The organism is Nonomuraea sp. NPDC050478 (assembly GCF_044458265.1).
GTDB lineage: Bacteria > Actinomycetota > Actinomycetes > Streptosporangiales > Streptosporangiaceae > Nonomuraea > Nonomuraea ferruginea.
Genome location: NZ_JBITHT010000011.1, coordinates 113,244 through 167,147, shown reverse-complemented (window position 1 = coordinate 167,147; position 53,904 = coordinate 113,244). Strand labels below are relative to the sequence as shown.

The following is a 53,904-nucleotide window of genomic DNA, read 5'->3' as shown; positions in this document are numbered from 1 at the left end:
GCGGCTCCTCGACCTCCTCCAGCCGCTCCAGCAGCTTCTCCGTCTGCCGGGCCTTGGCGGCCTGCTTCTCGGTGGTCTCGACGCGGGCGTTGCGCCCGATCTTGTCGTTGTCGGACATCTTGCGGCGGGCGTTCTTGACGCCCTTCTCCATCCACGCCCGCTGCCTGCGGGCGCGGCCCTCCAGGTCGGCGCGGGTCTCGGCGTACTCCTCGTAACGCTCCCTGGCGTGCCGCCTGGCGACCTCGCGCTCGTCCAGGTAGGCCTGGTAGCCGCCGCCGAACAGGTGGATCCGCTGCTGGGCCAGATCGAGCTCCAGCACGTCGGTGACGGTCCTGGCCAGGAACTCGCGGTCGTGGCTGACCACGACCGTGCCGGCCCGCAGGCCCTTGACGAAGCCCTCCAGCCGGTCGAGCCCGTCGAGGTCCAGGTCGTTGGTGGGCTCGTCGAGCAGGAACAGGTCGTAACGGCTGAGCAGCAGCGAGGCCAGCCCGGCGCGGGCCGCCTGGCCGCCCGACAGCGAGGTCATCGGCTGCTCCAGCGCCACCGGCAGGCCGATCGCCTCGGCGCGCTCGTCCAGGTCGGCGCCGCCCAGCGCCAGCCAGCGCTCCAGCGCCACACTGTAGGCGTCGTCGGCGCCGGGCGCCTGATCGGCCAGGGCCTGCGCGGTGGCGTCCAGGTCGCGCTGCGCCCGCGCCACGCCGGTGCGGCGGGCCAGGAACTCCATCACGGTCTCACCCGGCCTGCGGTCGGGCTCCTGCGGCAGGTAGCCGACGGTGGCGGCGGCCGGGCTGAGCCGGATCTCGCCCTCCTCGGGCCGGTCGAGGCCGGCCATCATGCGCAGCAGGGTCGACTTGCCCGCGCCGTTGGCCCCCACCAGGCCGATCACGTCGCCGGGGCTCACAACCAGGTCCAGCCCCGTGAACAGCACCCGCTCCCCGTGACCGGCAGCCAGCCCCCGTACCACCATGGTCGCGCTCATGTACGGCGATGCTACTAGGCTCCGCTGAATGTCCCGTTTGCCGGTTATGGTGGCCGCCCTCGTCACGGTCGTCCTCGGACTCGGCGTCCGGCTGCTCTGGGACGGCCCGGTTTCCAAGTACGCCGGCGACGCGCTCTACACGGTGCTGATCTACCTGCTCGTCCTGCTCGTGTGGCCGCGCGTGCGCCCCTGGGCCGCCGCGCTCACCGCGGCCGGGCTGAGCTGGGCGATCGAGTTCGCCCAGCTCCTCGGCATCCCTGAGGTGCTGCGCCCGCTGCTCGGCAGCACCTTCAACCCACCCGACCTCTTCTGGTACGCGGCCGGCGCCGCGACGGCGTGGGCCGCGCACATCGCGTATAGATCGGGAACTCACGGATAGGGGGTGAGAAACCACGAAATAGGGGGTTTCATCATGCTCCAGGACAAGACCATCGCTTTCCTGGTCGCGCCCGAAGGCGTCGAGCAGGTCGAGCTCACCGAGCCGTGGAAGGCCGTCAAGCAGGCCGGTGGCACGCCGAAGCTGATCTCCACCGAGCTGGGGCAGATCAAGGCGTTCAACCACCTGGACAAGGCCGACACGTTCGCCGTGGACGGCACGGTCGAGGAGGTGTCGGCGGCCGACTTCGACGGGCTCGTGCTGCCCGGCGGCGTCGCCAACCCCGACTTCCTGCGCACCGACCCGAAGGCCGTGCGGTTCGTCCAGGACTTCTTCCAGGGCGGCAAGCCGGTCGCGGCGATCTGCCACGCGCCGTGGACGCTGATCGAGGCCGACGCCGTCCGGGACCGGCAGCTGACGTCCTGGCCGAGCCTCCAGACCGACCTGCGCAACGCCGGCGCGAACTGGGTCGACGAGGAGGTCGTGGTCTGCGACGCCGGGCCGAACAAGCTGGTCACCAGCCGCAAGCCGGACGACCTCAAGGCGTTCTGCCAGGCCACGGTCGAGGTGTTCGGGGACTGACGTGACAGGGGCGGGCCGCGGCCCGCCCCGCTCGCCCGAAACTCCTTGCGCGGGCCGCGGAAATGGTCTGGACGTATACCAAAGAATGGTCTAAACCTAGACCAAAGAGAGCGTCCTCCGCGCCCCCCAGGGAGACCTCAGTGAGCACAGAAGAGGATTCCAAGCGACTCGCCGAGCTCGGCTACAAGCAGGAGCTGGCCCGGACCTGGAGCGGATTCTCCAACTTCGCCATCTCGTTCTCCATCATCTCGATCCTCGCCGGCTGCTTCACCACCTTCGGCCAGGCCTGGAACAACGGCGGCCCCATCGCCATCTCCTGGGGCTGGCCGCTGATCTCCCTCTTCATCCTGATCATCGGCTTCTGCATGTCGGAGCTGGTCTCCGCGTTCCCCACGGCGGGCGGCATCTACTGGTGGGCCGCCAAGATGGGCAAGCCGATCCACGGCTGGTTCACCGGCTGGCTCAACCTGATCGGCCTCATCGCGGTCACCGCGTCCGTCGACTACGGCTGCGCGACCTTCCTCAACATCACCCTCACCCGGCTCACCGGCGGCGCCTGGGAAGGCACGCTCTCGCAGGCGTTCCTGCTGTTCGTGATCGTGCTCGGGTTGCACGCGCTGATCAACATCTTCAGCCACCGGCTCATCTCACTGCTGCAGAACGTCTCCGTCTGGTGGCACGTCTTCGGCGCCGCCATCGTGGTCGGGATCCTGGTCTTCGGCCCGTCCGAGCACCAGTCGGTGGGCTTCGTGTTCACCGAGACGATCAACAACTCCGGCTTCGGCGACGGCTCCAACGGGCTGACGTTCTGGCTGTACGTGCTGCCGCTCGGCTTCCTGCTCACCCAGTACACGATCACCGGCTTCGACGCGTGCGCGCACGTCTCGGAGGAGACCCAGGGCGCCTCCACGGCCGCCGCCCGCGGCCTGTGGCAGTCGATCTTCTACTCGGCGATCGGCGGCTGGATCGTCCTGCTGGCGTTCCTGTTCGCGGCCACGAACGTGGACGCGATCAACGAGCAGGGCGGCTTCGTCGGCGCGATCTTCGAGACCGCGCTCAGCTCGCCGCTGGCCACCGCGATCTTCGCGATCTCCACCATCGGCCAGTTCTTCTGCGGCATGAGCTGCGTGACGTCCATGTCGCGGATGACGTACGCGTTCGCCCGCGACGGCGCGGTGCCCGGCTGGCGGCTCTGGTCGCGGGTCGACCGCAACCGCACGCCGGTCAACGCCATTCTGGCCGGTTGCGGCGCCGCCGCCTTCATCACCCTGCCCGCCCTCTACGCCCCTCCCGGCCTGACCACCCCGGTGGCCTTCTTCGCCGTGGTGTCGATCGCGGTCATCGGGCTCTATCTGGCGTTCCTCATCCCGATCTGGCTCCGGCTGCGGATGGGCGACCGCTTCGAGCCCGGGCCGTGGACGCTCGGGCGCAGGTACAAGGTGCTCGGCTGGATCGCGGTGATCGAGATCGCGGTCGTCTGCGTGTACTTCATCATGCCGTTCTCGCCGGCCGGGGTGCCCGGCGACGAGGACTTCACCTGGACGTCGGTCAACTACGCCCCGATCGCGGTGGGCGTGGTGCTGATCGGCATCGGCCTGTGGTGGTGGCTGTCGGCCCGCCACTGGTTCACCGGCCCCCGCCGCACCATCGACGAGGTCCCCATGGACGCCTGACATCTCCGGCGCGGCCCTCGCTACGTCAGAGCGGTTCGGAGGCGCCGCGCCTGGAGACAAAGACGCAGAACGGATGCCCCGCCAGGTCCGCGTACACGCGCAATGGCTCCTCCTCGTCGTCCATGCGGTCCAGCAGGAGCCGCCCGCCGAGGCTCAGGACACGGTCGTGCTGTGCCCGCAGGTCCTCGACCGACGGCACGGTCAGGTCCAGGTGCAGCTGCTGGGGCACGCCGTCCTGCGGCCAGGTCGCTTCCGGCAGCTCGTCGACCTGCTGGAAGGCCAGTTGCGAAGCTCCACCCGGGGTCCTCAGGACCAGCCAGTCGCGGCCCCGCTCGTCGTCGGCTCCCGCTTCCGGCGGCTCGTCACCGGGCCGGTAGACCAGCCCGAGCAGAGCCCGGTAGAACTCCGCGAGGGCACGGGCGTCCAGGCAGTCGAGCACCACCTGGCACAGCCGAGGCCTGCTGTCCTGATCAGTCATCCGCGCCCCCGTGATCGTCGCCGACAGGGCCTCTGCACGCGACGCCGGGGGCTAAACGCGGACGATTCGTTCCCTCAGCTCAGGACGCCTCGAAGGCCGCCGCCACCACCGGGCGGACCCCGTCCATCGACGCCTCCCTCAGCTCCCGCCCCAGTAATGCTGCTAGCAGTTTGCTAGCATCATCGTCATGGCGACTCTCTACATCCGCGACGTACCCGAACCGATCGCCGAGCAGCTCAAGGCACGTGCCGCCGAAGCCGGCCTGTCGCTTTCCGCTTACGTCGCCAGAGAACTGGCCGACATCGCCGCTCGGCCGACCAACGCTGAGATCGTGAAACGTTTGAAAGCTCGCGATCGCTCCCGAGGCCCGTCGAGTGAGGAAATCCTGCAAGCAGTAGCCGAGGGCAGGCGATGATAGTCATCGATTCCTCCGCCATGGTGGAGGCCCTCGTGGGCCGCGACGCTGACATGGAACTTCTCAGCGCGCTGCAAGCCAGCGTCCACGCTCCACACCTCCTTGACGTGGAGGTCCTATCGACGTTGCGCGGACTGGTGCTCGGCGGCAAGCTGCCCGCCGCGATCGCCGAGCAGGCCCGGGCCGACTACCTGGCTCTCAACATCACGCGCTACGAGATGAAGGGGATAGCAGAGCGGATCTGGGAGCTGCGGCACAACTACACCGCTTACGACTCCTGTTACCTGGCCCTCGCCGAAGCACTGGAAGCGCCCCTTTACACCTGTGACGGCAAGCTCAACGGCTCCGGCCATGATGCCGAGGTGCAGGTTTTCCCGCGCGTGTGAGTCAGGACGCCTCGAAGGCGGCCGCGACCACCGGGCGGACCCGGTCCATCGAGGCGTCGCCGAGCTCCCGCTGGAGCGAGGTCATGTCGACGTCCGGCATCCCGCAAGCCACCGCCCAGTCCCACGGCATCAGGTCGCCGTCGACGTTGAGTGCGAAGCCGTGGCTGGTGACGCCGCGGCTCTGCCGCATCCCGATGGAGACGATCTTGCGGCCGCTCTCGGCCGTCCACACGCCGGTGAGCAGTTCCGAGCCCGGCGGGGTGTCGCGCCGCTCGGCGGGCAGGCCGAGCTCGCCGAGGGCGGCGACCAGGCGCAGCTCCACCTCGCGCACGTAGTCGACGATGCCCTCCTCCTCGCCCAGCTTGACGATCAGGTAGCCGACGAGCTGGCCGGGGCCGTGGTAGGTGAGCTGCCCGCCCCGGCCCGTCTCCACGACCGGGATGCCGCGCGACGGGTCGGGCAGGTGGGCCGACGGGGTGCGCCGGCCGACCGTGTAGACCTGCGGGTGGCTGAGCAGCCAGAGCGTGTCCGGCCGTGCGTCGCGCTGGCGCTCGTCGACCAGCTCGGCCATGCGCTCCATCGCCTTGTCGTAGTCGACGAGCTCGTCCTGGATCAGTGTCAGCGGCCTTGCCCTCATGCCTTAGAGGATAATCCTCAGTACTTCTTCGGCTCTTCGGGGACCAGGATCCACATGACGACGTAGACGACCCACATCGGGCCGGGGAAGAGCGAGAGGATCAACCAGAGGACCCGGACGAGGGTGGGCGACAGGCCGAACCTGTCGGCGAGGCCTCCGCAGACGCCGGCGAGCATCCGGTGCTGTCGTGAGCGGTACATGGTGTCCCTCCGTGTGATGACGTTCTACTGAGAAGAACGCACGAGCCTCGCTCTCTTCTCCCACTACTGACCCTGAGAAAACCCTGTAAGGGTCAGCCACTCCCGCGCGGCGGCCAGATGCCGGCTGGTCAGGCCCACTCTGCCGGGCACGTGGACGAGCAGGAATTCGCCGAGACCCTGACGAGCCCTGAGGTAGTCCTCGTCCTCCTGGTAGACCTGGTCGTCGAACCAGACGAACGGCCGGTCGCCGACGTAGTCGGCCACGTGGCGGGTCTTGAACATCTCGCCGTGCCGGCTCCCGTTCTCGCCGGGCGCCATCTCGATGACGGGCAGCGGCGGCAGGCCGAGCCGGGGCGCGATCCACTCGTTGGCGTGCTGCTCCCAGGTCGTCGCCCACACCAGCTCGGAGCCGGTCTCCAGCGCGAGCTCCATCAGCCGGGTGCCGTGGCGCTGGTTGAGGTGCACGGTGTAGACGGTGCTGCCGATCGTGCACCGGTAGCGGCGGAAGTCGGGGGACGGGCGGCCGGTGGGGTTGAGCACCCCGTCCACGTCCAGGAGCAGCAGCGGTTTCACCGGCCGGCCCCCACCCGGTGTTCCTGCGGGCTGACGCCGTGGGCCCGTTTGAAGGCCGCGCTGAGCGCGAACGGGCTGCCGTAGCCGACCTTCCTGGCGACCGAGGTCACGGTCGCCTCGGGCTCGCGGAGCAGGTCGGCGGCCAGGGCCAGCCGCCACCCGGTCAGGAACGCCATCGGCGGCTCGCCCGCCAGGTCGGTGAACCGCCTGGCCAGCGAGGCACGCGAGACCCCTACCTCGGCGGCCAGCGCGGCGACCGTCCACGGGTGCGCGGGGTTGTTCTGCATGATCCGCATGGCCTTGCCCACGACAGGGTCGCTCTGCGCCCGGTACCACGCCGGCGCCTCCCCGGTGGCGAACCACCCGCGCAGCGTGGCGATGAGCAGCAGGTCGAGCATCCTGTCGAGCACCGCCTCCTGCCCGGGCTCGTTCTTGACCACCTCCTCGCCCAGCATCTCGATGAGCGGCCCGCCTGGCTGGACGAGCAGCGACGGCAGCGCCCGCAGCAGCCGCCCGCTGACCTCCCCGGCCATCAGGTAGGTGCCGACGATCATGGAGCTGGCGCCGTCGGGGTCGTTGCCCCAGGTGCGCACGCCCAGGTGCATCGCCTGGTAGAGCGACTCGCCGTCGAGGGTGGTGCACCGCTCGCCGGGATGGATGACGATCTGCGGCGGGGTGCCAGGCCGGTCGGCGACCACGTAGGGCTCCGGCCCGCACACCACGGCCACCTCGCCCGGCCCCACCCGCGTCAGGCCGTCGCGGACGATCCACGCCTCGCCGCGCACCATGGCCAGCAGCGTGAGCGGGGCCTCGTCCTGCACGCGCATCGCCCAGGGCGGGTCGAGGAGGACCCTCAGCAGGAACGCGCCACGGGCGCGCGGGCCGTCGAGCAGAGCCGCCAGGTGATCCATGGTTAGACGATCGCATATGCCATTGCGCTTCTCAACCATGGAGAGTCTCACCGGCAGGCGGCTTACTAGAGGGCATGACCATCCTCGTGACAGGCGGGACCGGCAAGACCGGCCGCCGGATCGCAGACAGGCTCGAAGCCCTCGGCCGGCCCGTACGCGTGGGCTCCCGTACGGCCACCCCGCCCTTCGACTGGGCGGACCGCGGCACCTGGAAGGCCGCCCTCCACGGGGCGCGCGCCGCGTACATCTCCTACTATCCCGACGTGGCGGTCCCGGGCGCGCTGGACGACGTGCGGGCGTTCACCGAGCACGCGGTGGCGGCCGGCGTCGAGCGGCTGGTCCTGCTGTCAGGCCGGGGCGAGCCGCTCGCCGAGGCCGCCGAGCAGATGGTGCGCGAGTCGGGCGTCGCCTGGACGATCGTGCGGTGCGCCTGGTTCATGCAGAACTTCTCGGAGGGCTACCTGCTGGAGCCGGTACGCGACGGCGTCATCGCGCTGCCCGCCGGAGACGTGGCCGAGCCGTTCGTGGACGTGGACGACATCGCCGACGTCGCGGTGGCCGCGCTCACCGAGGACGGGCACGCGGGCAGGCTGTACGAGCTGACCGGGCCGCGAGCGCTCACCTTCGCCGACGTGGCGGCCGAGCTGTCCAAGGCGACCGGCCGCGACATCACGTACGTGCCGATCACCACCGAGGAGTACGCGGCGGGCGCGGCCGAGCACGGCGTGCCGGAGGACGAGATCGAGATGCTGACCATGCTGTTCACGGAGACACTCGACGGCCGCAACGCCCACGTCGCCGACGGCGTGCGGGCCGCGCTGGGCCGGCCGGCCGGGGACTTCGCCGGCTTCGCGCGGGACAACGCCGGGGTGTGGGCGAACGGCGGGTGAACCCCGGGGGTCCGCTCGCCGCGACTGGCCCGTCCGGGCCGCCGTTTCCGCTAGCCTCACCTCGTTACATCGTGCGCTCCTATCGGGGGAAGGTGCAGGCGTGATCGGCTGGATGGAAGCCGTGGTGCTGGGATTGCTGCAGGGGCTGACGGAGTTCCTGCCGATCTCCTCCAGCGCCCACATCCGCGTCGCCTCGGCGTTCTTCGGCTGGAAGGACCCCGGTGCCGCGTTCACCGCCGTCATCCAGCTCGGCACGGAAGCGGCGGTCCTGATCTACTTCAGGAAGGACATCTGGGAGATCACCTCCACCTGGACCCGCTCCCTGTGGACCCCCGCCCTGCGCTCCCACATCGCCGCCCGCATGGGCTGGTACGTGATCCTCGGCAGCATCCCCATCGCCCTGCTCGGCCTGCTGCTCAAGGACCAGATCGAGGGCGTCTTCCGCGACCTGCGGCTGGTCGGCACCACGCTCATCCTGTTCGGTCTCGTCCTGTGGTTCGCCGACCGCACCGCGCGCAACAAGCTCACGCTCGCCAAGCACCTCAACGTGCCGCACTCCGTGGTGTACGGGTTCGCCCAGGCGGCGGCCCTCATCCCCGGCGTCTCCCGCTCGGGCGGCACCATCACGGCCGGCCTCCTGCTCGACTACCGGCGCGAGGAGGCCGCCCGCTACTCGTTCCTGCTGGCCATCCCGGCCGTCCTGGCCTCGGGCCTGTACGAGCTGTCGGAGATCGGCGGCGCCGAGACCCCGGCCTGGGGGCCCACGATCCTGGCCACGGTGATCTCCTTCATCGTGGGCTACGCCGCCGTGGCCTGGTTCCTGCGCTACATCAGCACCCACAGCTTCACCGGCTTCGTCGTCTACCGGCTCGCCCTGGGCTTCCTCGTCATCCTCGCGGTGACACTCGGCTGGATCCCCGCCCTGGGCTGACGGTTTCCGCGCCAAGGTCGTCGTATGCCGTACTTGGCACTTCTCTCACCTTGGTCGGCAATTCCTCCGTCCTCCTCGCGGTTGCGCTGGGCTGGATTCCTGCCACGGGCTGACGTCGGGCGCGTAGTCCACTCGGAAGACCCCAGGCTCGATCTCCTCGGAGACCACGCTGAGGAACTCCGCCATGCCGGGTGGCCAGACGGTGCGTTCGTCCCACCGAACGCCGTGGATCGCGGTCAGCGACGTGAGCTTGACGTCCGACAGATCCGCTCCGGCGACGTCAATCGGGGCGGAACAGTCCACCACATCGGCCATGTCGGCGGTGAGGTCACCGGCTGCGGTCAGGGCCCGCGACACCTCGATGATCAGTTCGGGCAGCGGGACGTCGTCCTCCTCCTCCTCCTTCGGATAGCGATGGAAGAGCGCGACGGCCAGGGCACGGGCCAGGGCCACGTTGAGCGCGCGCAGGAGGTCGGATGTCCTGCCGAGATCGCCCGCGGTGGCAAGTGCGCGCCCGACGGCCCGCCGCAACTCGTCCGTACGCTCATTCGGCCGCGACAGGGCGAGACGCTCCGCGCAGGATGCGGCACGGGTGAGCGCCAGCTCCACCTCGCGCAGCTGGAGACGTGCCTGGAAGAGGCTGACCGCCGGCGGATGGGGAGCGGGGAACATGGTCGTCATCGCCGCGAGATGCGACTCCACGTCCGTGTGCGCCCGGGCGTACGCCTCGAGCCCGGCGTCACACCGGGCGAGCAGTTGGTCGAGCTCGTCCTCGGTGAAACTGTCGGACATCTCATCACTCACCTGACTGTCCTTTCCGGTACGAGCTCAGGCCCCGGCTCAGAGCGAGGCGCGCCCTCTTCACGATGTCGCGGGCCTGCTGCTCGGAAACGCCGAGCTCGGGCGCGATGAACGCGTACGGCAGGCCGTCCAGCCGGTAGTGCATCGCCTGGCGCTGGTCGGGCGGCAGCTCCAGCAGCGCCCTGATCAGGTCGACGCGCAGGCCGACTAGATCGGCGGGATCGTCACTGTACGACGCGGACTCGGGCGGGACGGCGAACGGCATCGCCCGCACCTGTCTGCGAGACTCGCCGGGCGGCCGGTTCCACGCCCGTTCGGCCACCTTCCGCACCCAGCCACGCGGATGTTCGACCTGGAACCAGATGTCGGGCCTGGTGGTGAACAGGTTCCAGGCCGCGAGGAAAGCCTCCTGCGCGGCGTCCTGGCTGTCCTGGAGGGATGCTCCTCTCCGCATCATGTCGCTGACCACGGAGGGAAGCTCGTTCCTGCACCAGTCCACGAAATCGGCACGCTCGGCCAGCAGACGGGTACCGGTGGCCGTGATGGGAGGCTTGCTTCGGACCTCTGGGCGTGGCGGGGAAGTGTCATCACCCATCGGAGCTCCATCACCGAATCCCGATTCCTGCATCGCGTTCCCTTCTCAGTGAGATGTCACGGCGTGACAGAGAACAGTGGCGAAACGCGAACATGATCGGGAGCGACGGCTCCAGAGACCGGAGGGGCGGAAGTTCCTAGTGATGCCAGAAAAGCCACCCCCAAGGGGAGATTCCGCTACCTGACCGGGACCGGCCGGGCCACCGCGGGGCGGTAGGTCGCGAGGGTGAAGAGCACCGTCGCCAGGCCGAGGCCGGTGGCCAGGGCGATCACGCCTGCTCGCCCGTACGCGTCGAGCACCAGCCCGCCGGCGACGCCCGCCAGCACGAGCCCCGTGTACTGGGCCGACGACAGCAGGCCGAGCCCGACCGGCACGTTGCCCGGCAGCGCCGCGACCACGCGATACTGCTGCGCGGGCGCCACCAGCCAGCCCAGGGCGCCCCACAGGAACGCCCAGACCAGGGCGACGGGCAGGGCCAGGTTGGCGACCGGGATCAGGGCCATGAGCAGCGTGGACGCCGCCAGCCCGCCCAGCACCATGCGGCGCGGCCCGTACGCGTCGGTGAGCCGGCCGCCGAGCTGGTTGCCCACGATGGCGCCCACGCCCCACGCCCACAGCACGGCGGGCAGCGGCAGGTCGAAGAGCGAGCCGATGTAGGTGTAGGCGGCGAAGGCCGAGGCGAACATCAGCAGCTGCGTCGCCAGCACCGCGAGCACGCCCCGGTCGGCCAGCGGCGCGAACCGCTCGCCCAGCCTGCCGGAGACCGCGATCCGCACGTCGGGCACCAGGGCCGCGATCCCGGCGAAGCCGAGCACCGCCAGCCCCGCCACCAGCCAGATGGTGGCCCGCCACCCGTACGCCGCGCCCATCCACGTGCCGAGCGGCACGCCGATGGCGGTGGCCACGCTCAGCCCGCCCATCACCAGCGCCAGCGCCCGCCCCCGATGCTCGGGACCGGCCAGCGCGGCCGCCACCCCCGACGCGGTCGGCGTGAACATCGCGGCCCCGGCGGCGGCGAGCACCCGCGTGGCCACCACCAGCGGGTAACCGGGCACCACGGCGGTCAGCACGTTGCCCAGCACGAACACGCCCAGCCCGAGCAGCAGCAGCGTCCGCCGCGGCATCGCCGCCGTCACGGCGGCGAGCAAGGGCGACAACACGGCGTACGCCAGCGCGAACACGGTCATCAGCTGGCCGGCGGCGGCCACGGACACGTCCAGGTCGGCGGCGATCGGGGTGAGCAGGCCCGCGGTGACGAACATGCCGGTGCCGACGGCGAAGTTCCCGGCGGCGAGGGGGTAGAGCCGGCGATTCACTGGTCCTCCGATGGATCAATTGGATGCCCATCAAACTGACGCACTGTTGGATCGTTGTCAAACAATAAAACCCGGTATCTTGGGGGGCATGCGCGCCCTGCCCCATCCGGCCACCGATGACATCGAGCTCACCGAGGTGCTGCGAGCGCTGTCCGACCCCGTACGCCTGGAGGCCGTCGCCCGCCTGGCCGCGGAGGGCGAGATGACCTGCGGCGACGTGGGCCGCAACCTGGGCGTGCACAAGTCCACCGCCTCCCACCACTTCCGCGCGCTGCGCGAGGCCGGCGTGGTCATGACCAAGCAGGACGGCAGGCAGAAGCTCATGAGCCTGCGCCGCGACGACCTCGACGCCCGCTTCCCCGGCCTGCTCGACTCGGTGCTCTCCGCCGCCCATGCCACCGTCTGAGACGCCGTCTGACACGCTGCCGATTCGGCGTGTGCTGCCGGATCTGCTCGCCGCGCTGGACGCGCACGGCAGTGCCGTGCTGACCGCTCCGCCCGGTACGGGCAAGACGACGGTCGTGCCGCTCGCCCTGGCGGAGGCGGGCATGCGGGTGGTGGTGGCCGAGCCCAGGCGGCTGGCGGTGCGCGCGGCGGCCCGGCGGATGGGCGTCAGCTACGCGATCCGGGGCGAGCGCCACACCGGCGCCAACCCGATGGTGGAGGTCGTCACCACCGGCGTGCTCCTGCAACGGCTCCAGCGCGACCAGGAGCTGACCGGGGTGGACACCGTCATGCTGGACGAATGCCACGAACGCCACCTGGACGCCGACACGGCGCTGGCGTTCCTGCTGGACGTCCGCGAGACGCTCCGGCCCGGTCTGCGGCTGATCGCCGCCTCCGCCACCGCCGACGCCGCCCCCTGGGCCCGGCTGCTCGGCGGGCCGGTGGTGGCCGCGTCCGCCGTCACGCACCCGGTCGACGTCGTGTGGGCGCCGCCTCCGCGCCCGGTCGCCCCGCCGCACGGACTGCGCGTCGACCCCGCCCTGCTGTCGCACGTCGCCGGGGTCGTCCGGCGGGCGCTCGCCGAACGGGACGGCGACGTGCTCTGCTTCCTGCCCGGCGTCGGCGAGATCGCCCGGGTGGCGGCGATGCTCGACGGCGTCGAGGTGCTCCAGGTGCACGGCCAGGCCCCGGCCCGGGTCCAGGACGCGGTGCTCTCCCCCGGCGCGTCCCGGCGCGTGGTGCTGGCCACCTCGGTCGCCGAGTCCAGCCTGACCGTGCCCGGCGTGCGGGTCGTGGTCGACTCCGGTCTGGCCCGCGAGCCGCGCACCGACCACGCCCGCGGTCTCGGCTCCCTCACCACGGTGCGGGTCTCCAGGTCCTCGGCCGGCCAGCGCGCGGGCCGCGCCGGGCGTGAGGCGCCCGGCGCCGTCTACCGCTGCTGGTCCGCCGCCGACCACGACCGCCTGCCCGACCAGCCGAGCCCGGAGATCGCCCTCGCCGACCTGACGTCGTTCGCCCTCCAGGCGGCCTGCTGGGGCTCCCCCGACGGCTCCGGCCTGGCCCTTCTCGACCCACCCCCGCCCGCCGCCCTCGCCGCCGCACTCACCACCCTGCACACCCTGGGCGCCGTCCAACCCACCCCGGCCCGTACAACCACCCCAACCGGGGGAAACAGCACACCCCAAAGGGACGCGTGGGCGCAGAAAACCGCCACCCAGAGAGACAACGCACCCCAAAGGGACGCGACGCGGGCGACGCCCTCTGTCCCCCAGGGAGACGACGCGCCTCCAACGGACGCGTCGACGCAGAGGACCTCCCCCGCCACCCAGGATGACAACGCGCCTCGAACGGACACGCCAGCACAAGGAACCGCCCAGAGAGACAGCACATCTCGAAGGAACGCGGCGCAGGCGACGTCCCCCGTCCACCAGGGAGACGGCGCGCCTGGAAAGGACGCGGTGCAGAGGACCTCCCCCGGTGGGGCGGTCATGTCCGTGCGGGTGACGGAGCGGGGGCGGCGGATGGCGTTGGCGGGGGTGCATCCCCGGCTGGCACGGGCTCTGCTCGACGTGGGTCCCGAGGCCGCCGAGGTGATCGCGCTGTTGTCGGAGCAGCTTCCGCGCGACGCGGGCGACGACCTGGTGGAGGTCTGGCGTGCGGCCCGTCGTGGGCGTGACGCCTTCACGGCTCGCTGGCGGGCCGAGACGCGGCGCCTCTCCCGTACTGCGGGCCACCGGACCCGGGAAAGGGACGCCACCCCCGACCGGTCCTCTCCGGACGGCAGGGGAAGGGCCCGCGCGGAGGGCCAGACGACCACAGAACCCACCAAGAACGACGCACCCGCCCCGAAAACCCAGGACGAGGTCGCCGGGCTGGCCGTGGCGCTGGCGTTTCCCGAGAGGGTGGCACGGCGGCGAGGGGGCGGGTACCTCATGGCGTCCGGCACGGAAGCCCAGCTCGCGGAGGGCTCAAAACTGGCGTCGGCGCAGTGGCTGGCCGTCGCGGTGGCCGACCGCCCGACCGGGTCGGCGTCGGCGAGGATCCGCCAGGCGGTGGTGATCGACGAGGAGATCGCCAGGCAGGCGTACCCGGTGACGGTCGAGGAGGAGGTCGCCTGGAAAGCGCCGCCCGGATCGAAGCGGGGTGACGTGACGGCGCGGCTGGTCGAGCGGCTGGGCGCCGTCGAGTTGTCCGCCACGCCGCTGCCGGACGCCGACGTGCGCGACGCGCTCCTGTACGGGCTCCGTACCGAAGAGGTGCTGACCTGGACGAAGGAGGCACGTGCGGTCAGGGACCGGCTGGCGTTCTGCCACCGCGCGGCGGGCGAGCCGTGGCCTGACGTGAGCGATTTGGTCGCCCTGGCCGACCGGTGGCTGGAGCCTGAGCTGTCCCGCGCCCGCCGCCGCGCCGACCTGGAACGGATCGACGTGGCCGCGGCGCTGCGCCGCCTGGTGCCGTGGAGCGAGCGGCTGGAGGCGGTGGCGCCGGAGCGGGTCGAGGTGCCCACCGGTTCGCGGGTCAGGATCGACTACTCGGGCGAGCAGCCGGTGCTGGCGGTGAAGCTGCAGGAGCTGTTCGGCTGGCAGGAGGCGCCCCTGATCGCGGGCGTGCCGCTGCTGATCCACCTGCTCTCGCCCGCGGGCCGCCCCGTGGCGGTCACGGCGGACCTGGCGTCGTTCTGGCGTGACGCCTACCGGTCCGTACGCGCCGAGATGCGCGGCCGCTACCCGAAGCACCCCTGGCCCGAGGACCCCCTGACGGCCACCCCCACGAGGAGGACCCGATGACCGCCACCCAGGGCGCCAGATGATCGAGGAAGCGGCGCTGAACAACGCCGCCTGGTGCGATGCCCTGTGTCGCGCGCACGGCCTCCCCGGCGCCTTCACCCCACGGGCCTGGACGAATCCGCGCCGCACCCCGCCCTACTATCCCGACGCCGTCACCCTCTCCCCCGAGGCGACGGACGCCGACATCCTCCCCTTCATCGACGACACCCCCAGCGCCTCCGTCAAGGACAGCTTCGCCGCACTCACCCTGCCCGGCTTCGAGCTGCTCTTCGAAGCCACCTGGCTCCACACCAGGCCGGATGCTCATCAGGGAGCCGCACGCGACATCCGATGGCGCGTGGTACGGGACGCGGAGACGCTGCGCGCCTGGGAGGAGGCGTGGGGCGGCCAGGGCGGCCTGTTCACCGCCGCCCTGCTCGGCGACCTGTCCGTCAAGCTCCTGTGGGCGGAGGAAGGGACGGCGTCCGGGTTCGTGCTCAACGAGACGCCGGGCGGCAGGACCGTGGGCGTGTCCAACGTGTTCGGCGACGACGCCTGGCCGCACGTCAGGACCCAGGCCGCCGCGCTCTTCCCCGGCCGCGACCTGGTCGGCTACGAGATCGACCCGGCACCGGCCGCCGAGCACGGCTTCACCCCGCTCGGCCCACTGCGGGTGTGGCTGAAAAACTAGAGGAGCACCCACGGCGTAGGGGAAACCCCCGCCTCCGAGCCGACGGGGGAAGGTTCGCCACCACACCTGCGCGGCGTGGGGAACTCTGGTGCATCGCCGAAACCCGGGAGATTCGCCACCACGCCTGCGCGGCGTAGGGAAACCCGGCGAGCCAGTTTCACGAACCCGTGGGAAGGTTCGCCACCACCTCGTCGAAGGTCGTCGCCTCGGCGATCTCCGCCGACCCCACGCCGACGTCCTTGAACCCGCTGGACGTGCCCACGCACACCACAGGCCCGTCGAACGAGGTCCCCAGCTTCCGGTAGCCCGCCAGCCCGGCCGCGCCGGACAGCTCCTGCCAGAGCCCTTCCCGCCCGAGGTCGCGCTGGGCCGCGCGCAGTTCCTCGTCGGTGACCAGGACCGTGCCGCCGCCGCTGTCGGTGACCGCGCGCACGCCCCGGTGACCGCCCGCGGGGCAGGCGATCCCGTACGCGTCCGTCGGACCGACCTCGACGATCGCGGCCGGGGCGCCCGTGGCGACGGCCCGCGCGTGCGGGCCGCCGGCGGCGGGCTCGCAGGAGAACATCCGGGGCGCGGTCCCCGCGACCCCGAGCCGTCGCAGCTCGGCGAAGCCCTTCCACACCCCGTACAGCAGCTCGGCGTAACCGGTCGGCGCGAAGACCGCCGCGGGCGCCCGGCCGAGCTGGACGAAGAGCTCGTACGCGATGGTCTTGTAGCCCTCGGGCCCGTACGGGTGGCCGGTGTGGGTGACGGTCTGGTTGCTGACCGGGTGGTAGCCGAGCCGGTCCACGATCTCCGTCATCAGCGGCCAGCGCCGCTCGACCGGCACGCTGAACACCGCCGCCCCGTACGCGCGGACGAAGGACTGCACGGCGGGCGGCGAGCCGGCGGAGGCGAGCACGATCGCGGGCAGCCCGGCGCGGGCGGCGTAGGCGGCGGCCGAGGCGCCGTGGTTGCCGGAGGAGGCGACGACGACGCCGGGCGCGCCTTCGGCGAGCGCGGCGCTGACGGTGACGCGGTTGAGCCGGTCCTTGTGCGACCAGGTCGGGTTGCGCGACTCGTCCTTGACAAGCACGCCGCACGCCTCCAGCAGCGGGGTGCCGCCCTCGCCGAGGGTGGGCGCGGACAGCGGCGGCAGCAGCGGCGCCCACCGCGCGATGTCGGGGCCGGGCGGCTGGTCGAACAGGCCGGCGGGCACCCGGTCGTAGGCGTAGTCGACCTCGACGGGATAGGCGATCCGGCCGGTGCTGGTGCGGGGGCAGCCGCGGGTGAGCGGCGGCCGGAGCGGATAGGCGATCGCGGGGTCTCCGAGCGAGCGCTGGCCGGTGGCGAGCGAGACGTGATCCTGATGCACGCGCATGAGCTTAGTGAGATAGCATAGTGATATCACTTCGATAGCAAGGAGACGCCATGGAGCGACGTGCGTTCAGGATCAACGGGTTCGTGGTGCTGCTCGTCCTGCTGGTGCTGGGCGGCGCGGTGCTGTTCGGCCTGGGGTCGCCGGTGCTGCTGATCGTGCTCGGCTCGATCTGGGGCGTGCTGGTGCTGGTGACCGCCAGCGGCTTCACGATCGTCAACCCGAACGAGGCCAAGGTCGTGCAGTTCCTCGGCCGCTACGTCGGCTCGGTGTCCGACGCCGGGTTCCAGTGGGTGCTGCCGCTCACCACCAAGCGCAAGGTCACCCTGCGGGTGCGCAACTTCGAGACGGCCAAGCTGAAGGTGAACGACGCCGACGGCAGCCCGGTCGAGATCGCCGCGGTCGTGGTCTACAAGGTGGTCGACAGCGCCAAGGCCGTGTTCTCTGTCGACGACTACGAGGAGTACGTCGCGATCCAGTCGGAGGCGGCGGTCCGCCACCTGGCGACCACGCACCCCTACGACTCCCACGACCCCGCGCGCACCAGCCTGCGCGACGGCGCCGAGGTGGCCACCGAGCTGACCACCGAGCTGCGCGACCGCACCGACTTGGCGGGGATCGAGATCCTGGAGGCCCGCATCACCCACCTCGCCTACGCCCCCGAGATCGCCCAGGCCATGCTGGTCCGCCAGCAGGCCGGCCAGGTGGTGGCGGCGCGCACGCGGATCGTCGAGGGCGCGGTCGGCATGGTCCAGCTCGCGCTCGACCGGCTCTCCTCGGAGGGCGTGGTCGACCTCGACGAGGAGCGGCGGGCGCAGATGGTGTCCAACCTTCTGGTCGTCCTGTGCGGCGACCGGGCGACCCAGCCGGTGGTGAACGCCGGCAGCTTGTATGCCTGAGCGGAAGAAGCTCCTGCTGCGCCTCGACCCGGCCGTCTACGACGCGATCGCGAAATGGGCGGCCGACGACCTCCGCAGCGTCAACGCGCAGATCGAGTACGCGTTGCGGCTCGCGCTCAAACAGGCGGGCAGGGAGCAGAAGCCGCGAAAAGAGCCTCGCGCAGAAGAGTAGAAACCTGCACACTCTATGCATGTCGTGGGCAGGCAGGTCCGCCACGGAGATCGCGGCGGCCGTACGTCAGGGCAAGGTAGCGGCTGCGGCGGTGGCCGAGGATCATCTGCGCGCCATCGCCGAGCGCGACCCGCGGGTGGGCGCGTTCCGCGCGGTGCGCGAGCGCGCGCTCAAGGAGGCGGAGGACGTCCAGGACCGGCGCGACCTGTCGGAGCTCCCGCTGGCCGGGGTCCCCGTCGCGGTCAAGGACAACCTGGAGGTCGCCGGCGAGCCGATGCGGGCCGGCTCGGCGGCCACGTCCGCCGAGCCGAAGACGGCCGACCACGAGACGGTCGCGCGGCTGCGGGCGGCGGGCGCGGTGGTGATCGGGCTGACGAACGTGCCCGAGCTGACGCTGGTGGGTTTCGGCGACAGCGTGTACGGCACCGTACGCAATCCGTGGGACACCGCGCGCACGGCGGGCGGGTCGTCGTCCGGCAGCGCCGCCGCCGTGGCGGCGGGCATGGTGCCGCTCGCGCTCGGCAACGACGGCATGGGCTCGCTGCGCATCCCGGCGGCGTGCTGCGGGGTGCCGGCGCTCAAGCCGGGCACCGGCCTGGTCCCGGCCCCGACGGACGACTGGCGGGGACTGTCGGAGAACGGGCCGATCGCCGCGAACATCCCCGACCTGGCGCTGATGCTGTCCGTGCTGGCCGCGGACCCGTCGCTGGCCGAGGCGTGGCGATCCGGCCGGCGCACCGAGCCGAGCCGGCCGCCGCTCCGCTCGGTGTGGGCGGACGACGAGGCGGTGTGGGAGCCGCCGCCGCCGAAGAACGGGCCGGAGCCGTTCGACCTGCGGGTGGCGTACGCGCCGCAGCCGTTACCGGTGGGGGCGCCGATGGACGGCGAGTTCCGGTCGGCGGTGCGCGGGGCCGCGGAGACGCTGCGGCAGGCCGGCCACACGGTGGTCGAGCGGACGAACCGGTTCCCCGCCTGGCTCGCCACCGCCACGATGGCCGCCTGGCTGGCCAGGGCCGCCGAGTCCGCCGCCCCGCACGACCCGCACGCGCTGGAGCGCCGCAGCCGCGCCATGGCCAGGGCCGGGCGGGTACTCAACCGCCTGGGCGCGAACGGCGACCGGGGCCGCGACCGGTGGCGCGGCTACGGCGCCGACCAGTGGTTCGGCGACGCCGACGTGCTCGTCACGCCCGCGCTGGCCGCGATCCCGCCGAAGGCCGAGCGGTGGGGCGAGCGCGGCTTCGTCCGCAACGCCCTGGTCAACGTCAGGTACGCGTCCGCGACCGGCGCGTGGAACATGTGCGGCTGGCCCGCGATGGCGGTGCCCGTCGCCACCCACTCCAGCGGGCTGCCGATCGCCGTGCAGCTCATCGCCCCGCCGGGCGGCGAACCCCACCTGCTCGGCCTGGCGGCCCAGCTACAGACCGCCCACCCGCCGATCCGGCCGCCGGGTTTCTCCAGCTGAGCGGCCGCCACCGGGCGGCACGCCGAAGCGGGACAGGACCTTCGTCCCGTCCGTCACGATGATCTTCACGCTGTCCTGACCGTGGGAGAGGACGAGCTCGTCGTCCCCGTCGCCGTCGAAGTCGCCCGCGGTCCGCGGCCCGGCCGGGCTCACGCCGTCGAGCGCGCCGCCGGGGCGCAGGCCGTCAGGGGCACCGCGGAAGACCAGGACCGGCTGACGCGGGCCGTACTCGTGGCCGCCGCCGAAGGCGAGGTCGTCGCGGGCGTCGCCGTCGAAGTCACCGGCGGCCATCGTGCCCGCGGTGCCGGTGAACGTCCAGGTGCGGCCGTTCCCGTAGTAGACGGTCAGCGCGTGGTGGACGGAGGGCGGCTCGGTCTCGTAGCCGGGCTCGTTGTTGCGGCTCCCGTTGTCGCCCACGGCGACGTCCCTGGTGCCGTCGCCGTCGAAGTCGCCGAACGCGGCGGACGACCCGTCGTTGAGTTTGTGTCCCGCCTTGTCCAGGCCGCCGGGCCCGGCGCGGAGCAGCCAGGAGGCGGTCTGCTCGCCGTCGTCGGGCTCGTGCACGATCAGCCCTGTCGCGCGCCGGCCCTCGATCCTGTCGACGGTCAGCCGCCGGAACTCGTCGCCGGACGGCGACGCCTGGACGGTCTGGCGGGCCGGTGTCCCGTCACGGCGGAAGGGACCGTACAGGACGACCAGGTCGGAGTGGAAGAAGCTGCCCTCGGGCGTGCTCGGCATCGCCAGGTCGGCGGCGCCGTCGCCGTCGAAGTCACCGGCGACGGCGGCGTCGGCCACGACGTCCGTCTCCGCCCGCAGCCGAACCGGCTCCTTCCCCGGCGCGAGGCCGTGCGGCCCCCACAGGACGCACGGGCGGCTCCCGTCCTCGCCCTCCCGCGCGGTGCCGAGGATGTCGCCGAAGCCGTCGCCGTCGAAGTCGGCCGCCCAGTTGGCCTGGTCGAGCCGCATGAAGCAGGACGTCTTGGACGTGGCGCCGGTCTGCCTTCCCGGGTCCAGACCGCGCGGCGAGCCGTGGACGACCGTGCGGAACGGCAGGCCGTCGCGGGTGCGGGCCTCGACGACCAGGTCGGCGCGGCCGTCGTCGTCGGCGTCGTCGGCGTGCCGGCCCCGCTTGCCGGCCCGGGGCTTGACGCTCGGGAGCGCAGTGGGGGTCGAGGCCGCGGAGGTGGAGGCCGCAGGAGTGGAGGGCACGGCGGCCGACGGGACCGGCGTGCGGGACACGGGGCGGGGTTCGCCGCCGCATCCCGCGAGCAGGAGGCCCAGCGCCAGCCAGATCGTCATCCGTCTCGGCACGGCACCGACCCTAGCCCTCTCAGACCCCCATCGGGTGCCAGACCGTCTTGGTCTCCAGGAACGCGGTCATGCGTCCCAGGCCGGGGTCGCCGGACCAGTCGTCGCCGGCCGGGCCGAGCACCCGCTTGAGGTTCTCGGCCGCGTCCTGCTCGCACCGCAGCGCCAGGTCGGCGTCGGTCACCCCGGTCAGGTCGAGGGCGTTGACGTCCATGTGCGCGGCCAGCCAGGGGGCCAGCTCCGCCTGGTGACCGGTGAGGATGTTGACCACCCCGCCCGGCAGGTCGGACGTGGCCAGGACCTCGGCCAGGGTGATCGCCGGGAGCGGGGTCCGCTCGGCGGCGACCACCACGCACGTGTTGCCGGTGACGATCACCGGGGCCACCACCGAGACCAGCCCGAGCAGCGGGTCGGCGGGCGCCACCACGGCGACCACCCCGGTGGGCTCGGGCGTGGACAGGTTGAAGTACGGACCCGCCACCGGGTTGGCGGTGCCGTGCACGGACGTGATCTTGTCGGACCAGCCCGCGTACCAGACCAGCCGGTCGATCGCCGCGTCCACCGACTCCAGCGCGGCCTTCTTGCCCAGGCCGAGCTCGTCGGCGAACTGGGCGCGGCGGCCCTCCAGCATCTCGGCGATCCGGTAGAGGATCTGGCCGCGGTTGTAGGCGGTCGCGCCGGACCAGCCGGGGAACGCCTTGCGGGCGGCCGACACCGCGTCGCGCGCGTCCTTGCGCGAGGCCCTGGACGCGTTGGCGAGGAAGTCACCCTTCGGCGAGGTCACGGGATAGGACCTCCCACTCTCCGAGCGCGGGAACGCCCCGCCGATGAACAGCTTGTAGGTCTTCCTGACGGCCAGCCTACTCATCGCCGCGCCCCCTCCACGTGATCTCCTGGGCTGTCTCGACCGGCACGAACACCTGGCCGCACCGGCTCACGCCGCAGCGGTGGGCGTACCAGCCGGTGCGGACGGGACGGCCGGAACGGGCGAAGGCGTGGCCGCGGGTGGCTTGGGCGCGCGTCCGGCGCCGACGGCCGCGGCGGTGGTCACACGTCAAGGTAGGCCTCCAGACCGCGGAGCCCGCCCTCGCGCCCGTACCCCGACTCCTTGTAGCCGCCGAACGGCGAGGCCGGGTCGAACCGGTTGAACGTGTTGGCCCACACCACGCCGGCCCTGAGCTTGTCGGCCATCCAGAGGATGCGCGAGCCCTTCTCCGTCCAGATGCCCGCCGACAGGCCGTACGGGGTGTTGTTGGCCTTCTCGACGGCCTCGGCGGGGGTGCGGAAGGTGAGGATCGACAGCACCGGGCCGAAGATCTCCTCCCGGGCGATCCGGTGGGACTGCGCCACCCCGGTGAACAGGGTGGGCGGGAACCAGTAGCCGCGCCCGGGCAGCTCGCAGGCGGGCGACCAGCGCTCGGCGCCCTCCGACTCGCCGGCCTCCGAGAGCTGCCGGATCTTGGCGAGCTGCTCGGCCGAGTTGATCGCGCCGATGTCGGTGTTCTTGTCGAGCGGATCGCCCAGCCGCAGCGTGGCCAGCCTGCGTTTGAGCGCCGCCAGCAGCTCCTCCTGGATCGACTCCTGCACCAGCAGCCGCGAGCCCGCGCAGCACACGTGGCCCTGGTTGAAGAAGATGCCGTTGACGATGCCCTCGACCGCCTGGTCGAGCGCGGCGTCCTCGAACACGATGTTGGCGGCCTTGCCGCCCAGCTCCAGCGTGAGCTTCTTGCCGGAGCCGGCGACCGTGCGGGCGATGAGGCGGCCGACGTCGGTGGAGCCGGTGAAGGCCACCTTGTTCACGTCGGGGTGCGCGACCACGGCCGCGCCGGTCTCGCCCGCGCCGGTGACGATGTTGACCACGCCCGGCGGCAGCTCGGCCTGCTGGCAGATCTCCGCGATCAGCAGCGCGGTCAGCGGCGTGGTCTCGGCGGGCTTGAGCACCACCGTGTTGCCGCACGCCAGCGCGGGCGCGATCTTCCAGGCGAGCATGAGCAGCGGGAAGTTCCACGGGATGACCTGGCCGGCCACGCCCAGCGGCCGCGGGTCGGGCCCGAACCCGGCGTGGGAAAGCTTGTCGGCCCACCCCGCGTAGTAGAAGAAGTGGGCGGCGACCAGCGGCACGTCGACGTCGCGCGACTCGCGGATCGGCTTGCCGTTGTCGAGCGACTCCAGCACGGCCAGCTCCCTGGCGCGCTCCTGGATGATGCGGGCGATCCTGAACAGATACTTGGCCCGCTCGCTGCCGGGCAGCCCGCTCCAGGCGTCGAACGCCTTGCGCGCGGCCTGGACGGCGCGGTCGACGTCGTCGGAGGACGCGGTGGCGACCTCGGCGAGCGTCTCCTCGGTGGCGGGGTTGACGGTCTTGAACGACGGTCCGGAGCCGTCGGTGAACTCGCCGCCGATGAACAGGCCGTAGGACGGCTTGATGTCGACGACGTCGCGTGACTCGGGCGCGGGGGCGTACTCGAACATCGACATCGCCATCAGTCCAGGGTGAAGTAGTCGGGGCCCGCGTAGCGGCCGGTGGCGAGCTTCTGACGCTGCATCAGCAGGTCGTTCAGCAGGGATGACGCGCCCAGGCGGAACCAGTCGGGGCTCAGCCAGTCGTCGCCCGCGGTCTCGTTGACCAGGACGAGGTTCTTGATCGCGTCCTTGGTGGTGCGGATGCCGCCGGCGGGCTTGACGCCGACCTGCCGCCCGGTGGCGTCGCGGAAGTCGCGCACCGCCTCCAGCATGATCAGCGTGACGGGGAGCGTCGCCGCAGGGGACACCTTGCCGGTGGACGTCTTGATGAAGTCGCCCCCGGCCAGCATCGCGAGCCAGGAGGCGCGGCGTACGTTGTCGTAGGTCGCCAGCTCGCCCGTCTCCAGGATCACCTTCAGATGGGCGTCGCCGCAGGCGGCCTTCACCGCGGCGATCTCCTCGTACACCTTCAGGTGGTCGCCGGCGAGGAACGCGCCGCGGTCGATCACCATGTCGATCTCGTCGGCGCCGGCGGCGACGGCGAGCTTCGTCTCGCTCACCTTCACCTCCAGCGAGGAGCGGCCGCTGGGGAACGCGGTGGCCACCGAGGCCACCTTCACCCCCGAGCCGGCCAGCGCCCCGGCGGCGACGTGCACCAGGTCGGGGTAGACACAGACGGCGGCCACCCGGGGCGCCCCCTCGCCGGGGTGTCGAGCCTTGGCGCAGAGCGCGCGCACCTTGCCCGGGGTGTCGGCGCCTTCGAGGGTGGTGAGGTCCACCATGGAGATCGCCAGGTCGATGGCCTGGGCCTTGGCCGTGGTCTTGATGGAACGGGTGCCGAGCATCGCCGCCCGCTGGTCAGCGCCGACCCGGTCGACGCCGGGCAGGCCGTGCAGGAATGCTCGCAGGGTGGCCCCGGAAGAGGCGACGTCCGCGAGCGAGGTCGTCACAATTGACACCCTCACAGCATCGCCGACCGGTGTCCCTACGTCCAAACCGGAGTTGGGGCGTGCCCTAGGTATACGCGGGCGGCCGGAGATAAGGCATCCACCCGATGTGCGGGGGCGGGCCTTAGGACGAATCTTGAAGGTGTCGAGAAGAAGCGCCTTCAAGGAGTACGAGTGATGAGTCCCGAGATCGAGTACCAGCTGATGAAGAGCCACGCGAACGAGCTGCACGAGGCCGCGGCCCGCCACCGCCGGGTGCGCGAGGCCACGAAGGGGAACAAGGCCGAGCGCCGCTCGGTCTTCGGCAAGCGCCGTTCGTCATGACCATCGCACGAGAGCCCGGCCGCACCCTCCCTCGCGGCCGGGCCTCTCAACCCCCTTAATTGCGTCGATTGCATCGGATATGGCGTGACATGCTGGATGACATGCTTGGACGCTCGGTGAGCCCCGTTTTCGTCGGGCGGCAGGAGCAGCTGACCGCCCTGGCCGACGCCTTCGCCGAGGCCAGAGCGGGCAACGCCACGGCGGTGCTGCTCGGCGGCGAGGCCGGGGTCGGCAAGACCAGGCTCGTCCAGTGCTTCGCCGAGCAGGTGGCCCGCGACGGCGCGCGGGTGCTGGGCGGCGGCTGCGTGGAGCTGTCCACCGAGGGCCTGGCGTACGCGCCCTTCACCGCCGTGCTCAGGCAGCTCGTCCGGGAGCACGGCACCGGCGGGATCGCCGCCCTGCTTCCCGACGGCGCCGAACGCGACCTGGCGCGGCTGCTCCCCGAGTTCGGCGAGCCGAGCGGCGACGGCGAGACCGAGACCGGCCGGGCCAGGCTGTTCGAGCAGATCCTCACGCTGCTGGAACGGCTCGCCGACGACACCCCCACCGTCCTGATCGTCGAGGACATCCACTGGGCCGACCGGTCCAGCCGCGACCTGATCGCCTTCCTCAGCCGCAACCTGCGGGTCCCGCAGGTGCTGCTGGTCATGACGTACCGCTCCGACGACCTGCACCGCCAGCATCCGCTCCGGCCCGTGCTGGCCGAGCTGGGCCGGGTCAACGGCGTGCTCAGGCTCGACCTGCCCCGGCTGTCGCGCGAGGAGGTCGCCCAGCAGATGGCCGGCATCCTCGGCAGCGCCCCCGACTACACCGACGTGGAGAAGGTCTACGAGCGCAGCGAGGGCATCCCGCTGTTCGTCGAGGCCATGCTGGAGAGCGGCGAGGACCTCGCGTTCCCCGAGTCGATGCAGGACCTGATACTCAACGCGGTCGAGCGGCTGCCCGAGGAGACCCAGCGGGTGCTGCGCGTCGCCGCCGCCGGCGGCACGCGCGTCGGCCACGCCCTGCTGTCGGCCGTGAGCGGCCTGTCCGAGCTGGAGCTGGAGGCCGCGCTGCGGCCCGCCATCGCCGGCAACGTGCTGCAGATCTCCGACAACCGCGCCTACGTCTTCCGCCACTCGCTGATCCGCGAGGCCGTGCACGAGGAGCTGCTGCCCGGGGAGCACCAGCGCCTGCACGCCCGCTACGCCGAGGAGATCTCCAAGAACCACCGGCTGGTCCCGCCCGGCCGCGCCCACGTCGAGCTGGCCCACCACTGGTACGGGGCGCGCGACGACGTGCACGCGCTGACGGCCGCCTGGAACGCCGCCAGGAAGTCGTTCAAGGCCTTCGCCTACACCGAGGCGGTGCCGCTGCTCGAACGCGTGCTCATGCTCTGGGACCGGGTGCCCGGCGCGGCGGAGCGGATCGGCGCCGACCACACCGCCGTGCTGGAGAAGGCGGCCGCCGCCGCGCAGGCGGGCGGCGAGGTGGACCGGGCCGTCAAGTTCGTCAAGGCAGCGCTGTCGGAGCTGGACGAGGCCCGCGAGCCGCACCGCGTGGCCGGGCTCATCGTCCGCTGGAGCAACCTGAAGATCGCCAAGGGCCAGATGGGCGTGGTGGACGACCTGCGCCACGCGCTCAAGCTGGTGCCGGAGCCGGGCGAGGCCAGGGCCGAGGTGCTGGTGCGGATGAGCCAGCACCTCATGCTGCGCGGCGAGGCCGCCGAAGGCGAGATGTACGTGGAGGAAGGGCTGCGGCTGGCCCGGGAGCTGGGCGACCGGTGCCTGGAGGCCGACCTGCTGCTCAACCTGGCGCTCGGCCACTCGATCGCGGGGAACATCGAGGCCACGATCGCCACCAACCAGCGGGCGCTCGACCTCGGCAGGCAGGAGAACTCCGGCCGCGTCATCACCCGGGCGATCGGCAACATGATCGACTCGCTGCCCGACACCGGCCGCTGGGAAGAGGCGCTGAGGCTCTCCGACGAGGGCTGGCGGGAGGCCAAGAGGTTCGGCAGGCTGCGCGCCAGCGGCCTGTTCGTGCTCAACAACAAGGCCGAGGCGCTGGAGAACATCGGCCGCTGGGACGAGGCCGTCGAGACGGTCGAGCGGGCGCTCAGCTTCGGGCCGTCCCTGCGCACCCGTCACCACCTCCTGCGGGTGCGCGCCGACATCGCGCTCGCGCGGGGCGAGGTGGAGCTGGTGGAGAACATCCTGTCGGAGATCGGCGTGCTCAAGGAGCGCCCGGAGGACTTCGTCCAGGACATCACCAACAGCGCCCGGCTGCACATCGGCTGGCACATGCTGCGAGGCGAGCCCGGCTACGCGCTGGCGGTGGCCGAGCGGATGCTGGCCAGGCCCGCGCAGTCCAGCAAGGCCATGCTCGGCTGGCGGCTGCTCGCCCTCCTGCGCACCGTCTGCGACGCGGCCGAGGACGTCGACCCCGACCGGGTCCGCGCGGTGCGCGAGCAGGCCGCCGACGTGGCCGCGCACCTGTCGGTGACGAGCCCGGTCGCCGAGGCCTACCGGCTGACGTACTCGGGCGACTTCGACGCCGCGGCCGCCGCGTGGGAACGGCTCAACCGGCCGCACAACCAGGCCAGGGCCCTGCTGCGGGCGGCCACCGTGGCGGCGCGCGCGGGCGACAGGGACGGCGCCGCGGCCCGGCTGGCGACGGCGCTCCCCCGGGCCACCGCGCTGGGCGCGGCCCCGCTCGTGGCTGAGATCGAGGCGCTCTCGCGCCGCGTCGGCGGCGCCCAGCGCCCGCAGGAGCCGTCGGAGCTGCTCACCCCGCGCGAGCTGGAGGTGCTCCGCCTGGTCGCGCTGGGCCGGACGAACAGGGACATCGCCAAGGAGCTGTTCATCTCCGCCAAGACGGTCAGCGTGCACGTCTCCAACATCCTGGCCAAGCTCTGCGTCACCACCCGGGGTGAGGCGGCCGCCGCCGCGCACCGACTTTCTCTGCTTTCACGGTAGTTGTAGCCACCTCGTTACCGTTAGTCAGCTTCGTATGTGGTTGGGTAGTCATCTGACTTGATCACGAGGTGAAGTGGAGCGAGGCTTGTCAAGGTTCGGCTGGTGTCACCCGGCGTTCGCGCCCGTGATGGGCACGATGGTCGCGATGCTGTGTCACGTCGCGGGACTCGTCGGCGCGCTGCTGAAGTCGGTGGGCGCCACCACGGTCCCGGCGGCGGCGGAGCTGGTGGTCACGCTCATCATCGCGGTGTTCCTGACCACCGTGCTCCGCATCGCCAGGGTCGTGCCGGACATCCGCCGGGAGAGCGCCGCGACCGCCCGCGCGGTCACCTCCGTGCAGGCGGTCCATCCGGGCGACGACACCCTCGTGGCGCGGCGGCTCAAGCTGTTCAGGGAGGCCGCCGAGGCGGGGAACGACGCCGAGGCGGTGCTCGGCGCCCGCTCCGCGCTCGACGAGAGCGAGATGGCCAACAAGCACCACCTCGACCACGCGCTGATCTGGGCGCTGCCGGTGTTCGGGTTCATCGGCACCGCGCTGACCATGGCCGCCATGGTCACCGCGTTCGGCGACGCGCTCGACCGCCAGGGCGACGCCGCCGCCCTGATGGCCGCGCTCAAGCAGCACGTGCTGCCCGAGCTGGCGTCCGCGTTCGGCGTCACCCTGATCGCGCTGTTCCTGAGCGTGCTCGCGTTCGGCGCGATGGCGCTCGCCGAGCGGGCCGAGCGGGCGAACGTGGCCGCCGCCGACGAGTTGTTCCTGCTCCACCTGGCTCGCCTGCCCGCCAAGCGGACCGCCCCCGCGCTGAACGGGCTGGCCCAGGAGCTGGCCCAGTCCAGGGGCAGGACGGAAGAGCTGATCAAGGGCCTGGACGCGCTGCGCACCGCCGTGGAAACGCTGGCCGAGTCCGGCGCCCGCCCGCAGCGCTACACGCTGGTGAGGGAGCAGTGAGGAGGCGGCCCGCCCGGTCCTTCGCGCCGCCGCTCGACCTGCGGTTCATCGACCTGTTCATGGCCATCGTGCTGGTGCTGGCGTTCATCGCGATCATGCTGACCGTGGTGGCCAGAATGCTTCCGTCGGACACCACCCCGCAGCCCCGCCAGCAGGTGGTCGCCGAGTTGAAGGAGCAGCGCGACGCCGCCGTGGCCGCGCAGCGCCGGGCCGAGGCCGAGCTGCGCGCCACGCGGGCGGCGATCGCCGAGCGGGCCACGTTCGCCCTGCCGTGGTGGCTGATCGGGTTCTGCGCCCTGCTCGGCGTGCTCGTGGTCTACCTGGAGTGGCGGATCCGGCTGTGGCGGCGGGGCGACCTGCCGCGCCTGCGCACCTGGCTGCTGGTCACCGCGGTGGTGGCCGTGGTCACCTGGGCGCTGCGCACGCGCAGCGACAGCGACGGCTACCTGCTGCTCGCCGAGATCCCCTGGTGGGCGGCCGAGGCGCTCTGCCTCGGCCTGCTGCTCGTCGCGTACGTGCTGATCTCCGACATCAGGGCCGGCCGCCGGACGCTCGGCGCGATGAGGTCACGCTAGAGGAAGGCGCCGACCAGCATCACGACACCGAAGATCGCGAAGGCGGCTGCGGCGCCGTAGCGGACGGCCTTCTCCGGAAGGTTCCTGCCCAGCATGCGGCCCACCACGATGGCCAGCGCGTCGGCGGCCACCATGCCGACCGTGGAGCCGATCCAGGTGCCGACCCAGCCGTACTGGGTGGCCAGCGTGATCGTGGCGAGCATCGTCTTGTCGCCCAGCTCGCTGAGGAAGAACGCCACCGTCACCGCGATCAGCGCGCTGCGGGTGGCCCGCTGGGCCTTGCGCGACTCCTCCTCGGTCAGCTCGTCGCCGCGCAGCGTCCAGGCGGCGAAGCCGATGAAGGCCAGGCCCGCCACGATCGAGATGGCGGTGGTGGGCAGCGCGTCGCCGATGAGCCCGCCGATGGCCACGCTGCCCAGGTGGACGACGGTGGTGGCGACCGTGATGCCGGTCAGCACCACCCAGGCCTTGTAGCGGGTGGCGAACGTCATGGCCATGAGCTGGCTCTTGTCGCCGAGCTCGGCGAGGAAGATCGCGCCCAGGCTGATCCAGAAAGCTTCCACGGTCCCTCTCTCGTGCGGCCGGACCGTGGGCATCGCACCCGGGGAGAATTTCGGGCACGGCTTCGGCCCGGCAGCGATTCGTACACGACTGCCAGGCCGAAGGTCTCGTCCGCCCGTGAGGCCCGCGCGACCGGGCGCGCGCACGCGCGCGCCAGTATGTCGATCTACGCGATTGGGACTACTCCCCTTCGGTGTTTCGACTTACCTTAACAGCGGCCCGCGCGCGGGCATTCCCCAGGTCAAATCTCGCAGCCGACCAGCACCGGCTCGTTGACCAGCGTGACGCCGAACTTCTCGCGCACCCCGTCGCGCACCTCCCTGGCCAGGGCCAGCAGGTCGCCGGTGGTGCCGGCGCCGTCCGGGTTGGTCAGCGCGAGCGTGTGCTTGGTGGAGATGCGCACCGGGCCGCGGGCGTAGCCCTTGGGGAAGCCCGCCTGCTCGATCAGCCACGCCGCCGGCACCTTGACCAGGCCGCCGGGCAGCTCCCAGCTCGGGTGGCCGGGCGCGCGGGCGGCCAGCTCCGCCGCCTGCTCCGCGGTCAGGACCGGGTTGGTGAAGAACGAACCGGCGCTGCGGGTGTCGGGGTCGCCGGGGTCGAGCACCATGCCCTTGCCGCGGCGCAGCTCCAGCACCGCCTCGCGGGCGCGGGACAGCGGCACGCGGGCGCCGGGCTCGACGCCCAGCCGGGTGGCCAGCTCCTGGTAGGCGACCGGCCCGGACATGTCGGTGAGCTCCAGCGCGTACGTCACCGACAGCACGACGTAGCGCGACAGGTCGCGCTTGAACATGCTGGTGCGGTAGGCGAACCCGCACTGGCGGGCCTCCAGATCCTCGACCTGCTGGGTGCGGCGGTCGTAGGCGCGCACGCACCGGACGGTCTGCGCGATCTCCTGGCCGTAGGCGCCGACGTTCTGGATCGGGGTGGAGCCCACCAGGCCGGGGATGCCGGCCATGCACTCGACGCCGGACCAGCCCTCCGCGACCGTGCGGGCCACCAGCGGGTCCCAGTCTTCGCCCGCCTCGACCGTCACGAGCACCTGCTCGCCGTCACGGGACACCCGCACGCCCTTGGTCTCCACCCGGACGACGAGCCCGTCGAAGCCCGCGTCGGACACCACGAGGTTGCTGCCGCCGCCGAGGACCAGCGTCGGCCGCGCGGCGCGGTCGGCCTCGGCCACCAGGGAGACCAGTCGCTCGGCCGTGTCGGCTTGGACGAAGTCGAGGGCGGGACCGCCCAACCCCAGCGTGGTGTACGGCGCGAGCATCTCCATAGGGGTCTAGCTTAGGAGGGTTCCAGCATCCTGAGCACCCGGCCGTGGTTACGGTGTGACTCCTCCAGCCGGTAGTCGTCGGCCACGGCGTGCACGCGCTCCTGCCGTACGGGAAGGCGCGTGCGGGGCACCACCAGCTCGCCGCGCAGGCGCAGAGACAGCTCCAGGTCGGCGTCGGCTCCGTAGCGGGCCTGTTCGGGCAGGGCCGCTACGGCGGCCGAGCGGCGCACCGCCATCAGGTCACCGGTCAGCGCGGGCACCTTGCCCGGCCCGGCCTCCAGCCACTCGGCTCCGCTGTCCGGCCTCTCGGCGCCCGGCGGCTTGCGGCCCTTCCACCCGGCGGCCACCGCGCCTTCCTGCACGGCGGCGATCAGCGGCGTGAGGGCGTCGCCCACCAGGACCACCGAGGTGTCCATGAACACGTGCACCTCGGCGGTGTCCAGCTGGAGCAGCTTGGCCCTGGCCGCGCCCCAGGTCGCGGTGCCGCCGAGCCAGTGCGGCGTCTCGGCGACGTGCCACACCCGCACCCGGTCAGGCTCGCGCCCGGCCAGCACGTCCAGCACGTCGCCGGCGCCTTCCACGTTGCCCAGGTCGAGCGCCAGCACCGTGCAGCCGGTGTACGCCAGCACCGACTCCACGCAGGCGCGCACGTCACCCGGCCAGCCGTCCACCAGGAGGCCGACCGAGGCGGTCACGTCCTTGGTCTCCACCCGCTGCCGCTCGGCGTTGACGCCCAGGTCGTCCATCCGGTTGGTGGCCAGCGTGCCGTCCCACACCCGCTGCGCGTGCAGCATGTCGTCGCCCGGGTCGCCGTGCTGGCCTGGATCGCCGGAGAAGCCGAACTCGGCCGCGGGGTTGCCGCGGGCGCCTTCGCGGCGGCGGCCCTTGGTGCCTGCCGTGCCCACGCCCGTGGCGCGTGCGGGGGTGGGCACGGCGGCGCCGCCGGCGGTGTCGCGGCCGGTGCCGCTCGCGCCGGCGATCTCGTCGGTCCTGGCGGGTCTCAGGTGGGCGGGCGGCCGGTCGTCCGTGACGGCCGAGACGGGAATCGACTCAACAGTTGGCCATGCTTTCTTACTCATGACCGTCACGCGTACCCGAGAATCGGCCGCCTAGGCGAGCCGCACCACGGCCCTCGCCTTGGACAGCACCCGGGCGTCCCCCGATCGGGCGGTCAGCGCCACCACGACCTTGCCGTCGTCGAGCTTCTCCTCCACGACGCCGCTCACCGTGATCGTCGCGCCCTCGTCGTCGTCGGGCACGACCACCATCGACGAGAACCGCACCCCGAAGTCGACGACCGCGCCCGGGTCGCCGGCCCAGTCGGTGACGAACCGGCCCGCCTGCGCCATCGTGTACATGCCGTGCGCGATGACGTCGGGCAGGCCCACCATCTTGGCGAACCGCTCGTTCCAGTGGATCTGGTTGAAGTCGCCGGACGCTCCCGCGTACATGACCAGGTTGACCCGGCGCACGCGGTAGTCGACCGGCGGGATCTCCTGGCCCACCTCGACCTCGTCGTACTTCACCGTCGCCGTCATGTCAGGCCGCCCCTCCGCGCTCGACGATCGTGTTGTACGTGGTGCAGACCGGCTCGCCGGAGACCGTCGTGACGTCGCTCCTGACCGTCAGCAGCTCGTTGCGCCCGGCGGTGCGGATGTCGGTGATGGTGGCGGTGGTGACCAGCTCGTCGCCCGCGTAGACCGGGCGGAGATACTCGAAACGCTGCTCACCGTGGACGACCATGGCGAAGTTGAGCCCCAGGTCGGGGTCGGCGAGCGCCTCGCCGCCGCCCCGCAGGCTGAAGACGATCGGGAAGGTGGGCGGGGCCACCACGTCGGGGTGGCCGGCGGCCCTGGCGGCGTCCCTGTCGTGGTAGATCGGGTTGTCGTCGCCGATCGCCGCCGCGAACTCTCGGATCTTCACCCGGCTGACTTCGTATGGAGTGCTGGATGGGTAACTGCGCCCCACGAAGTCACGGTTCAAGGCCATCGATGCTCCCTCGCATGTCTCACCGGACGCGCTGTTGAGCAGAAGGTAACAGAACAAGGTTCGGCTGTCGCTGCCGATGGCCTGCTTTTTGCCGCCCCCCGGACATGACAAACCGGCGCCCGGAGGGACGCCGGTTGTGCGCTCTATGGAGGCCGGGAGTGACCGCCCCTGACGAGAACTAGCGGGTCTCGCGGTGCGCGCGGTGGCAGCGGCAGTTGGGGCAGTACTTCTTCAGCTCAAGCCGATCCGGGTCGTTGCGCCGGTTCTTCCGCGTGATGTAGTTGCGGTGCTTGCACTCCTGGCAGGCCAGCGTGATCTTCGGCCTAACGTCGGTGGCAGCCACTTGGGAGTGCCTTTCTACGTTCGGGACATGGACATGCCCGGACCCAGGCCGGGTGACCTGGGTGAGGGCAGTAGCGGAGGCCGGACTTGAACCGGCGACACAACGATTATGAGCCGTTTGCTCTGCCTGACTGAGCTACTCCGCCTTTGAAGCCGGAAACGACCCGGCCCCGTAGAGGATACCCGACCCCGCGAGCGTCTACGTCACTCGCCTGGTCAGGCGGGGTGATGCAAGTATGCCAAAAGCACCCCCGGCGACACAAAGCAAAAACCCCACCGTGGTGGGGTCTGTCGCGGGTGGAGCCCCCAAACGGAATCGAACCGTTGACCTTCTCCTTACCATGGAGACGCTCTGCCGACTGAGCTATAGGGGCCTGTCCGGCGCTGCGGACAGGTGTAACCATACACGGCACTCAACGATGATGCGAACTCGTTCGGGCCGTCTCCCGCCCGGTTTTCCGGGGTCGCTCGGGCAGCGCGATGACCTCGCAGAGATCGGCCAGATCGACGTGGCGCGCGACCTCGGAGACCGACGCGCACTCGGCGACGAGCCGGCCGTTGCGGCGCACCCTCAGCACCTGACGCCCGGCCCGCATGCCGAGCACGATCTCGTACCCGTCGCTCCCGACCCATCGCCTGTCCATAGCGGCACACATTAGCCTTCGGGTCTCTCAATTTCCCCCGAGACGACAGGCGTAACGGGATCAGTAGCGGTAGAACCCGAGGAATCCGGGCACCTTCGCGATGTCGTCCACCCGGACGATCGCGCCGGTCTCGGGGGCGTTCATCATCCGCCCGAGGCCCAGATAGATGCCGACGTGCCGGGTCCTGAGCCGTTTCTTCTTGCGTTCGCCGAAGAAGACGAGGTCACCCGGCACCGGCGACCGGACCTGGCGCATCCGCCGTACGTGGTCGTCGGTGTTGCCCGGCCCGAGCACGTCCGCGCCGTGCGCGAGCGCGTACACCCAGCGCGTGAGCCCGGAGCAGTCCAGCCCCCGCGTCCGGGTGGCGGGGCAGGGCTTGATCCTGCCCGTGTAGCCGGCGCAGGTGCCCGTGGAGGGGCCGGGGCGTTCGGCGTGGCCGCCGCCCCAGGAGTAGACGATGCCGTGGCGCTCGATCTCGTACGCGATCGCGACGATCCGGGGTAAGACGTAGTGCTTGATCGGGGCGGAGGCGGTGACGACGAGCAGGACGAGCGCCATGGCGAGCAGAACTCCGCGCCTCCCCGACACCCGTGCCTCCCTCGTGATGCCGGTTCAATCCTGCCTTATGGGGCTATCTGGCGCTTAGCTTGACCGCCACGGTTCCGACAGTGAACCGGATGCCGACCGTGCCCTTCTTCTTGCGGGGCTTGGTGGTGAAGGCGAAGGTCCTCTTCTGGCCGCGCCTGAGCTCGTCGATCGAGCAGCGGATCGCGGTGCCGCTGAACGTGCAGCCGGTGGGCGCCTTGACCACCCGCTGCCCGCCGAACGTCCGCCCGGAGACCTTGACGTCCGTGACCGGATGCGGCCCGGTGTTGGCCACGGTCAGCCGGTAGGTCGTGCGGCTGACCGTCTTGCCGGAGACGGTCACCTCGGCCGGCGGGTTGGCCATCGCGGCCAGCTCGGACTCGGAGCCGTTGAACGCGTTCTGCCCGCCGGGCAGCGGGCCCTTGTCGGCCGACTGCCAGAACGTGTGCTTCTGCCATGCCTTGGGCAGCTCGCCCGGGTCGGCGCCCCACCGGGCGATCCACAGCGGGCTGGACTTGGCCGCGGTGCTGTCGCCCGTGCAGGTCCGCCACCAGCTCGTGGTGGTGTAGACGATCGCCTGACGCCCGGTCCTGGCCCGGTAGGTCCTGGTGAAGTCCTTGATCCAGGCGACCATGTCCTTGGCCGACAGGCCGTAGCAGGCGTTCTTGCCGTTCCTGTCCTGGTACGGGTTGTCTTCGAGGTCGAGCACGCCGGGCAGCGTCCGCCCGTCGGTGAGCCAGTTGCCGCCGTTGCGCACGAAGTGCTCGGCCTGCGCGGCCCCGCCCGACTCGTGCGGCTGCGCGAAGTGGTAGGCGCCGCGGACCAGCCCGGCCGCCGCCGCGCCGTCGAACTGCGCGGTGAAGCGCGGGTTGACGTAGTCGCCGCCCTCGGTGGCGTGCACGAAGGCGAACTTGGCGCCGCCCGACGCCGCCGCCGACCAGTCGACCTCGCCGGTCCAGTTGCTGACGTCCACCCCCGCGACCCCGTCCGCCGCCTGGGCGCTCTGCGCGCCCAGACCGACTGCCGCCACCACCGCGATGAGCACCAGACGCTTCACGTGGGTGATAGTCGCAAAAAATCTTTACATGTACGGAGAAATCGCACTTCAGAGGCCGAAAAGTTATCCGTCATCGCCATCCGAACCACGTGACGTTTCCGCAGGTCAGAGCCGTATATGAACGTGATGTTCACGTTTGCCAGGACCGCTTTCCCGGGCTGACACTTGAGCCGCTCCCATCCGACACCCCCCACCACCAGGGGTTTCTTCGCCATGCCCGGAGGAAGGCACCATGATCCACACCCGGGGTCTGACCCGCGTGTTCTCCCTGAAGAAGAAACAGACCGTCGAGGCCGTACGCGGCATCGACCTGGACGTCGAGCCCGGACAGCTCGTCGCGTTCCTCGGCCCGAACGGCGCGGGCAAGTCCACCACGCTGCGGATGCTCACCACGCTGCTGCCGCCGACGTCCGGCACCGCCACCGTCGCCGGCCGCGACGTGGCGCGCGACCCCGCCGGGGTGCGCGCCAGGATCGGCTACGTCGGCCAGCGGAACAGCGCCGGAGAGAACTTCCGCATCGGCGACGAACTCGTCACCCAGGGCCGCTGCTACGGCCTGACCAGCGCCGAGGCCCGCCGCCGGGCCGGCGAGATGATGGAACTGCTCGACCTGGGGCCGCTGGCCGCGCGCAAGCCCGGCACGCTCTCCGGCGGCCAGCGCCGCCGCCTCGACATCGCCCTCGGCCTCGTCCACCGCCCCGGCCTGCTGTTCCTGGACGAGCCCTCGACCGGGCTCGACCCGAAGAGCCGCGCCGAGATCTGGTCACACATCCTGCGCCTGCGCGAGACGTACGGGACCACGCTCTTCCTCACCACCCACTACCTCGAAGAGGCCGACAGCATGGCCGAGCGGGTGATCATCATCGACGACGGCCGGATCATCGCCGACGGCACGGCCGAGCGGCTCAAGAACGACCTGGCCGGCGACCGCGTCACGCTCACCACGCACACCGCCCAGGACGCCGGGCGGGCCGCCGCGCTCCTCGGCGGCGCCGCCGAGGGCGTCACCGTGCGGCTGCGCGCGGCCTCCGCGACCGCCGCCCTGCCCGAGCACCTGCGCACGCTGGAGGCGGCGGGCGTCAAGGTCGCCACCGCCGAGACCGTCCGCCCGACCCTCGACGACGTGTTCCTCACCCTGACCGGGAGAAGCCTCAGCGATGACGACCTTCCTGCGTGACACCGTGACCGTGTTCCGCCGCGAGTTCACGCCCGCGTGGCGGGAGCCGGTGGGGCTGATGTTCGAGATGGGGCAGCCGCTACTGTTCCTGTTCCTGTTCGGGGCCCTGCTGGACGGCGCCGTCGGGGCGTCCTGGCAGTGGTTCGTGCCGGGCATCCTGGTGATGATGTGCCTGACCGGGCCGATGGCGGCCGGCTACTACGTGCTGATGGAGCTGGTCGGCGGCTCGATGGAGCGGATGATGGTGACGCCGCTCGACCGGACCGCGATGCTGGTCGGCAGGACGATGAAGGAGATGGCCGTGCTGTTCGCCCAGGCCGTCCTGATCATCGTGCTGGCGCTGCCGCTCGGGTTCGAGCCGCACCTGGCGGGGGTGGCCGCCGGGCTGGCGCTGCTGATCGTGTTCGGGGTGGGGCTGGGCGCGCTCTCGTTCGTCCTGGCCGTCAAGTCGGCGCCCGACGGCACCCTGTTCTACACGGTCACGCAGGTGCTGCTGTTCCCGATGCTGCTGCTGTCGGGGGTGCTGCTGCCGCTCGACTCCGGTCCGGACTGGCTGCGGGTGGCCGGCGGGCTCAACCCCATCACCTACATCGTCGACGCCGAGCGCGCGCTCTTCTCCGGCCAGGTGCTCGGCCTGCCGGTCCTGTACGGGGCCGCGACGGCGGTGGCGGTGGCCGCGCTCGGCCTGTTCCTGGGCAACCGGACCCTGCGCCGGGGCGTCTGACCGGTGCAGCTCACACGGCGCGGGCCCTTTCGATGTCCGGCCCCCGGTAGGCGTGCTCCGGGATGCGGGCCAGCGTCGAGTCGTGCACCTGCGGCCCGAGCCCGTACAGCTTCTGGAAGCTCATGATCAAGGGCCGCCACCGGTCCGGGTCGACGTGGTCGTCGGCGCCGTCCTTGCGGATCTCGTCGTGCACCCACACGCGCTGCACCCGCACCTCGAAGGTGACGATCCCGCCGTCGCCCACCGGGTGCTCGACGACCACCACCGCTTCCATGCTCACCGGGCACTCGGCCACCCGGGGCGGCGCCACGGTCTCGCTCGCCACCGGCGTCAGCCCCGCCCGCTCGAACTTGGCGGGCACGTACCGGTAGCCCCGCTCGCGCTTCCCCGGCGGCACCGGGTCGGCGCCGGTGGTCAGGGCGAGCCGGTCGACGGCGGGGGCGAGCTCGTCCGAGGGCAGGTTCAGCACGCACTCGCGGGTCCGCGTCATGTTGCGCGCGGTCTTGGACCGCCTGCCCAGCCCCAGCACGCCCCGCCAGCCGAGCCAGAACGCCGACGACATCGGGGCCAGATTGGGCGTGCCGTCCTCGTTCACGGTGGAGATCAGCACGACAGGGGTGCCGAAGTAGAGGATCGACGGTTCGATACGGGTGTGCTTGGTCACGGACCACACTTTCGCGCCTGCCGGGGTCCCGGCACCGGCGGCAATCGGACCTGTCGACCGGCCTTGACCGGTGTAATGTCGCCCCATACACCATGGAGGCCGCTGGATGCATGCACCGTTCGCCATCACCAGTGAATACTTCGGTGACACGGCGGTCATCAGCTTGATCGGCGAGCTGGACACCACCCGGTGCCCCCAGCTGGACGAGGCGCTCGGCGCCAGCCTGTCCGGGGGGCGGATCCATCTCGTCGTCGACACCGCCGAGCTGACCTTCTGCGACTCGATGGGCCTGCGCACCTTCCTCGACTACGTGGAGAGGGCCAGGCAGGCGGGCGGCTGGCTGCGGATGGCGGGCGTGCGGGGGGTGCTGCGGCGGCTGCTCGACGTGACGGGCGTCTCCGCCGTCGTCCCCATCGACCCCGACGTCCCCACCGCGCTGCGCGCCCGCCTGCCCGGCGGCGACGCCCTCGGCCTCTGACGGCTCACGAGAGGTCCGCCCAGAACGCGTCGTGGTCGCTGTACGACCCCATGCTGATCGTCCCGGTCCTGACGAAGCCGTGGCCGCTGTCACGGGCGATCACGTGCTGGCGGTTGCCGTCGCTCTTGCGCGTGTAGCCGCTGCCCAGGCAGCGCTTCAGCGCCGCCTGCTCGGCCGGCCTGTTCCAGCGCAGGTTCAGATCACCGGAGACGATCAGCGGGCCCCTGCCCGCCAGTTTCCTGCCGCCGCTCATCAGCTCGCGGCACTGCGCCTCGGCGACCGCCACCGTGCTGACCGACAGGTGGCCCGTGCAGACGGTGAAGGCGGGCTCCTTCCGGCAGCCCATCACCCGCCGCTCGCTGCTGCCGTCCTGCTTGGTGAACCGCTTCTCCAGCCGGTACGCGCTGTACGGCTTGCGCAGCGGCGCCTCGGTCAGGATCGCCGAACCGTAGGAGCCGCCGCCGTTCCTGGAACCACCGCACGTGTACTTCGCGGAGTTCTTGTACACGGTGAAGAACGAGTCGCCGTCGAGGCCGAGCCGGATCTTCATGGAGGCGAGGTCGGAGGAGCACACCTCGTTCATCACGACGACGGACGGTCGCGGGTTCAGCGATTTGAACACCGACACGACCTTGCTCATCGTCCTGGCGGCCCGGGTGCCGTCGGGGCCCGGCTTCTCGCCCCAGCAGGGTGCGTGCCCGCTGTTGCACAGGTTGAACTGGAGCACGCGCACCGGCCGGGCCGCGGCCTCGGCCGACGCCGGACCGGCGAAGCAGGTCGCGGCCAGCAGACCGGCGGCGAGGATCCTCAGGCTGGCGTGACGTGGCAAGACGCACCCCTCTCGTCCCGGTGAAGGTTTCCAGGCACCTTAGTGAGCCGGGTTATCGAAGCCCTAAGCGAAACGGCGCTAAGGGAATCGATAACCCGCCTCCCTAACGTCTCCGGGGCACCTATCACCCCTGATGGAGGAGGACTCCTCTTGCGTCGCACTGCCGTGTCCGTCGCCGCGCTCGTCGCCATGACGGGCCTTCCGGCTCCGGCCCACGCCGCCACCGAGGCGCTCGCCTCGCGGCCGTTCTTCCAGCTCCCGTTCGCGTGCGGCACCAAGGTCTTCACGGACTCCGCCGGATCCCACGCCGGTTACGTGGACAAGGCGCTCGACATGTATCCGAACACCGACAACCCCTACTCGGGCGGTTACAGCGCCGACGGCTGGGAGGTGCGCCCCGCGGTCGGCGGGACGGTGCGGTATCTGTCCGGCAGCACGACCAACACGATGTACGTCGAGCACAACAGCACCTGGCGCACCATGTACGCGCACATGAAGAACCGCGTCAAGAACGGCTCCAAGGTCACCCGGTCCACCGTCATCGGCCGCATCGGCAGCGTCGGAACCGGCAAACCCCACCTCCACTACGAGCAGCAGCAGAAGGTGAACGGGACCTGGCAGCTGGTCAAGCCCTACTTCAACGGCAAGAACCGCTCGCTCGGCAGCGGCGGGCGGCAGATCCTCACCAGCCACAGCTGCACGCATCCGAAGCCGACGGTCTGGTGCCGGTACCGGGCCGAGAAGGCCGTCAACAAGCGTTCCTGGGCGGGCACGAAGTACGAGTCCGAGGGCAAGCTGACCAAGGGCACCGTGTACGTCTTCGGCTACAACGGCTACGGACGACGCCGCACCCCAGGCCGGAGGCGCAAGCCCGGTTCCACGGTCTGGCGCAGGTTGAAGAGCAGCGGCGGCGCCGACGGCCAGGGCCCCTTCGTGAGCGGGAACCACCTGAAGTACCTCGGCGGCGGGACGTCCTGCCCCGCCTGATCTCCGGGCGTTTAGCGGATCGATAACGAGGTTCCTCTACGATCGATCGGGGGTTTCGGTTCGGCGAGCGGGTGTGCCCTGCCGTCGTCGCCTGCAAGACCGATCTCGATCATGGCTCAGCTGGAGTTTCTCGTCCTCGGACCGCTGGAGGCCGGCGTCGCCGGGCACCCTGTCCGGCTCGGCGGGTCGCGGCGCCGTGCGCTGCTGGCCGCCCTGCTGCTGGAGACCGGCCAGGCGGTGCCGGTGGACCGGCTGGCGCGCACGGTCTGGGAGGACCGCCGGCCCACGTCGGTACGCACCCAGATCTCCATCCACGTCGCCGCTCTCCGCAAGGCCGTCAAGGCGGCCGGAGGCGATCCCGGAGTAATCGTCACCGAGCCGCACGGCTACCGGCTCGACGCCGAAGGGGTACGGGTCGACGCGCACGAAGCCGAGCGGCGGATCGCCGAAGGGCGCGAACTCGCCGCGGCCGGGCACCCCGACCAGGCGGCCGACCTGCTCGGACAGGCGCTGGCCCTGTGGCGCGGGCCCGTGCTGGCGGGGCTCGACACCACGGCGATCACGGCGTGGGCGCGCCGCCTGGACGCGGTCCGGCTGGCGGCGGTCGAGGAGTGGGCCGGGCTGGAGCTGGCGTGCGGCCGGCCGCGCGAGGTCGTGGAGCACCTGACCGGGCTGGTCGACGACCATCCCCTGGACGAGGGGCTGCGCGAGAAACTGGTGCTCGCCCTGTCGCACGCCGGGCGCCAGGCCGACGCCCTCGCCTGCTACCACCGAGGCCGCGACCTGCTGCTACAGGAACTGGGCCTGGAACCCGGCCCCGGACTGCGCCAGGCCCAGCACAAGGTCCTCCGCGGCCACCCCGTCCCACCGACGCACTTACCGCGACCCGCCCCAGCGCGGCAGGCGCAACCGCCTTACAGACCACCCGCCACGCAAACCGAACTGGCGTGGCGCGAGCAGCCGCCGCACGACCAGCCGCAGGCCAAGCCTGCGCAGCCCACGCAACCTCCGCACAACAGACAGTCGGACACGCAGGCCGAGCCGGCGTGGCGCGAGAGGGTGCCGTACGACCGGCTGCCGGCCCATCCCGCGGGAGCGGCACGACCGACTCGCGACCAGCCGCAGGCCAAGCCGTCGCAACCACCGCACAACAGACAACCCACCGAGCCCGCGTGGCGCGAGGGGGTGCCGCACGGCCGGCTGTTGGCCCATCCGACGGGGGCGGTATGGCCGGCTTGTGATCTGCCGCAGGTCGCGGTGGTGCGGCCTGCGCAGTTGCCGCCGCCCGTGCGGGGGTTCGTCGGGCGGGCGCCGGAGTTGCGGGCGCTGGATCGGCTGCTCGCCCAGGACGGGCCGCGGGTGGCGGTGGTGAGCGGGATGGCGGGGGTGGGGAAGACGGCGCTGGTGTTGCGGTGGGCTCATCAGATGGCCAGCCGGTTTCCGGACGGCCAGCTCTTCGCCGACCTGCGGGGGTATGACGCGGGCGGGGAGCCGGTGCCGGCGGGAAGCGTGCTGGAACGGTTCCTGCGCGCGCTCGGCGTGGGGGTGCCGCCAGATCCGGCGGAACAGGCCGCGGCGTTCCGGAAGGCGCTGGCCGGGCGGCGGGCGCTCGTGGTCCTGGACGACGCCGGATCGGCGGAGCAGGTGCGGCCCCTGCTGGTGGACGCGCCCGGCTGCCGCGTGATCATCACCGCCCGCCGCCGTCTCGGCGAAACAGCCCTGACCGTGCCGATCAATACGCCCATGGACGCGCCCGTACCCGCCGCCGAGCCCGTAGCCACCGCCGACCCCGCCCCCGTGCCCATCGATGTCCCCGTCGATGTGCTTCCCGTACCCGAGTGCGTGGAGTTGCTCGGTCGGGTGGCCGGGAGCAGGCGTGTGGCGGACGAGCGGGAGGCGGCCGAGCGGCTGGCCGGTCTGTGCGGCGGGCTGCCGCTCGCGGTGCGGATCGCGGCGGCGAAGCTGGCGCGGCAGCCGCGGTGGCCGCTGTCCGGCCTCGTCGGGCTGCTCGCCGACGAGCGCCACCGGCTGGACGAGCTGGTCTGCGACGGCCTGAGCGTACGGGACAGCATCGCCCTGTCGTACCGCGAGCTGCCGCCCGAGGCGGCGCGGCTGTTCGACCGGCTGGGGCTGGTCGAACAGCCAGCGGGCTTCGGCCCGGACCTGCCCGGCGTGCGGCAGCAGGACGACCGTACGGGCGCGCGACCCGAGCTGCTGCGGCAGCTCGCCCACGCGCAGTTGCTGCGCCCGCCGGGCGGGCCGAGCCGGCCGCACTACCGGTTCCACGAGCTGGTGCGGCTGTTCGCCAGGGAACGCGCCGCGACCGCCGTTCGATGACGTCTTGAACGCTTGCCGCCTCCGCCACCCCTCCCGTTACGATCCATCAAGGGAGGAGTCGATGTCCGGCCCAGTCGCTTTCCAGATCCTCGGCCCTCTGCGCGTCGAGGTCGCCGGCCGCGCCGTCGCCCCCATCGGGTCGCGCGCCCGTACGGTCCTGAGCGTCCTGCTGCTGCACGCCGGGCAGAGCGTCACCGCCGAGCAGCTGGTCGCGGCGCTCTGGACGGACGGCGCCCCGCCCCCGACCGCCCGCACCCAGCTCCACATGCTGCTCTCCCGGTTGCGCAAGACGCTGCTCGGCCACCCGGTGATCGAGACCCGGCCGGGCGCCTACCGCATCGACACGCGGGTGGCGCGGCTCGACTCCCATCACGCTGAGCGGCTCATCGAGGAGGGCCGCCGGCTGGGCGATCCCGCCCTCTACCGTCGGGCGCTCGCCCTGTGGCGCGGGCCCGTGCTGGACGGTTTCGACCACGCGGAGGTGCGGCGGCTCGAAGAGCTCAGGCTGACCGCCGTCGGCGAGTGGGCCGCGCTGGAGCTGGGCCGGGGCTGCCCGTCGCGGGTGGCCGAGCGGCTCGCGCCGATGGTCGCCGACCTGCCGTACTACGAATCGCTCCGCGCCCAGCTCGTGCTCGCGCTCGACCGGCTGAACCGCCGTCAGGAGGCGCTCCACGTGCTGCGCGAGGGCACGCGGCTGCTGGACCGCGAGCTCGGCCTCGAACCGGGGCCGGAGCTGCGCCGCGCCGAACAGCTCGTACGGGGGCGCACCCCGGCGCAGCTTCCTCCGGCGGTGGCGGCGTTCACGGGCCGTGACGGCGACGTCGAGCGGCTGTGCGGGCTGCTGACGGACGGCGGCGAGCACGTGGTGGCCGTCTCGGGCCCGGCGGGCATCGGCAAGTCCGCGCTGGCCGTCCAGGTGGCGCACCGCCTGGCCGGTCTCTTCCCCGACGGGCAGCTCTACGTCAACCTGCACGGGTCCACCCCGGACACGGAGCCGGCGGCCACCGCGGAGGTGCTCGGCAGGTTCCTCCGCGCGCTGGGCGCGACGGTGCCCGCCGACCAGGAGGAGGCCGCCGCGGCGTTCCGCTCGATGACGCACGGCAAGCGGCTGCTCGTCCTGCTCGACAACGCCGCCGGCCCGGAGCAGGTGCGCGACCTGCTGCCGGGCAGCGCCACCTGCGGCGTGCTCATCACCAGCCGGCGGCTGCTCGGCTCCGTCGACGCCGCCCGCCATCACCCGGTCGAGGGTCTGCCGCCGGACGAGGCGGTCGCCCTGCTCGGCAGGCTGGCCGGGACCGCCCGCGTCGGGAGCGAGCCCGAGGCGGCGGCCGAGATCGCCGAGCTGTGCGGGCGGCTCCCGCTGGCGCTCACCATCGCGGGGGCGAAACTGGCCGGGCAGCCGGACCTGAGCGTGCGGGCGCTGGCCGGGCGGCTCGCCGTCGAGCAGCGCAGGCTGGCCGAGCTCGCGCTGCACGACCAGGCCGTGCGCACCAGCTTCATGGTCAGCTACCAGGACCTCGGCGACGCCGCGGCGGCCCGGCTGTTCCGGCTGCTCGGCCTCCTGGACGTGCCCGACGTCGGCGTCCCGGTCGCCGCCGCGCTGGCCGGTCTGCCGGAGCAGCGCGCGGCGGTGCTGCTGGATCGGCTCGCGGAGAACCAGCTCGTACGGTCCGACGTGCCCGGCCGGTTCCACCTGCACGACCTGCTGCGGCTGTTCGCCAGGGAACGCGCCGCCGAGGAGGAGACCGGGGCCGACCGCACCGGCGCCGTGCGCCGCGCCCTGCACTGCTACGTGGCCACGGCCCGGCACGCCACGCTGGCCGTCGAGCCGACGATCGGCTGGCGGATCGACTTCCTGCCCGGCTCGCTCGACCACCCCGGCGTCCCGCTCGGCTCGCGCGACGAGGTCGACGAGTGGATCGACGCCGAGACGGACAACCTGGTCGCCGCGGCCCGGCAGGCCGCCTCCGGCATCGCCCCCGAGGTCGCGCCCTACCTGTCGGCGTGCCTGAACGCCCCGCTCGAAGGCCGGGGCCGCCGGCGCGAGCAGCTGACGCTCGCGTACATCACGCGCACGGCCGCGCGTCTCACCGGCGACCGCCGTCACGCCGGGCTGGCCGACAACGACCTCGGCTGGGCGCTGCACTGGCTGAGCAGGGCCGAGGAGGCGCTCGCCTGCTTCGACCGCGCCCTGCGCGCCTGGGCCGGCTACGACGCCGGGACCGCCCTGGCCCTGCACGGCCGCGGCGTCGTGCTCCGCGTGCTCGAACGGTACGAGGAGTCGCTCGAATCCCTGGAGCGGGCCCGCGCCGCCTGGCACCGGCTCGGCCACGCCCGTCAGGAGGCCGGCTGCCTGACCGGCGTCGGGCTCACCTGCCAGCGGCTCGGCCGCCATGACGACGCGGTCGCCGCGCACGAGGCCGCCATCGGCCTGGCCCGCGACTCCGCCGCCCGCGTCACCGAGGTCATGGCGCTGGGCAACCTCGGCGAGGCGCACCGCCTCGCCGGCCGGCGCGAGGCCGCCGCCGCCTGCTTCACCGAAGCCCTCCGCCTCGACCGGCTGCGTGGCCTGTCGGGCACCTACTGGGAGGCCGAACACCTGTGGGGCCTCGGCCGCGTCCGCGGCGACCGCGCCCTCCTGAACCGCTCGGCCGCGATCCTGCGCGACCTCGACCTCATCGACGACGCCGAGGCCGGAGCCATCGCCACCGGCCCCGCGCCGCGAACCCCGGCAGCCATCGCCGACCAGCTGTGACCAGCCGGATGCAAGATCACTCCAAGTGGCGTCCCCTAGCGTCCCTGCCATGAAGAAGACCTATGTCATCGGTGGGGTCCTGGCCTTCCTGATCGCCGCGGGCGGGCCGGCGCAGGCGTCCGCCGGGATCCACTGGGGGCCCGTCAAGTCGGCGGCGGGACATTCCGGCCACGCCACGGCCGACGTCTGGATCACCGACTTCAGCGCCGAGACGTTCGTCGTGCGCGGCACGCTCTCCGATCGCGACAGGCACTCCGGTCACTGCGCCTACGTCCGCGCCCGCTTCCACTACGCGGGCGGCGGCACCGGATGGAGCCGGCCCCGCTCGACCTGCGCTGCCAAGACGCCCTTCCGGCTGTCCTCCGACGGCGAGATCAAGCGCGTGGACGTGCGGGTCTGCCTGTACGACCGCGCCCTGCGCAAGACCTTCAAGTGTCACGCCGACGCGATCAAGCCCGAGATCATCGCGAACTGGCCCCGGTGACGGGCGGTTCGTCGAGCAACGGGGTGAGCGTCTCCCAATTGGCGCGGGTGGCCGCGGCCGCCCCCGCCACGTCGCCGGCCGCGCACAATTCGATGATCCGGTCATGCTGAGCGACCGACTCCCGGCCGCTCAGTGAGGAGAAGCGGAGCCGCTCCAGGCGGCGCAGCACCGGCGTGAACCGTTCGAGGACGTCGCGGAGCGCGTCATTGGCGCTGGCGGTGACCAGCACGCCGTGGAACTCGTCGTCGGCGGCGAGCGCCGCGTCCACGTCGTCGCGGCGCAGGGCGTCCGCGAACCGCGCGTTGGCCGTGCGCATGGCTTCGAGCTCGGTGGCGGAGAGGTTCGGCAGCGCCTCGCGGACGGCGAGCTCGTGCATGGCGGCCGTGACCGACTGGGCGTCACGGCAGGCGCGGGCGTCCAGAGGGCTGACGATCGTGTAGCGGCCGGGTTTGGTCCTGACCAGGCCCGCCTGCTCCAGCCGCGCGAGGGCCTCGCGCACCGGGGTCCGGCTGACGCCCAGCCACTCGACCAGGTCGGTGTCGTTGAGTCGCTCACCTGGGGCCAGCGTGCCGTCGACGATCGCGTCACGGATCGCCCGGTAGGCGTCTTCCCGAAGCAGCGACCTGGAGACGAGTCCGCGACCCTGTGGCACCGGCATGCAACATATTGCACAGGCACGCTGCGATCACTGTCAAACAGGGTCAGCGGGACAGGGGTGCGCAGTCGTGCCGCGCACGCCGATCGTCAGGGCTTGTCCATCACGCATCGATCATCCGTTCGAGAAGGGTGCGGACGGCGTCGAGGTCCACCGCCTCGGGGGCGACGCGCCATTGGGCGTGGACGCCGATGACCGCCCCCACCAGCAGGACCGTGAAGGCCTCCGCGGAGGCGCCCGCGGGGAGGGCCTCGGCCGGTATCCGCGCCTGGACCCCCTGCCGGAGGGCCGCGTGGAGCCGCGCGTACTGCTCGCGGATCGGCGAGCCGTCCTCCACGGCCTCGGCCAGCAGCGTGATGAACAGGCGCGCGGCAGGCAGGCGGACGAAGTCCATGACCTGGTCGAGCGGGTCGCCGACTTGCTCGTCGAAAGCGGTGAGCACGGTCTGGAGCTGGTCGTCGAGCACCGCTTGCAGCAGGCCCAGCTTGTTGCCGAAGTGCCAGGGGATGGAGCCGCGGCTGATGCCGGCCTTGTCGGCGATGTCGACGAAACTCGTCTGCCGGTAGCCCTTCTCGGCGAAGAGCTCGGCGGCGGCCGCCACCAGCAGCCGGCGGCTCTCCTCGGTCCTCTGGATACGTCGCGTGGCCATGCGGTCCATCCAACCAGCTACGCCGGATGACATAGCGAATGTCAATTGACATATCCTGTGTTGGTCAACACAGAAGGGTTGTGCGATGGACTTCGGAAAGCTGCTCCGCTGGGCGGGCGGGATCATGGTCGTGATGGGTGCGGGACACCTGGCGGTGCTGGCGACCACCGCCTGGCCGGACGTCGCCGGCTGGGTGGATCGGGGGATGTGGGCGGCGGTCCCGCTCCTCGCGGACAGCCCTGCGGTCGAGTCCCTGCGGAACAAGGTCACCTTCTGGGGCGGCCCGGGAAGCTTCGGCGTGCCCCTGATCCTCCTGGGATCACTGACCTGGCACCTCGCCCGGCGCGGGGTGGCCGTGCCCGCCGGGATCGGCTGGGCCCTGGCCCTGTGGTGCGCGCTGGGCGGCGTCCTCCTCGTACCGTCACCGTTCTTCGCCGGGATCGTCCCCGGGATCCTGATCGTTCTGGCGGCGCGAAAGACGAGCTCCCCCGCTAGGAAGGCAGATTGAGCGGGGTGGTCAGGATCAGGTCCCAGTCGTGCTCGGAATGGTCGATCCAGCCGATCATCGGTCGGCCGCGCGCGTCCAGGGTCATGGCGAGGGCGTCGCCGAGGGCGTACCGGCCCTTCGCCACCGGCGTGTGCGTGCAGCGGGTTCCCTCACAGGTGGCCACGACGATCCGGTTGTCGTCGACGTCCTGGTAGGCCACCAGCGCCCGTCCTTCCCCGTCCACCACCAGCGCCGGGGGCACGCGGAAGCGGCCGGGGCCGGCCAGGACGACGGGGTCGGACTGGGAGCAGCTCAGATTGCGGCAGTCGAGCATCCTGATCGATCCATCGGCCGAGTCGCGGTAGGCGATCAGCGGCCGGCCGTCGTCCCTGACCACCATGGTGGCGCCGGCTTCCCCGCCGACCTCGTCGAACCCCCAGGTCCAGCCCCCGTGGACCAGCCGTTCCACGTGCACCTCGGCACAGTCGGACTCCTCGCAGGTGATCAGGGAGAGAGAGCCCGCGTGCTCGTCGAAGCGGAGGACGACGGGGCGGTTCGTCGGTCCAGCCCCGACGACGAGGCCGTGCTCCTGGTACGCGGAGGTCCTGGATGGAAGCCTGGCCAGCTCCTTCGTCCACGGGTCGGCGCAGACCGGGTCTTCGCAGAAGGTGACGGACAGGACCTCACCGTCGCGCTCCGGCAGCTCCCGGACCTGGGCGATCATCAGGCCGTCGTAGCGCCCCGGCGCCAGCGCGACGCTCCTGCCCTCGTAGACCGACATCTCCTCACCGATCGGCCGGGGGCTTGGGACGCAGCCGCGGGCGTCGCAGAGCATCAGCCCTAGCCGGACGCGCCGGTCATCGCCCTGCCCTCGCTGCGACCAGGTGCTCACGGCGATCCGGCCTTCGTGGAGCCGGGCGCTGGACGACGCGATGTCCTCGTCCGCGCCGGCGGGCTCGGCCCAGCGGAACCCGGTACGCGGGCAGCCAGTCGCGGAGCAGGTCAGCAGCCTCGCCAGGCCGAAACTGTCCATGAACATGATCAGTTCGTCGCCCCGGCCCGCGTACATGGCCTTCAGATCCGTCTCCCGCAGCCCGGGTCTCGGCTGAGGAGGGACGTCGTCGCTCGTCCAGGTGGCCGTGACGACCGTCTGGGTCACCTCCAGCCAGCCGAACGGGTTGACCAGCAGCGTGGCCGCGAACAGCGACCCCGGCAGCAGCAGCGCCGCGAGCACCGGCACCGGCCTGGCCGGGCTCGCCGCCCCGCTCCCCGGCAGGTTCTCGACGACCCGCTCGAACGCCTCGGCCGTACTCCGGTGTGCCAGCCTGTTCAGGTACAGGCGCGCGATCACCGTCGCCTGGAACGCGGGGATGACCAGGGTGAGGGCGGAGGTCGCCACCCCGTACCCGAGCACGCTGCCCGACGCGGCCCACTCCACCGCCCACTCCACCCCCCGCTGGGCCGCCGCGGGGAAGACCAGCACGCCGAAGGCCAGGGTCAGCGTGCACGACCAGAAGCCGCCTGCCGTCGGCTCGCCCCTGCCCGCCAGCCGGTAGGCGCCGGCGAGCGCGCGCCCGGCGCTCCGGCCCTCCAGCGTCACGATCGCCACGGCCAGCAGGCTCGGCAGCGCGAGCACCGCCAGGGACGCCATCACGAGAACGGCCCACAGCAGCTGTCCGGTCCACATCAGCATGCCGAACCCGGCCACCGCGGTCGCCGTGAACACCACGACGCCCAGCAGCGCGAGGAGCATCATCGCGGGCAGGTTCCGCAGCGCGGCGCGCATCGCGTCCGGCGTGGCGACGGGCCTGCCGGTCAGCAGGCCGACGGCGATCACGACGGTGGCGGGCAGGACCACGGCCTGGCCGGCCAGCGAGGCGAGCATCACCGCCGCCGCCCACACCAGCAGCGGCCTTCCCGGCGTACCGAGCAGCTCGAACGAGCCGTCGACCAGCACCGCCGACTCGTCCACCACCAGCGCCAGCCCGAGCAGCGCGACCAGGCTGATCGGCAGGAACACCAGCGCGGCGGGCGCCGCCAGCCTGATCAGGTGTCGCGCCGCGGTGCCGTAGGCCCGCCAGATCACCCCGTCCCGCCGCGCGACCGTCATGGCCTGGACGTGGGGGGCGGGCGCCTCTTGAACAGCCTCGGGCATGGACGCCTCCAGCGAGCAGCGGGGATCGCTTGACGGCCAAGAGCGTAGGATCCGCGGCCCGCCCATTCAGGGCATCCAGCCCATTCGGCATCAGTCCAGGCAGAACTCGTTGCCCTCGGGGTCGGTCATCACGATGGTGCCGGCGGTCAGCGGAAGATCGGGCTCGTCACGCCGTACCCTCTTCGCGCCCAGCGCGACGAGCCGGTCGCACTCGGCCTCCAGCGCCGCCATCCGCTCCTCCCCCTGCAGCCCGGGAGCGGCGCGCACGTCGAGGTGCACGCGGTTCTTGACGACCTTGTCCTCCGGCACCTGCTGGAAGAACAGCCGGGGGCCGTGGCCGTCCGGGTCCTCGACGGCCGACCTGGTGTTGCGCTGGTCCTCCGGGACGCCGGCCCGCGCGAGGAAGTCGTCCCACGCGGCCAGCGGGTCGGCGCCCTCGGGCAGGTCGACGCCGGGTGGGCCGGGGTGGACGTAGCCCAGGACGTCGCGCCAGAAGGACGACAGCGCCCGCGGGTCGTGGGCGTCGAAGGTGACCTGGATATGGCGGCTCATCGGATCGCTCCGTTCGTCGTGGTGGTTCGAGTCCATGCTGTCACCCTCTGGAGGACAGGATCGGTCCGCTATCTGACAGGGTGGGCGACATGGCCGGTGACGAGCGGAGCACGACGGAGCGGGTGCTAGCCCTGCTGGGGCTGCTGCAGCAGCGCCGGGTCTGGACCGGCCCCGAACTCGCCGACCGGCTCGGGGTCACCTCGCGGACGGTACGGCGGGACGTCGGGCGGTTGCGTGCCCTCGGCTACCCGGTGCACGCCGGGCAGGGCGTCGGGGGCGGCTACCGGCTCGGCCCCGGGCAGGACCTGCCGCCGCTCCTCCTCGACGACGAGGAGGCGATCGCCACCGTCGTCTCGCTGCTGGCCGGCGCGGGCGGCGCGGTCGCCGGCGACGCCGCGCTGCGGGCGCTGACCAAGCTCGACCGGGTGCTGCCCACGCGGCTGCGGCACGAGGTGCGCGCGCTCTCCGGGTCGGTGGAGTCCTTCGCCGCGGGCCGCGCGCCGGTCGACCCCCAGGTGCTCATGACGCTGGCCGGGGCCTGCCGCGACGAGGTCGAGGCCGGCTTCGGCTATCCGTCCGGGGGCCAGGTGCGCCGGCGGCGGGTCGAGCCCTACCGCCTGGTCGCCTCCGAGCGGCGCTGGTATCTCCTGGCCTACGACCTCGATCGCGACGGCTGGCGCAGCTTCCGTCTCGACCGGATGACCGGCGTGTCCGCCCGCACCTGGCGCTTCCGCCCGCGCCCCGCGCCGGACGCGGCCTCGTACGTGCAGGAGGGCGTGGCGAGCCGGGTCTACCCGCACCGGGCGCGCTTCCTCGTCCACGCGCCCGCCGGTACGGTGCGCGCCCAGGTCCCGGCGTCGGCCGCCGTCGTACGGCCGCGAGGGAGCGGACGCTGCGAGGTGATCAGCGGCGCCGGCAGCCTCGACGCGGTGCTCATGCACGTGCTGCTGCTCGGGCACGACTTCGAGGTGCTCGACCCGCCGGAGCTCGCGAGCCGCTGTCGCGTGCTCGCGGAGAAACTGCTGACCGCCGGCGCACCGGCGTCGGACCACTAGGGAGGAGCGCGCGGTGACGAACGCGAGGGAGCCCGACTGGGCGTACGTGGGCAGGTCGCTGCTCAAGGTCCTGGCCGTCACCGCGGCGCTCTGGCTGGCCCTCGTCGTGGCCGACCGGGCCTTACCGCTGTTCGTCGAGACCGGCGACGAGCGGATCGCCCAGGTGTACGGCACGGCGGCGCGCGTCGCCAACCCGGACGAGCGCATGCACGGCTACCTCGATCGCGGCAGCCTCCTGACGACGACCTACACGCTGTGGGGAGAGCCGCGCGGGGCCGGTCCCGGCGAGGGCGGCACCGATTACGAGATCGTGGAGGACGTCTTCGGAACAGTCCGGGCGCCCCAGCTCGACGGACCCTCCGGCAGCCTGGCCGACGCGATCGACTCCGTGGAGGCGGACCCCGACGGCGTCTCCGGGAAGGCGGCGGAGACGTCCCGCGACATCATCGACGGGCTGCCGCGGACGCTCGACGCCGTGGCGGTCGTGGACTTCGCCGACTCCGTGACCGCCGGGCAACTCGTCGCCTTCAACCGGCGCCACAAGATCTGCGGAGGAGAGGACGTCTCCTACATCTACTCGCCGTCCTACTTCGACGACTCCGGTGATCCGCCCTCGCTCAACGCGGTCGTCTGGAACCGCGACATGGCCAACCACACCTGGGAGAACACCACCTATCAGTGCGAGACCGAACCCGAGGCGGCGCTGGCCGCGTACCGCGAGTGGGTGGGGATCCTCGACGAGAGCGACGACCTGGACGCGTTCGAACTGACCCGCGGGTGGCTCGTGACGGCGGCCGAGGAGGGCGTCGTCCACGGGCTCGTCGTCGACCGCTGGAAACTCGCCGACCTGCGCGAGCTCCTCGACGACCCGGTGGTCGAGGCGGTCCATCTCGCCGACGTCGCCTTCGACTTCGGCGCGGAGTGACCACATCACCGGCGGTTTCTCGGGTAGGGCTGCGTTCCAGGGCTCTGTGTGCATCCGGGGGGAACACATGGTGACAGGGCAGAAGCCGGCGAGCCGGCTCAGGGCGGTGCCGCCGCGCCTGTGGATGGCGCTCGTTCTGCTGATCCTGGCGGTGGTGTTCATCGTGCAGAACCAGCAGGACGCGACCATCCAGCTCTTCATGATCGTGCTGGTCGCCCCGTTGTGGATCACTCTGGTGGTCTGCACCGCGATCGGGATGGTCATCGGCGCGCTGATGGGCCGCCGGGGCGGATGAAACAGGTCACAGGCGTCGGCCGACGGTGAGGACGGCTGACCAGTGGCGGGTGAGCCGTCCGTCAGGGCGGGCGGCGAGGAGGCGGCGGATCTGCCGGTAGAGATGTTCGCGCTTGTCCGGCTCCATGGCGATGTGGCCGGAGAACGTGTCGAGCAGGGCGAGATACTCGTCCGCCGTGTAGCGCAACGCCCATACGTAGAGCTTCGTCCCGACCACCGTGAAATGTCCGGAGGCGTCGAACTCGGCGGCCATGGGGTCGTCCTGCTCCTCGGGCGTCGGCCCGGGCCACGGGCCGTCGTGGCCTTCGCCGATCTCTTCGTAGGTCTTCTGGATCTCGGTGAAGAACGGGTCGAAGTCCGACGGCATCGCGTGGTCGGCGTTCCACACGGCCAGGTGACCGCCCGGGGTGAGGAGGGAGGCCGCCTTGGCGTACTTGACCTCCGGGTCCACCCACTTCCAGGCCGTGGCCGCGTACACGAGGTCGAAGCGGTCCCGCGGCTCCCAGTCCTCGAACGACGACGTGATGACGGAGACGCCGGAGAATCCGGCGAGCCGGCGTCGCGCCTCGGCGGCCAGGGCGGCGCCGAGTTCGACCGCGGTGATCCGGAACCCCATCCGGGCCAGCGGCAGCGTGGCCTTCCCCGGGCCGCAGCCGACTTCGAGCAGGTGGGCGGAGGGGGTGACCCCGGTGACGTCCAGCAGATCGGCGTAGAGCTCGGCGGGGTAGTCGGGGCGTGCGTCCTGGTAGGTGGCGGCCGCCCGGTCGAAGGTGGCTCGGAGATCGCGGGACATGCTCCCCATCCTGGCAGCGCCGCGCCGGTGACCGGGAGTGGCCGGGTGGCCCTCGCCTGGTGCGGTCGGAAAAATCCTGAGGTGAGCTGTAGTGGAGAGCCTCTCCCGTTCGTCAATCCGACGAAAGACAGCGAAACGACCGAACACACGACAGGAGCAGCCCGATGAAGTACCTCATGCTGGTGTGCACCGATCCCGACTACAAGCCCGGCCAGGACGAGGGGGCCCCGGACGTGGAGGACTGGGTCAAGGAGATGGACGGCAAGGGCATCCGGCTGATGGGCGAGCGCGTCCGCCCGGTGAGCGACGCGACCACCGTCCGCGTCCGCAACCGTGAGGTGCTGCTGACCGACGGTCCGTACGCGGAGACCAAGGACCAGATCGCCGGCTTCGA

The 53,904-nt window shown here is 71.8% G+C and carries 59 protein-coding genes and 2 tRNA genes (2 of these 61 running past the window's edge); 29 read left to right on the top strand and 32 right to left on the bottom strand.

Annotation, left to right across the window (positions count from 1 at the left end; genetic code table 11):
• Positions 1 to 979 carry the 5' portion of an ABC-F family ATP-binding cassette domain-containing protein gene (locus ACIBF7_RS41370; protein WP_397199577.1) on the bottom strand. 647 nt of this gene lie to the left of the window's left edge, so only the first 979 of its 1,626 coding nucleotides appear in the window; its start codon is at positions 977 to 979; its stop codon lies beyond the left edge, outside the window.
• Positions 980 to 1,007: 28 nt separating this feature from the next.
• Between ACIBF7_RS41370 and ACIBF7_RS41365 the strand changes: the two genes are divergently transcribed.
• From ACIBF7_RS41365 to ACIBF7_RS41355, 3 genes are all read left to right on the top strand, one after another.
• Positions 1,008 to 1,358 carry a DUF2809 domain-containing protein gene (locus tag ACIBF7_RS41365; protein ID WP_397199576.1) on the top strand — a complete coding sequence of 117 codons (351 nt, stop codon included), beginning with the start codon at positions 1,008 to 1,010 and terminating at the stop codon, positions 1,356 to 1,358.
• Positions 1,359 to 1,391: 33 nt separating this feature from the next.
• Positions 1,392 to 1,937 (top strand): type 1 glutamine amidotransferase domain-containing protein, encoded by a 546-nt coding sequence (locus tag ACIBF7_RS41360; RefSeq protein WP_397199575.1) that lies wholly within the window; start codon positions 1,392 to 1,394, stop codon positions 1,935 to 1,937.
• A 140-nt stretch (positions 1,938 to 2,077) separates the two neighbouring features.
• Complete coding sequence (locus tag ACIBF7_RS41355; protein WP_219546946.1) at positions 2,078 to 3,610, top strand: amino acid permease; 1,533 nt, start codon at positions 2,078 to 2,080, stop codon at positions 3,608 to 3,610.
• A 25-nt stretch (positions 3,611 to 3,635) separates the two neighbouring features.
• Here ACIBF7_RS41355 and ACIBF7_RS41350 read toward each other — a convergent pair whose 3' ends face one another.
• Positions 3,636 to 4,088 (bottom strand): VOC family protein, encoded by a 453-nt coding sequence (locus tag ACIBF7_RS41350; RefSeq protein ID WP_397199574.1) that lies wholly within the window; start codon positions 4,086 to 4,088, stop codon positions 3,636 to 3,638.
• A gap of 187 nt (positions 4,089 to 4,275) precedes the next feature.
• Here ACIBF7_RS41350 and ACIBF7_RS41345 point away from each other — a divergent pair, with 187 nt between their 5' ends.
• Entirely contained in the window at positions 4,276 to 4,503 is a 228-nt protein-coding gene (locus tag ACIBF7_RS41345; RefSeq protein WP_148036572.1) for a FitA-like ribbon-helix-helix domain-containing protein, read from the top strand.
• A complete protein-coding gene (locus ACIBF7_RS41340) occupies positions 4,500 to 4,889 on the top strand; it encodes a type II toxin-antitoxin system VapC family toxin (protein WP_271275151.1) in 390 nt (129 codons plus the stop codon). Before ACIBF7_RS41345 ends, ACIBF7_RS41340 begins: the two co-directional genes overlap by 4 nt.
• Before the next feature lies 1 nt (position 4,890).
• Here the strand turns inward: ACIBF7_RS41340 and lipB are convergent, their stop codons facing one another.
• From lipB to ACIBF7_RS41320, 4 genes are all read right to left on the bottom strand, one after another.
• Positions 4,891 to 5,526 carry a lipoyl(octanoyl) transferase LipB gene (lipB, locus tag ACIBF7_RS41335; protein WP_148036570.1) on the bottom strand — a complete coding sequence of 212 codons (636 nt, stop codon included), beginning with the start codon at positions 5,524 to 5,526 and terminating at the stop codon, positions 4,891 to 4,893.
• Positions 5,527 to 5,543: 17 nt separating this feature from the next.
• The gene (locus ACIBF7_RS41330; protein ID WP_148036569.1) at positions 5,544 to 5,726 is read right to left on the bottom strand and encodes a PspC domain-containing protein; all 183 of its coding nucleotides are present in this window, start codon (positions 5,724 to 5,726) and stop codon (positions 5,544 to 5,546) included.
• Positions 5,727 to 5,789: 63 nt separating this feature from the next.
• Positions 5,790 to 6,299 carry an HAD domain-containing protein gene (locus ACIBF7_RS41325; protein ID WP_148036568.1) on the bottom strand — a complete coding sequence of 170 codons (510 nt, stop codon included), beginning with the start codon at positions 6,297 to 6,299 and terminating at the stop codon, positions 5,790 to 5,792.
• Positions 6,296 to 7,210: an AraC family transcriptional regulator gene (locus tag ACIBF7_RS41320; protein WP_397199573.1), complete on the bottom strand. Its 915-nt coding sequence runs from the start codon at positions 7,208 to 7,210 to the stop codon at positions 6,296 to 6,298. The genes ACIBF7_RS41325 and ACIBF7_RS41320 overlap by 4 nt, the downstream gene beginning before the upstream one ends.
• 74 nt (positions 7,211 to 7,284) lie before the next feature.
• On the opposite strand from ACIBF7_RS41320, the gene ACIBF7_RS41315 reads away from it, so the two are divergent.
• Both ACIBF7_RS41315 and ACIBF7_RS41310 read left to right on the top strand, forming a co-directional pair.
• The gene (locus ACIBF7_RS41315; protein ID WP_397199572.1) at positions 7,285 to 8,100 is read left to right on the top strand and encodes an NmrA family NAD(P)-binding protein; all 816 of its coding nucleotides are present in this window, start codon (positions 7,285 to 7,287) and stop codon (positions 8,098 to 8,100) included.
• Positions 8,101 to 8,200: 100 nt separating this feature from the next.
• Positions 8,201 to 9,031: an undecaprenyl-diphosphate phosphatase gene (locus ACIBF7_RS41310; RefSeq protein WP_397199571.1), complete on the top strand. Its 831-nt coding sequence runs from the start codon at positions 8,201 to 8,203 to the stop codon at positions 9,029 to 9,031.
• Between the two features lie 45 nt (positions 9,032 to 9,076).
• On the opposite strand, the gene ACIBF7_RS41305 is transcribed toward ACIBF7_RS41310, so the two are convergent.
• The 3 genes from ACIBF7_RS41305 to ACIBF7_RS41295 all read right to left on the bottom strand — a co-directional run bounded on the left by ACIBF7_RS41305 (position 9,077) and on the right by ACIBF7_RS41295 (position 11,743).
• Positions 9,077 to 9,835 carry a hypothetical protein gene (locus ACIBF7_RS41305; RefSeq protein ID WP_397199570.1) on the bottom strand — a complete coding sequence of 253 codons (759 nt, stop codon included), beginning with the start codon at positions 9,833 to 9,835 and terminating at the stop codon, positions 9,077 to 9,079.
• On the bottom strand, positions 9,828 to 10,301 hold the full coding sequence (locus tag ACIBF7_RS41300; protein ID WP_397199569.1) for an RNA polymerase sigma factor: 474 nt from the start codon (positions 10,299 to 10,301) through the stop codon (positions 9,828 to 9,830). Before ACIBF7_RS41300 ends, ACIBF7_RS41305 begins: the two co-directional genes overlap by 8 nt.
• Positions 10,302 to 10,603: 302 nt before the next feature.
• Positions 10,604 to 11,743 (bottom strand): MFS transporter, encoded by a 1,140-nt coding sequence (locus tag ACIBF7_RS41295; protein ID WP_397199568.1) that lies wholly within the window; start codon positions 11,741 to 11,743, stop codon positions 10,604 to 10,606.
• Between the two features lie 88 nt (positions 11,744 to 11,831).
• On the opposite strand from ACIBF7_RS41295, the gene ACIBF7_RS41290 reads away from it, so the two are divergent.
• Genes ACIBF7_RS41290 through ACIBF7_RS41280 form a run of 3 tightly spaced genes read left to right on the top strand, consistent with a single transcriptional unit; the run spans position 11,832 to position 15,646 of the window.
• Positions 11,832 to 12,149 carry a helix-turn-helix transcriptional regulator gene (locus ACIBF7_RS41290; protein ID WP_148036564.1) on the top strand — a complete coding sequence of 106 codons (318 nt, stop codon included), beginning with the start codon at positions 11,832 to 11,834 and terminating at the stop codon, positions 12,147 to 12,149.
• 31 nt (positions 12,150 to 12,180) lie between these two features.
• On the top strand, positions 12,181 to 14,976 hold the full coding sequence (locus ACIBF7_RS41285; protein ID WP_397199567.1) for an ATP-dependent RNA helicase: 2,796 nt from the start codon (positions 12,181 to 12,183) through the stop codon (positions 14,974 to 14,976).
• A gap of 19 nt (positions 14,977 to 14,995) precedes the next feature.
• Complete coding sequence (locus ACIBF7_RS41280; protein ID WP_397199566.1) at positions 14,996 to 15,646, top strand: hypothetical protein; 651 nt, start codon at positions 14,996 to 14,998, stop codon at positions 15,644 to 15,646.
• A gap of 157 nt (positions 15,647 to 15,803) precedes the next feature.
• On the opposite strand, the gene ACIBF7_RS41275 is transcribed toward ACIBF7_RS41280, so the two are convergent.
• Positions 15,804 to 17,000, bottom strand: coding sequence for a pyridoxal-phosphate dependent enzyme (locus tag ACIBF7_RS41275; RefSeq protein ID WP_397199565.1), 1,197 nt, complete (start codon positions 16,998 to 17,000; stop codon positions 15,804 to 15,806).
• 56 nt (positions 17,001 to 17,056) lie between these two features.
• On the opposite strand from ACIBF7_RS41275, the gene ACIBF7_RS41270 reads away from it, so the two are divergent.
• The 3 genes from ACIBF7_RS41270 to ACIBF7_RS41260 are packed head-to-tail and all read left to right on the top strand — an operon-like array spanning position 17,057 to position 19,536.
• Positions 17,057 to 17,902: an SPFH domain-containing protein gene (locus tag ACIBF7_RS41270; protein ID WP_148036560.1), complete on the top strand. Its 846-nt coding sequence runs from the start codon at positions 17,057 to 17,059 to the stop codon at positions 17,900 to 17,902.
• Positions 17,895 to 18,074, top strand: a complete 180-nt coding sequence (locus tag ACIBF7_RS41265; RefSeq protein WP_148036559.1) for a hypothetical protein — start codon at positions 17,895 to 17,897, stop codon at positions 18,072 to 18,074. Before ACIBF7_RS41270 ends, ACIBF7_RS41265 begins: the two co-directional genes overlap by 8 nt.
• Before the next feature lie 19 nt (positions 18,075 to 18,093).
• Positions 18,094 to 19,536 carry an amidase gene (locus ACIBF7_RS41260; RefSeq protein WP_397199564.1) on the top strand — a complete coding sequence of 481 codons (1,443 nt, stop codon included), beginning with the start codon at positions 18,094 to 18,096 and terminating at the stop codon, positions 19,534 to 19,536.
• Here the strand turns inward: ACIBF7_RS41260 and ACIBF7_RS41255 are convergent.
• The 4 genes from ACIBF7_RS41255 to deoC form a co-directional block, all read right to left on the bottom strand.
• Positions 19,489 to 20,847: an FG-GAP repeat domain-containing protein gene (locus tag ACIBF7_RS41255; RefSeq protein ID WP_397199563.1), complete on the bottom strand. Its 1,359-nt coding sequence runs from the start codon at positions 20,845 to 20,847 to the stop codon at positions 19,489 to 19,491. The two genes, ACIBF7_RS41260 and ACIBF7_RS41255, sit on opposite strands and share 48 nt — an antisense overlap.
• Positions 20,848 to 20,866: 19 nt before the next feature.
• Positions 20,867 to 21,712, bottom strand: coding sequence for an aldehyde dehydrogenase (locus tag ACIBF7_RS41250; protein WP_148036556.1), 846 nt, complete (start codon positions 21,710 to 21,712; stop codon positions 20,867 to 20,869).
• A 179-nt stretch (positions 21,713 to 21,891) separates the two neighbouring features.
• A complete protein-coding gene (locus tag ACIBF7_RS41245) occupies positions 21,892 to 23,322 on the bottom strand; it encodes an aldehyde dehydrogenase family protein (protein WP_372452479.1) in 1,431 nt (476 codons plus the stop codon).
• Positions 23,323 to 23,327: 5 nt separating this feature from the next.
• The gene (gene deoC / locus ACIBF7_RS41240) at positions 23,328 to 24,257 is read right to left on the bottom strand and encodes a deoxyribose-phosphate aldolase (RefSeq protein ID WP_148036554.1); all 930 of its coding nucleotides are present in this window, start codon (positions 24,255 to 24,257) and stop codon (positions 23,328 to 23,330) included.
• A 174-nt stretch (positions 24,258 to 24,431) separates the two neighbouring features.
• On the opposite strand from deoC, the gene ACIBF7_RS41235 reads away from it, so the two are divergent.
• The 4 genes from ACIBF7_RS41235 (at position 24,432) to ACIBF7_RS41220 (ending at position 29,059) form a co-directional block, all read left to right on the top strand.
• Entirely contained in the window at positions 24,432 to 24,578 is a 147-nt protein-coding gene (locus ACIBF7_RS41235) for a hypothetical protein (protein WP_219546921.1), read from the top strand.
• A 101-nt stretch (positions 24,579 to 24,679) separates the two neighbouring features.
• Complete coding sequence (locus ACIBF7_RS41230; protein WP_397199562.1) at positions 24,680 to 27,535, top strand: AAA family ATPase; 2,856 nt, start codon at positions 24,680 to 24,682, stop codon at positions 27,533 to 27,535.
• Between the two features lie 85 nt (positions 27,536 to 27,620).
• Entirely contained in the window at positions 27,621 to 28,484 is an 864-nt protein-coding gene (locus ACIBF7_RS41225; RefSeq protein ID WP_397199561.1) for a hypothetical protein, read from the top strand.
• Entirely contained in the window at positions 28,481 to 29,059 is a 579-nt protein-coding gene (locus tag ACIBF7_RS41220) for a hypothetical protein (protein ID WP_148036551.1), read from the top strand. Before ACIBF7_RS41225 ends, ACIBF7_RS41220 begins: the two co-directional genes overlap by 4 nt.
• Here ACIBF7_RS41220 and ACIBF7_RS41215 read toward each other — a convergent pair.
• The 11 genes from ACIBF7_RS41215 to ACIBF7_RS41165 form a co-directional block, all read right to left on the bottom strand.
• Entirely contained in the window at positions 29,056 to 29,622 is a 567-nt protein-coding gene (locus ACIBF7_RS41215; RefSeq protein ID WP_397199560.1) for a TMEM165/GDT1 family protein, read from the bottom strand. The genes ACIBF7_RS41220 and ACIBF7_RS41215 overlap by 4 nt on opposite strands.
• Before the next feature lie 239 nt (positions 29,623 to 29,861).
• Positions 29,862 to 30,893 (bottom strand): UDP-N-acetylmuramate dehydrogenase, encoded by a 1,032-nt coding sequence (locus tag ACIBF7_RS41210; protein WP_397199559.1) that lies wholly within the window; start codon positions 30,891 to 30,893, stop codon positions 29,862 to 29,864.
• 11 nt (positions 30,894 to 30,904) lie between these two features.
• Positions 30,905 to 31,972: a hypothetical protein gene (locus ACIBF7_RS41205; RefSeq protein WP_397199558.1), complete on the bottom strand. Its 1,068-nt coding sequence runs from the start codon at positions 31,970 to 31,972 to the stop codon at positions 30,905 to 30,907.
• Between the two features lie 30 nt (positions 31,973 to 32,002).
• Entirely contained in the window at positions 32,003 to 32,431 is a 429-nt protein-coding gene (locus tag ACIBF7_RS41200; RefSeq protein WP_148036547.1) for a MaoC family dehydratase, read from the bottom strand.
• Between the two features lies 1 nt (position 32,432).
• Positions 32,433 to 32,882: a MaoC family dehydratase N-terminal domain-containing protein gene (locus ACIBF7_RS41195; RefSeq protein WP_271280083.1), complete on the bottom strand. Its 450-nt coding sequence runs from the start codon at positions 32,880 to 32,882 to the stop codon at positions 32,433 to 32,435.
• 178 nt (positions 32,883 to 33,060) lie between these two features.
• Positions 33,061 to 33,225 (bottom strand): 50S ribosomal protein L33, encoded by a 165-nt coding sequence (gene rpmG, locus ACIBF7_RS41190; protein ID WP_019632658.1) that lies wholly within the window; start codon positions 33,223 to 33,225, stop codon positions 33,061 to 33,063.
• A 71-nt stretch (positions 33,226 to 33,296) separates the two neighbouring features.
• A tRNA-Met gene (locus ACIBF7_RS41185) sits at positions 33,297 to 33,370 on the bottom strand.
• A 152-nt stretch (positions 33,371 to 33,522) separates the two neighbouring features.
• Positions 33,523 to 33,598, bottom strand: a tRNA-Thr gene (locus ACIBF7_RS41180).
• A 39-nt stretch (positions 33,599 to 33,637) separates the two neighbouring features.
• On the bottom strand, positions 33,638 to 33,868 hold the full coding sequence (locus ACIBF7_RS41175) for a transposase (protein ID WP_148036545.1): 231 nt from the start codon (positions 33,866 to 33,868) through the stop codon (positions 33,638 to 33,640).
• Positions 33,869 to 33,928: 60 nt separating this feature from the next.
• Positions 33,929 to 34,456: a C40 family peptidase gene (locus ACIBF7_RS41170; protein WP_397199557.1), complete on the bottom strand. Its 528-nt coding sequence runs from the start codon at positions 34,454 to 34,456 to the stop codon at positions 33,929 to 33,931.
• Between the two features lie 43 nt (positions 34,457 to 34,499).
• Positions 34,500 to 35,510 (bottom strand): GH25 family lysozyme, encoded by a 1,011-nt coding sequence (locus ACIBF7_RS41165; RefSeq protein ID WP_271280085.1) that lies wholly within the window; start codon positions 35,508 to 35,510, stop codon positions 34,500 to 34,502.
• Positions 35,511 to 35,742: 232 nt separating this feature from the next.
• On the opposite strand from ACIBF7_RS41165, the gene ACIBF7_RS41160 reads away from it, so the two are divergent.
• Positions 35,743 to 36,687: an ATP-binding cassette domain-containing protein gene (locus ACIBF7_RS41160; protein WP_397199556.1), complete on the top strand. Its 945-nt coding sequence runs from the start codon at positions 35,743 to 35,745 to the stop codon at positions 36,685 to 36,687.
• Positions 36,668 to 37,411, top strand: coding sequence for an ABC transporter permease (locus ACIBF7_RS41155; RefSeq protein WP_397199555.1), 744 nt, complete (start codon positions 36,668 to 36,670; stop codon positions 37,409 to 37,411). The genes ACIBF7_RS41160 and ACIBF7_RS41155 overlap by 20 nt, the downstream gene beginning before the upstream one ends.
• A gap of 10 nt (positions 37,412 to 37,421) precedes the next feature.
• Here the strand turns inward: ACIBF7_RS41155 and ACIBF7_RS41150 are convergent, their stop codons facing one another.
• Positions 37,422 to 38,075 carry a flavin reductase family protein gene (locus tag ACIBF7_RS41150; protein ID WP_261809052.1) on the bottom strand — a complete coding sequence of 218 codons (654 nt, stop codon included), beginning with the start codon at positions 38,073 to 38,075 and terminating at the stop codon, positions 37,422 to 37,424.
• A 106-nt stretch (positions 38,076 to 38,181) separates the two neighbouring features.
• Between ACIBF7_RS41150 and ACIBF7_RS41145 the strand changes: the two genes are divergently transcribed.
• The gene (locus ACIBF7_RS41145; protein WP_148036540.1) at positions 38,182 to 38,553 is read left to right on the top strand and encodes an STAS domain-containing protein; all 372 of its coding nucleotides are present in this window, start codon (positions 38,182 to 38,184) and stop codon (positions 38,551 to 38,553) included.
• 4 nt (positions 38,554 to 38,557) lie between these two features.
• On the opposite strand, the gene ACIBF7_RS41140 is transcribed toward ACIBF7_RS41145, so the two are convergent.
• Positions 38,558 to 39,382, bottom strand: coding sequence for an endonuclease/exonuclease/phosphatase family protein (locus ACIBF7_RS41140; protein WP_397199554.1), 825 nt, complete (start codon positions 39,380 to 39,382; stop codon positions 38,558 to 38,560).
• A gap of 150 nt (positions 39,383 to 39,532) precedes the next feature.
• On the opposite strand from ACIBF7_RS41140, the gene ACIBF7_RS41135 reads away from it, so the two are divergent.
• The 4 genes from ACIBF7_RS41135 to ACIBF7_RS41120 all read left to right on the top strand — a co-directional run bounded on the left by ACIBF7_RS41135 (position 39,533) and on the right by ACIBF7_RS41120 (position 45,945).
• Positions 39,533 to 40,369, top strand: a complete 837-nt coding sequence (locus tag ACIBF7_RS41135) for a M23 family metallopeptidase (protein ID WP_397199553.1) — start codon at positions 39,533 to 39,535, stop codon at positions 40,367 to 40,369.
• A gap of 111 nt (positions 40,370 to 40,480) precedes the next feature.
• Positions 40,481 to 42,706, top strand: coding sequence for a BTAD domain-containing putative transcriptional regulator (locus ACIBF7_RS41130; protein WP_397199552.1), 2,226 nt, complete (start codon positions 40,481 to 40,483; stop codon positions 42,704 to 42,706).
• 61 nt (positions 42,707 to 42,767) lie between these two features.
• Positions 42,768 to 45,461: a BTAD domain-containing putative transcriptional regulator gene (locus ACIBF7_RS41125; RefSeq protein ID WP_397199551.1), complete on the top strand. Its 2,694-nt coding sequence runs from the start codon at positions 42,768 to 42,770 to the stop codon at positions 45,459 to 45,461.
• 49 nt (positions 45,462 to 45,510) lie between these two features.
• Positions 45,511 to 45,945: a hypothetical protein gene (locus ACIBF7_RS41120; protein WP_148036534.1), complete on the top strand. Its 435-nt coding sequence runs from the start codon at positions 45,511 to 45,513 to the stop codon at positions 45,943 to 45,945.
• On the opposite strand, the gene ACIBF7_RS41115 is transcribed toward ACIBF7_RS41120, so the two are convergent.
• A complete protein-coding gene (locus ACIBF7_RS41115) occupies positions 45,923 to 46,603 on the bottom strand; it encodes a GntR family transcriptional regulator (protein WP_271277680.1) in 681 nt (226 codons plus the stop codon). The two genes, ACIBF7_RS41120 and ACIBF7_RS41115, sit on opposite strands and share 23 nt — an antisense overlap.
• A 100-nt stretch (positions 46,604 to 46,703) precedes the next feature.
• Positions 46,704 to 47,249, bottom strand: a complete 546-nt coding sequence (locus ACIBF7_RS41110) for a TetR family transcriptional regulator (RefSeq protein WP_364232842.1) — start codon at positions 47,247 to 47,249, stop codon at positions 46,704 to 46,706.
• An 85-nt stretch (positions 47,250 to 47,334) separates the two neighbouring features.
• Here ACIBF7_RS41110 and ACIBF7_RS41105 point away from each other — a divergent pair, with 85 nt between their 5' ends.
• Entirely contained in the window at positions 47,335 to 47,757 is a 423-nt protein-coding gene (locus ACIBF7_RS41105; protein ID WP_397199550.1) for a DUF6463 family protein, read from the top strand.
• Here the strand turns inward: ACIBF7_RS41105 and ACIBF7_RS41100 are convergent.
• Together ACIBF7_RS41100 and ACIBF7_RS41095 are read right to left on the bottom strand one after the other, a co-directional pair.
• Positions 47,741 to 49,891, bottom strand: a complete 2,151-nt coding sequence (locus tag ACIBF7_RS41100; RefSeq protein ID WP_397199549.1) for a hypothetical protein — start codon at positions 49,889 to 49,891, stop codon at positions 47,741 to 47,743. The genes ACIBF7_RS41105 and ACIBF7_RS41100 overlap by 17 nt on opposite strands.
• 90 nt (positions 49,892 to 49,981) lie before the next feature.
• Complete coding sequence (locus tag ACIBF7_RS41095; protein WP_148037262.1) at positions 49,982 to 50,443, bottom strand: VOC family protein; 462 nt, start codon at positions 50,441 to 50,443, stop codon at positions 49,982 to 49,984.
• A gap of 89 nt (positions 50,444 to 50,532) precedes the next feature.
• Here ACIBF7_RS41095 and ACIBF7_RS41090 point away from each other — a divergent pair, with 89 nt between their 5' ends.
• From ACIBF7_RS41090 to ACIBF7_RS41080, 3 genes are all read left to right on the top strand, one after another.
• Positions 50,533 to 51,498 carry a helix-turn-helix transcriptional regulator gene (locus ACIBF7_RS41090; protein ID WP_397199548.1) on the top strand — a complete coding sequence of 322 codons (966 nt, stop codon included), beginning with the start codon at positions 50,533 to 50,535 and terminating at the stop codon, positions 51,496 to 51,498.
• Positions 51,499 to 51,511: 13 nt separating this feature from the next.
• The gene (locus tag ACIBF7_RS41085; RefSeq protein ID WP_271277685.1) at positions 51,512 to 52,423 is read left to right on the top strand and encodes a hypothetical protein; all 912 of its coding nucleotides are present in this window, start codon (positions 51,512 to 51,514) and stop codon (positions 52,421 to 52,423) included.
• A 67-nt stretch (positions 52,424 to 52,490) separates the two neighbouring features.
• A complete protein-coding gene (locus ACIBF7_RS41080; RefSeq protein ID WP_148036527.1) occupies positions 52,491 to 52,718 on the top strand; it encodes a LapA family protein in 228 nt (75 codons plus the stop codon).
• Positions 52,719 to 52,724: 6 nt separating this feature from the next.
• On the opposite strand, the gene ACIBF7_RS41075 is transcribed toward ACIBF7_RS41080, so the two are convergent.
• Positions 52,725 to 53,510 (bottom strand): trans-aconitate 2-methyltransferase, encoded by a 786-nt coding sequence (locus ACIBF7_RS41075; RefSeq protein ID WP_271277686.1) that lies wholly within the window; start codon positions 53,508 to 53,510, stop codon positions 52,725 to 52,727.
• A gap of 164 nt (positions 53,511 to 53,674) precedes the next feature.
• On the opposite strand from ACIBF7_RS41075, the gene ACIBF7_RS41070 reads away from it, so the two are divergent.
• Positions 53,675 to 53,904 carry the 5' portion of a YciI family protein gene (locus tag ACIBF7_RS41070; RefSeq protein WP_148036525.1) on the top strand. The gene runs 112 nt beyond the window's last position, so only the first 230 of its 342 coding nucleotides appear in the window; its start codon is at positions 53,675 to 53,677; its stop codon lies beyond the right edge, outside the window.

Excerpts from the sequence above, each read along its gene's own strand:
- ACIBF7_RS41365 (WP_397199576.1), top strand. The coding sequence starts at position 1,008 with ATGTCCCGTTTGCCGGTTATGGTGGCCGCCCTCGTCACGGTCGTCCTC.
- ACIBF7_RS41360 (WP_397199575.1), top strand. The coding sequence starts at position 1,392 with ATGCTCCAGGACAAGACCATCGCTTTCCTGGTCGCGCCCGAAGGCGTC.
- ACIBF7_RS41350 (WP_397199574.1), bottom strand. The coding sequence starts at position 4,088 with ATGACTGATCAGGACAGCAGGCCTCGGCTGTGCCAGGTGGTGCTCGAC.
- ACIBF7_RS41345 (WP_148036572.1), top strand. The coding sequence starts at position 4,276 with ATGGCGACTCTCTACATCCGCGACGTACCCGAACCGATCGCCGAGCAG.
- ACIBF7_RS41340 (WP_271275151.1), top strand. The coding sequence starts at position 4,500 with ATGATAGTCATCGATTCCTCCGCCATGGTGGAGGCCCTCGTGGGCCGC.
- lipB (WP_148036570.1), bottom strand. The coding sequence starts at position 5,526 with ATGAGGGCAAGGCCGCTGACACTGATCCAGGACGAGCTCGTCGACTAC.
- ACIBF7_RS41330 (WP_148036569.1), bottom strand. The coding sequence starts at position 5,726 with ATGTACCGCTCACGACAGCACCGGATGCTCGCCGGCGTCTGCGGAGGC.
- ACIBF7_RS41320 (WP_397199573.1), bottom strand. The coding sequence starts at position 7,210 with ATGGATCACCTGGCGGCTCTGCTCGACGGCCCGCGCGCCCGTGGCGCG.
- ACIBF7_RS41315 (WP_397199572.1), top strand. The coding sequence starts at position 7,285 with ATGACCATCCTCGTGACAGGCGGGACCGGCAAGACCGGCCGCCGGATC.
- ACIBF7_RS41290 (WP_148036564.1), top strand. The coding sequence starts at position 11,832 with ATGCGCGCCCTGCCCCATCCGGCCACCGATGACATCGAGCTCACCGAG.
- ACIBF7_RS41280 (WP_397199566.1), top strand. The coding sequence starts at position 14,996 with ATGATCGAGGAAGCGGCGCTGAACAACGCCGCCTGGTGCGATGCCCTG.
- ACIBF7_RS41270 (WP_148036560.1), top strand. The coding sequence starts at position 17,057 with ATGGAGCGACGTGCGTTCAGGATCAACGGGTTCGTGGTGCTGCTCGTC.
- ACIBF7_RS41265 (WP_148036559.1), top strand. The coding sequence starts at position 17,895 with ATGCCTGAGCGGAAGAAGCTCCTGCTGCGCCTCGACCCGGCCGTCTAC.
- ACIBF7_RS41260 (WP_397199564.1), top strand. The coding sequence starts at position 18,094 with ATGTCGTGGGCAGGCAGGTCCGCCACGGAGATCGCGGCGGCCGTACGT.
- ACIBF7_RS41250 (WP_148036556.1), bottom strand. The coding sequence starts at position 21,712 with ATGAGTAGGCTGGCCGTCAGGAAGACCTACAAGCTGTTCATCGGCGGG.
- ACIBF7_RS41245 (WP_372452479.1), bottom strand. The coding sequence starts at position 23,322 with ATGTCGATGTTCGAGTACGCCCCCGCGCCCGAGTCACGCGACGTCGTC.
- ACIBF7_RS41235 (WP_219546921.1), top strand. The coding sequence starts at position 24,432 with ATGAGTCCCGAGATCGAGTACCAGCTGATGAAGAGCCACGCGAACGAG.
- ACIBF7_RS41230 (WP_397199562.1), top strand. The coding sequence starts at position 24,680 with ATGCTTGGACGCTCGGTGAGCCCCGTTTTCGTCGGGCGGCAGGAGCAG.
- ACIBF7_RS41210 (WP_397199559.1), bottom strand. The coding sequence starts at position 30,893 with ATGGAGATGCTCGCGCCGTACACCACGCTGGGGTTGGGCGGTCCCGCC.
- ACIBF7_RS41205 (WP_397199558.1), bottom strand. The coding sequence starts at position 31,972 with ATGAGTAAGAAAGCATGGCCAACTGTTGAGTCGATTCCCGTCTCGGCC.
- ACIBF7_RS41200 (WP_148036547.1), bottom strand. The coding sequence starts at position 32,431 with ATGACGGCGACGGTGAAGTACGACGAGGTCGAGGTGGGCCAGGAGATC.
- ACIBF7_RS41195 (WP_271280083.1), bottom strand. The coding sequence starts at position 32,882 with ATGGCCTTGAACCGTGACTTCGTGGGGCGCAGTTACCCATCCAGCACT.
- ACIBF7_RS41175 (WP_148036545.1), bottom strand. The coding sequence starts at position 33,868 with ATGGACAGGCGATGGGTCGGGAGCGACGGGTACGAGATCGTGCTCGGC.
- ACIBF7_RS41160 (WP_397199556.1), top strand. The coding sequence starts at position 35,743 with ATGATCCACACCCGGGGTCTGACCCGCGTGTTCTCCCTGAAGAAGAAA.
- ACIBF7_RS41155 (WP_397199555.1), top strand. The coding sequence starts at position 36,668 with ATGACGACCTTCCTGCGTGACACCGTGACCGTGTTCCGCCGCGAGTTC.
- ACIBF7_RS41145 (WP_148036540.1), top strand. The coding sequence starts at position 38,182 with ATGCATGCACCGTTCGCCATCACCAGTGAATACTTCGGTGACACGGCG.
- ACIBF7_RS41130 (WP_397199552.1), top strand. The coding sequence starts at position 40,481 with ATGGCTCAGCTGGAGTTTCTCGTCCTCGGACCGCTGGAGGCCGGCGTC.
- ACIBF7_RS41125 (WP_397199551.1), top strand. The coding sequence starts at position 42,768 with ATGTCCGGCCCAGTCGCTTTCCAGATCCTCGGCCCTCTGCGCGTCGAG.
- ACIBF7_RS41120 (WP_148036534.1), top strand. The coding sequence starts at position 45,511 with ATGAAGAAGACCTATGTCATCGGTGGGGTCCTGGCCTTCCTGATCGCC.
- ACIBF7_RS41115 (WP_271277680.1), bottom strand. The coding sequence starts at position 46,603 with ATGCCGGTGCCACAGGGTCGCGGACTCGTCTCCAGGTCGCTGCTTCGG.
- ACIBF7_RS41110 (WP_364232842.1), bottom strand. The coding sequence starts at position 47,249 with ATGGCCACGCGACGTATCCAGAGGACCGAGGAGAGCCGCCGGCTGCTG.
- ACIBF7_RS41105 (WP_397199550.1), top strand. The coding sequence starts at position 47,335 with ATGGACTTCGGAAAGCTGCTCCGCTGGGCGGGCGGGATCATGGTCGTG.
- ACIBF7_RS41100 (WP_397199549.1), bottom strand. The coding sequence starts at position 49,891 with ATGCCCGAGGCTGTTCAAGAGGCGCCCGCCCCCCACGTCCAGGCCATG.
- ACIBF7_RS41095 (WP_148037262.1), bottom strand. The coding sequence starts at position 50,443 with ATGAGCCGCCATATCCAGGTCACCTTCGACGCCCACGACCCGCGGGCG.
- ACIBF7_RS41090 (WP_397199548.1), top strand. The coding sequence starts at position 50,533 with ATGGCCGGTGACGAGCGGAGCACGACGGAGCGGGTGCTAGCCCTGCTG.
- ACIBF7_RS41080 (WP_148036527.1), top strand. The coding sequence starts at position 52,491 with ATGGTGACAGGGCAGAAGCCGGCGAGCCGGCTCAGGGCGGTGCCGCCG.
- ACIBF7_RS41075 (WP_271277686.1), bottom strand. The coding sequence starts at position 53,510 with ATGTCCCGCGATCTCCGAGCCACCTTCGACCGGGCGGCCGCCACCTAC.